Origin of the sequence: Pseudarthrobacter humi (assembly GCF_024294965.1) — a bacterium.
Lineage (GTDB): Bacteria > Actinomycetota > Actinomycetes > Actinomycetales > Micrococcaceae > Arthrobacter > Arthrobacter humi.
In genome coordinates, this window is the sequence record NZ_JANCLV010000001.1 from 454044 (window position 1) to 511714 (window position 57671).

General features: G+C 66.5%; 49 protein-coding genes, 2 tRNA genes, 1 pseudogene and 1 riboswitch (2 of these 53 cut by a window edge). Of the genes and pseudogenes, 30 read left to right on the forward strand and 22 right to left on the reverse strand.

The features are described from left to right. Both NFC73_RS02255 and NFC73_RS02260 read right to left on the reverse strand, forming a co-directional pair. A protein-coding gene (locus tag NFC73_RS02255; protein ID WP_254747285.1) for a DUF1003 domain-containing protein crosses the window boundary here: on the reverse strand, positions 1-302 show its start. Its footprint begins 466 nt before the window's first position; 302 of the gene's 768 nt are visible here — the first part of the coding sequence; its start codon is at positions 300-302; the stop codon falls past the left edge of the window. Further along, positions 295-1578 carry a magnesium transporter MgtE N-terminal domain-containing protein gene (locus NFC73_RS02260; protein ID WP_254747286.1) on the reverse strand — a complete coding sequence of 428 codons (1284 nt, stop codon included), beginning with the start codon at positions 1576-1578 and terminating at the stop codon, positions 295-297. Before NFC73_RS02260 ends, NFC73_RS02255 begins: the two co-directional genes overlap by 8 nt. A 77-nt stretch (positions 1579-1655) precedes the next feature. On the opposite strand from NFC73_RS02260, the gene NFC73_RS02265 reads away from it, so the two are divergent. Next, positions 1656-2627, forward strand: a complete 972-nt coding sequence (locus tag NFC73_RS02265; protein WP_254747287.1) for a general stress protein — start codon at positions 1656-1658, stop codon at positions 2625-2627. A gap of 120 nt (positions 2628-2747) precedes the next feature. Here NFC73_RS02265 and NFC73_RS02270 read toward each other — a convergent pair whose 3' ends face one another. From NFC73_RS02270 to NFC73_RS02285, 4 genes are all read right to left on the reverse strand, one after another. Beyond that, positions 2748-3581: a carbohydrate ABC transporter permease gene (locus tag NFC73_RS02270; protein ID WP_254747537.1), complete on the reverse strand. Its 834-nt coding sequence runs from the start codon at positions 3579-3581 to the stop codon at positions 2748-2750. Positions 3582-3661: 80 nt separating this feature from the next. Then, positions 3662-4648, reverse strand: coding sequence for a carbohydrate ABC transporter permease (locus tag NFC73_RS02275; RefSeq protein ID WP_254747288.1), 987 nt, complete (start codon positions 4646-4648; stop codon positions 3662-3664). Positions 4649-4682: 34 nt separating this feature from the next. Beyond that, positions 4683-6053, reverse strand: coding sequence for an ABC transporter substrate-binding protein (locus NFC73_RS02280; protein ID WP_372494548.1), 1371 nt, complete (start codon positions 6051-6053; stop codon positions 4683-4685). Positions 6054-6252: 199 nt separating this feature from the next. Next, a complete protein-coding gene (locus NFC73_RS02285; protein WP_254747290.1) occupies positions 6253-7851 on the reverse strand; it encodes an aminopeptidase P family protein in 1599 nt (532 codons plus the stop codon). 82 nt (positions 7852-7933) lie between these two features. Between NFC73_RS02285 and NFC73_RS02290 the strand changes: the two genes are divergently transcribed. Next, positions 7934-8788, forward strand: a complete 855-nt coding sequence (locus tag NFC73_RS02290; RefSeq protein WP_254747292.1) for a PHP domain-containing protein — start codon at positions 7934-7936, stop codon at positions 8786-8788. A gap of 122 nt (positions 8789-8910) precedes the next feature. Next, positions 8911-9288, forward strand: a complete 378-nt coding sequence (locus NFC73_RS02295) for a hypothetical protein (RefSeq protein ID WP_254747294.1) — start codon at positions 8911-8913, stop codon at positions 9286-9288. Between the two features lie 35 nt (positions 9289-9323). Here NFC73_RS02295 and NFC73_RS02300 read toward each other — a convergent pair whose 3' ends face one another. The 4 genes from NFC73_RS02300 to thiE form a co-directional block, all read right to left on the reverse strand. Continuing rightward, a complete protein-coding gene (locus tag NFC73_RS02300) occupies positions 9324-10217 on the reverse strand; it encodes a DNA-methyltransferase (protein ID WP_254747296.1) in 894 nt (297 codons plus the stop codon). An 8-nt stretch (positions 10218-10225) separates the two neighbouring features. Next, the gene (locus tag NFC73_RS02305; protein WP_254747298.1) at positions 10226-11920 is read right to left on the reverse strand and encodes a DEAD/DEAH box helicase; all 1695 of its coding nucleotides are present in this window, start codon (positions 11918-11920) and stop codon (positions 10226-10228) included. Between the two features lie 292 nt (positions 11921-12212). Next, positions 12213-13727, reverse strand: a complete 1515-nt coding sequence (locus tag NFC73_RS02310; protein ID WP_254747300.1) for an RNB domain-containing ribonuclease — start codon at positions 13725-13727, stop codon at positions 12213-12215. A gap of 64 nt (positions 13728-13791) precedes the next feature. Further along, positions 13792-14478: a thiamine phosphate synthase gene (gene thiE, locus NFC73_RS02315; RefSeq protein ID WP_254747541.1), complete on the reverse strand. Its 687-nt coding sequence runs from the start codon at positions 14476-14478 to the stop codon at positions 13792-13794. A gap of 117 nt (positions 14479-14595) precedes the next feature. Next, a riboswitch (TPP riboswitch) is annotated at positions 14596-14716 on the forward strand. On the opposite strand from thiE, the gene thiO reads away from it, so the two are divergent. From thiO to NFC73_RS02335, 4 genes are all read left to right on the forward strand, one after another. Continuing rightward, on the forward strand, positions 14707-16065 hold the full coding sequence (gene thiO, locus NFC73_RS02320) for a glycine oxidase ThiO (RefSeq protein ID WP_254747301.1): 1359 nt from the start codon (positions 14707-14709) through the stop codon (positions 16063-16065). (Overlaps the previous riboswitch by 10 nt.) Then, positions 16062-16298 carry a sulfur carrier protein ThiS gene (gene thiS / locus NFC73_RS02325; RefSeq protein WP_254747302.1) on the forward strand — a complete coding sequence of 79 codons (237 nt, stop codon included), beginning with the start codon at positions 16062-16064 and terminating at the stop codon, positions 16296-16298. Before thiO ends, thiS begins: the two co-directional genes overlap by 4 nt. Positions 16299-16302: 4 nt before the next feature. Next, on the forward strand, positions 16303-17118 hold the full coding sequence (locus NFC73_RS02330) for a thiazole synthase (RefSeq protein WP_256548513.1): 816 nt from the start codon (positions 16303-16305) through the stop codon (positions 17116-17118). Between the two features lie 72 nt (positions 17119-17190). Beyond that, positions 17191-17517 carry a 4a-hydroxytetrahydrobiopterin dehydratase gene (locus tag NFC73_RS02335; protein ID WP_254747304.1) on the forward strand — a complete coding sequence of 109 codons (327 nt, stop codon included), beginning with the start codon at positions 17191-17193 and terminating at the stop codon, positions 17515-17517. A gap of 77 nt (positions 17518-17594) precedes the next feature. On the opposite strand, the gene NFC73_RS02340 is transcribed toward NFC73_RS02335, so the two are convergent. The 3 genes from NFC73_RS02340 to NFC73_RS02350 are packed head-to-tail and all read right to left on the reverse strand — an operon-like array spanning position 17595 to position 18892. Further along, on the reverse strand, positions 17595-17897 hold the full coding sequence (locus tag NFC73_RS02340) for a hypothetical protein (RefSeq protein ID WP_104062155.1): 303 nt from the start codon (positions 17895-17897) through the stop codon (positions 17595-17597). A 54-nt stretch (positions 17898-17951) separates the two neighbouring features. Further along, complete coding sequence (locus NFC73_RS02345; protein ID WP_254747306.1) at positions 17952-18176, reverse strand: DUF3107 domain-containing protein; 225 nt, start codon at positions 18174-18176, stop codon at positions 17952-17954. Between the two features lie 50 nt (positions 18177-18226). Further along, positions 18227-18892, reverse strand: a complete 666-nt coding sequence (locus NFC73_RS02350) for a TetR/AcrR family transcriptional regulator (protein WP_056343929.1) — start codon at positions 18890-18892, stop codon at positions 18227-18229. A gap of 84 nt (positions 18893-18976) precedes the next feature. Between NFC73_RS02350 and moeB the strand changes: the two genes are divergently transcribed. Next, positions 18977-20176: a molybdopterin-synthase adenylyltransferase MoeB gene (gene moeB, locus NFC73_RS02355; protein ID WP_254747308.1), complete on the forward strand. Its 1200-nt coding sequence runs from the start codon at positions 18977-18979 to the stop codon at positions 20174-20176. A 128-nt stretch (positions 20177-20304) separates the two neighbouring features. On the opposite strand, the gene NFC73_RS02360 is transcribed toward moeB, so the two are convergent. Then, the gene (locus tag NFC73_RS02360) at positions 20305-21618 is read right to left on the reverse strand and encodes a glutamyl-tRNA reductase (RefSeq protein WP_254747309.1); all 1314 of its coding nucleotides are present in this window, start codon (positions 21616-21618) and stop codon (positions 20305-20307) included. A gap of 158 nt (positions 21619-21776) precedes the next feature. On the opposite strand from NFC73_RS02360, the gene hemE reads away from it, so the two are divergent. From hemE to hemL, 10 genes are all read left to right on the forward strand, one after another. Further along, entirely contained in the window at positions 21777-22895 is a 1119-nt protein-coding gene (gene hemE / locus NFC73_RS02365; protein WP_254747311.1) for a uroporphyrinogen decarboxylase, read from the forward strand. A 4-nt stretch (positions 22896-22899) separates the two neighbouring features. Next, complete coding sequence (hemG, locus tag NFC73_RS02370; protein ID WP_254747313.1) at positions 22900-24348, forward strand: protoporphyrinogen oxidase; 1449 nt, start codon at positions 22900-22902, stop codon at positions 24346-24348. 101 nt (positions 24349-24449) lie between these two features. Beyond that, the gene (locus NFC73_RS02375; RefSeq protein WP_254747315.1) at positions 24450-25202 is read left to right on the forward strand and encodes a hypothetical protein; all 753 of its coding nucleotides are present in this window, start codon (positions 24450-24452) and stop codon (positions 25200-25202) included. Positions 25203-25322: 120 nt separating this feature from the next. Continuing rightward, on the forward strand, positions 25323-26024 hold the full coding sequence (hemQ, locus tag NFC73_RS02380; protein ID WP_104062159.1) for a hydrogen peroxide-dependent heme synthase: 702 nt from the start codon (positions 25323-25325) through the stop codon (positions 26022-26024). Continuing rightward, complete coding sequence (locus tag NFC73_RS02385) at positions 26021-27286, forward strand: ferrochelatase (protein ID WP_254747317.1); 1266 nt, start codon at positions 26021-26023, stop codon at positions 27284-27286. The genes hemQ and NFC73_RS02385 overlap by 4 nt, the downstream gene beginning before the upstream one ends. Then, positions 27283-28266 (forward strand): hydroxymethylbilane synthase, encoded by a 984-nt coding sequence (gene hemC, locus NFC73_RS02390; RefSeq protein WP_254747319.1) that lies wholly within the window; start codon positions 27283-27285, stop codon positions 28264-28266. The genes NFC73_RS02385 and hemC overlap by 4 nt, the downstream gene beginning before the upstream one ends. After that, on the forward strand, positions 28253-29128 hold the full coding sequence (locus tag NFC73_RS02395) for a uroporphyrinogen-III synthase (protein WP_254747321.1): 876 nt from the start codon (positions 28253-28255) through the stop codon (positions 29126-29128). The genes hemC and NFC73_RS02395 overlap by 14 nt, the downstream gene beginning before the upstream one ends. Then, a complete protein-coding gene (gene hemB / locus NFC73_RS02400; protein ID WP_141141068.1) occupies positions 29125-30105 on the forward strand; it encodes a porphobilinogen synthase in 981 nt (326 codons plus the stop codon). Before NFC73_RS02395 ends, hemB begins: the two co-directional genes overlap by 4 nt. 67 nt (positions 30106-30172) lie before the next feature. Continuing rightward, positions 30173-31258, forward strand: a complete 1086-nt coding sequence (locus tag NFC73_RS02405; RefSeq protein WP_254747323.1) for an LLM class flavin-dependent oxidoreductase — start codon at positions 30173-30175, stop codon at positions 31256-31258. A gap of 94 nt (positions 31259-31352) precedes the next feature. Beyond that, complete coding sequence (gene hemL, locus NFC73_RS02410) at positions 31353-32672, forward strand: glutamate-1-semialdehyde 2,1-aminomutase (protein ID WP_254747325.1); 1320 nt, start codon at positions 31353-31355, stop codon at positions 32670-32672. Between the two features lie 125 nt (positions 32673-32797). On the opposite strand, the gene NFC73_RS02415 is transcribed toward hemL, so the two are convergent. From NFC73_RS02415 to NFC73_RS02435, 5 genes are all read right to left on the reverse strand, one after another. Then, positions 32798-33535, reverse strand: coding sequence for an amino acid ABC transporter ATP-binding protein (locus tag NFC73_RS02415; RefSeq protein ID WP_254747327.1), 738 nt, complete (start codon positions 33533-33535; stop codon positions 32798-32800). Then, positions 33532-34296, reverse strand: a complete 765-nt coding sequence (locus tag NFC73_RS02420; protein ID WP_056343886.1) for an amino acid ABC transporter permease — start codon at positions 34294-34296, stop codon at positions 33532-33534. Before NFC73_RS02420 ends, NFC73_RS02415 begins: the two co-directional genes overlap by 4 nt. A 17-nt stretch (positions 34297-34313) precedes the next feature. Then, positions 34314-35249, reverse strand: a complete 936-nt coding sequence (locus NFC73_RS02425; protein ID WP_254747330.1) for an ABC transporter substrate-binding protein — start codon at positions 35247-35249, stop codon at positions 34314-34316. A 30-nt stretch (positions 35250-35279) separates the two neighbouring features. Continuing rightward, positions 35280-35429: a hypothetical protein gene (locus NFC73_RS02430; protein ID WP_254747332.1), complete on the reverse strand. Its 150-nt coding sequence runs from the start codon at positions 35427-35429 to the stop codon at positions 35280-35282. Positions 35430-35557: 128 nt separating this feature from the next. Continuing rightward, positions 35558-36265 (reverse strand): 3'-5' exonuclease, encoded by a 708-nt coding sequence (locus NFC73_RS02435; protein WP_254747334.1) that lies wholly within the window; start codon positions 36263-36265, stop codon positions 35558-35560. Between the two features lie 63 nt (positions 36266-36328). On the opposite strand from NFC73_RS02435, the gene NFC73_RS02440 reads away from it, so the two are divergent. From NFC73_RS02440 to NFC73_RS02450, 3 genes are read left to right on the forward strand one after another with little or no spacing between them, the layout of a single operon-like run. Beyond that, positions 36329-36745, forward strand: a complete 417-nt coding sequence (locus NFC73_RS02440) for an MGMT family protein (protein WP_254747336.1) — start codon at positions 36329-36331, stop codon at positions 36743-36745. Next, complete coding sequence (locus NFC73_RS02445; RefSeq protein ID WP_372494549.1) at positions 36742-40194, forward strand: ATP-dependent helicase; 3453 nt, start codon at positions 36742-36744, stop codon at positions 40192-40194. Before NFC73_RS02440 ends, NFC73_RS02445 begins: the two co-directional genes overlap by 4 nt. Further along, complete coding sequence (locus tag NFC73_RS02450; protein ID WP_254747338.1) at positions 40191-43688, forward strand: ATP-dependent helicase; 3498 nt, start codon at positions 40191-40193, stop codon at positions 43686-43688. The genes NFC73_RS02445 and NFC73_RS02450 overlap by 4 nt, the downstream gene beginning before the upstream one ends. Here the strand turns inward: NFC73_RS02450 and NFC73_RS02455 are convergent. Continuing rightward, positions 43675-44910, reverse strand: a complete 1236-nt coding sequence (locus tag NFC73_RS02455; protein WP_254747340.1) for a macrolide 2'-phosphotransferase — start codon at positions 44908-44910, stop codon at positions 43675-43677. The two genes, NFC73_RS02450 and NFC73_RS02455, sit on opposite strands and share 14 nt — an antisense overlap. Before the next feature lie 168 nt (positions 44911-45078). Here NFC73_RS02455 and nudC point away from each other — a divergent pair, with 168 nt between their 5' ends. The 4 genes and pseudogenes from nudC to NFC73_RS02475 all read left to right on the forward strand — a co-directional run. Next, a complete protein-coding gene (gene nudC / locus NFC73_RS02460; protein ID WP_254747343.1) occupies positions 45079-46101 on the forward strand; it encodes an NAD(+) diphosphatase in 1023 nt (340 codons plus the stop codon). A gap of 68 nt (positions 46102-46169) precedes the next feature. Then, positions 46170-48305, forward strand: coding sequence for an ATP-dependent DNA helicase UvrD2 (locus tag NFC73_RS02465; protein WP_254747345.1), 2136 nt, complete (start codon positions 46170-46172; stop codon positions 48303-48305). Beyond that, positions 48302-48913 carry a M48 metallopeptidase family protein gene (locus NFC73_RS02470; RefSeq protein WP_254747347.1) on the forward strand — a complete coding sequence of 204 codons (612 nt, stop codon included), beginning with the start codon at positions 48302-48304 and terminating at the stop codon, positions 48911-48913. Before NFC73_RS02465 ends, NFC73_RS02470 begins: the two co-directional genes overlap by 4 nt. Before the next feature lie 11 nt (positions 48914-48924). Continuing rightward, positions 48925-49339 (forward strand): annotated as a pseudogene (locus NFC73_RS02475) (dihydrofolate reductase family protein); the annotation flags it as partial. A 40-nt stretch (positions 49340-49379) separates the two neighbouring features. Here the strand turns inward: NFC73_RS02475 and NFC73_RS02480 are convergent. Then, the gene (locus NFC73_RS02480; RefSeq protein WP_254747349.1) at positions 49380-50798 is read right to left on the reverse strand and encodes a zinc-dependent metalloprotease; all 1419 of its coding nucleotides are present in this window, start codon (positions 50796-50798) and stop codon (positions 49380-49382) included. Between the two features lie 132 nt (positions 50799-50930). Here NFC73_RS02480 and NFC73_RS02485 point away from each other — a divergent pair, with 132 nt between their 5' ends. The 5 genes from NFC73_RS02485 (at position 50931) to NFC73_RS02505 (ending at position 56710) form a co-directional block, all read left to right on the forward strand. Further along, positions 50931-52124 carry a YlbL family protein gene (locus tag NFC73_RS02485; RefSeq protein ID WP_372494550.1) on the forward strand — a complete coding sequence of 398 codons (1194 nt, stop codon included), beginning with the start codon at positions 50931-50933 and terminating at the stop codon, positions 52122-52124. 136 nt (positions 52125-52260) lie between these two features. Continuing rightward, positions 52261-55269 carry a UPF0182 family membrane protein gene (locus NFC73_RS02490; RefSeq protein WP_254747351.1) on the forward strand — a complete coding sequence of 1003 codons (3009 nt, stop codon included), beginning with the start codon at positions 52261-52263 and terminating at the stop codon, positions 55267-55269. 80 nt (positions 55270-55349) lie between these two features. Further along, a tRNA-Met gene (locus NFC73_RS02495) sits at positions 55350-55423 on the forward strand. Between the two features lie 147 nt (positions 55424-55570). Continuing rightward, positions 55571-55647 (forward strand) — tRNA-Met (locus tag NFC73_RS02500). A gap of 130 nt (positions 55648-55777) precedes the next feature. Beyond that, positions 55778-56710 (forward strand): cytochrome b/b6 domain-containing protein, encoded by a 933-nt coding sequence (locus tag NFC73_RS02505; protein WP_254747353.1) that lies wholly within the window; start codon positions 55778-55780, stop codon positions 56708-56710. On the opposite strand, the gene NFC73_RS02510 is transcribed toward NFC73_RS02505, so the two are convergent. Next, positions 56700-57671, reverse strand: partial view of a cryptochrome/photolyase family protein gene (locus tag NFC73_RS02510; protein ID WP_254747355.1) — the 3' portion only. 504 nt of this gene lie beyond the right edge of the window; 972 of the gene's 1476 nt are visible here — the last part of the coding sequence; its start codon lies off the right edge, out of view — the gene reads right to left on this strand; the stop codon is at positions 56700-56702. The genes NFC73_RS02505 and NFC73_RS02510 overlap by 11 nt on opposite strands.

Here is a 57671-nt window from a genome sequence, read left to right on the forward strand (position 1 = left end):
TAGGAGGCCTGCAGGGAAAGCATGAGTGTCAGGAGGGTGTAGCCCAGGAGGCGCGAATCGAACTGCCACTCCGCCGGTGCCCACGTGTTCCAGACCAGCCAGATGACGACGAAGACCGTCATGTAGACCAGGAACTGCGGCGTGCCCATAAACCGGGCGAAGCCTTCTGTCGCATGGCCGAATGCATCCGGGTCGGGTGAGAACTTCGGCAGGATGCGTTGGCGGCCGCTCAGGGGTGTGTCGAGTCCGCCCTTGGCCGCCGCCTTCTTGTTGGGAGTCTTGGGTGCGCCGGTGTCAGCCAATGCGGCCTCCCAGTTTCTTTACCGGGGCTTCGCCATCATAGGCGCGCCAGTCATCCGGCAACAGATGATCCAAAACGTCATCAACAGTCACCGCCCCCACGAGCCGGCCTGCGTCATTGACCACGGGAAGACAGTTCAGGTTGTAGGTGGCGAGCGTGCGCGCCACCTCGCTGATGTGGGCCTGGTCGGAGACCGGCTCAAGGTTCTTGTCCACGAGGTTGCCCAGGGGTTCCGGCGGCGGATAGCGGAGCAGTTGCTGGATGTGCACAACGCCCAGGAACCGTCCGGTGGGGGTTTCCAACGGGGGCCGGGCGATGAAGATGGACGAGGCGAGGGCGGGGGAGAGCTCCTCACGGCGGACGTGGGCCAGTGCCTCGGCGACAGTTGCCTCCGGGGGGAGGATCACCGGAACAGGCGTCATCAGGCCACCGGCCGTGTCCTCGTCGTATTCGAGGAGCCGCCTGACGTCCTCGGCGCCTTCGGGCTCCATGAGGCGGAGAAGCTCCTCCGCCTGTGCAGAAGGAAGCTCGGCGAGGAGGTCGGCGGCGTCGTCGGGGTCCATTTCCTCCAGGACGTCCGCCGCGCGTTCGACATCCAGGGCCGAGAGGATCTCCACCTGGTCGTCTTCGGGCATTTCCTGCAGCACGTCGGCCAGGCGTTCATCCTGGAGTTCGCGGGCCACTTCGAAGCGGCGTTTGTCGCTCATTTCCTGCAGCGCCTCGGCGAAGTCTGCGGGTTTGAGGTCCTCGTGGTTGGCCACGAACTGGGTGGCTGCCTGGGGTTCGGTGCGGGCACCTTGGAGGGCGTCTGCCCAGTCGATGATCATGGTCTCGTTCCGGCGCAACCGGCTGAGCGGGGACAGGGAGTGGCCCCGGCGGACGAACAGCTTGCTCACGAACCAGTCGCGGGACCGGTGCTGGTCCATGGCGATGTCCTCGATGGTGGCGTCGCCGCTGCCGTCACGGAGTGTGACGCGGCGGTCGAACATTTCCGCGACCACCAGCGTCTCCGCGCCGCGCTGCTCAAAGCGCCGGAGGTTGACCAGACCCGTGCAGATGATCTGTGTCTGGTCAATGGAGGTAATGCGTGTCATCGGCACAAAGACGCGCTTTTTACCGGGAACTTCGACGACGATGCCCACCACGTGCGGGGCGCCGCGGCTGCCACGCGAGAGCACCACCACATCGCGCAACCTGCCCAGGCGGTCGCCCAAGGGGTCGAAGACATCAAGACCCAGCAGGCGGGCCACAAAGACGCGCGAAAGATTTGTACTCACGTCTACAGGCTACCGAGTCTGCTCTCTTTTAGCTGAATTTACAGGCGGCATACATGCTGATGGGCAAGAATGGATGTATGTCAAACATTTTTGGTGCTCCCAAGGCCGGTGGCCCCAGTGGGCCCGACGACGCCCGTACGGTGCCCACCGGTGACACCGTAGGCTCGTACACCTCTTACTTGGATGCCCAGAAGGCGGTGGACTACCTCGCCGACCAGCAGTTCCCGGTCCAGATGGTTTCCATCGTGGGCAACGAACTCAAGATGGTTGAGCGGGTGACCGGCCGCCTCAGCTACCCCCGGGTGGCTCTCTCCGGGGCGCTCAGCGGTATGTGGTTCGGACTCTTCGTTGGCGTCATGCTTTCCTTCTTCGCACCATCGCCCGGCTACTTCTCCATCCTGGCGTCTGTGCTGATGGGGGCTGCCTTCTTTATGCTGTTCGGCATCGTCACGTATGCCATGCAGCGCGGAAAGAGGGATTTCACCTCCACCAGCCAGGTGGTGGCCACCAGCTACGACGTTGTGGTGTCGGTGGAAGCTGCCCATGATGCGCGCCGGCTGCTCCAGCAACTGCCCATGACCCGCTCGGACGCAGCAGCCGGCCCATACAACCCCCAGGGCTACCAGAACCAGCCGTACGGCCAGACGGGCCACCACGGTCAGCACCGCGGCGAGCCGGGCCAGCCGGGCAATCAGCCTGGTCCGGCTCCAACACGCCCTGCCAGTTGGAATGACCCCTACGGACAGCAGGGTGCCGGAACTTCGGGCCAAGGGACAGCCCAAGGCGTGGGCCAGGCCGCCGGCCCGGACCAGGGCACGCAGCCGGAGTCAGCGGCCCAGCCGGTGAAGGCTGCCGCCGTCCGCTACCCGGACCTCCCTGACGGCCGGCCGCAGTACGGCGTCCGTGTCTCAGACCAGGCCACCACAAGCCAGCGTGGCACGGAACAGCCTGACACAGGACAGACGGCCCCAGAGCAGCCCGCGGCAGATCGGTCCCGGGCGCACTCCCAGCCTGACTCCTCCAAGGACTCCGGCGAATCCACACCTTAGCGGCGCCGCCGGAGGCCAGATTGACCCAGGGCCCGAGGAACCAAGCCGCAATAAGCAAACAACTCCGCCCGGAACAGCAACTGCTGTACCGGGCGGAGTTGTTTGTTGTTCGAAGCTGCCTTACTTGACGCCGCCGGCGGTCAGGCCGCCCACGAGGTACTTCTGGAACATGAAGTAGAGGACCACCACAGGGACGGCACAGACCAGTGAAGCCGCCATCAACTGGGAGTACACGGGGATGGCGCCACCCTCAACGGCGGACGCGAAGACCTGCAGCGCAACTGCGGCAGTGTGCGTGTCCGGCCGGGTGAACACCGACGCGAAAAGCACGTCATTCCAGCCCAGCAGGAAGGCAAAAATCGCCGAAACGATGATCCCGGGCCAGCTGAGCGGAATGATGATCCGGAACAGGATCCCGAGGTTGGACGCGCCATCGATGCGCGCCGCTTCCTCCAATTCCCGAGGCAGGCCGCGGAGGTACGTGACCATCACCCAGGTCGAGAACGGCAGTGCGAACGTCAGGTAGGCGATAAACAGTCCCCAGAGCGTGCCGATAACGGTCACACCCAAGTAAGTGCCGGCCGAGGAGAAGAGCACAAAGACCGGCAGGAGCATCAGGGTTCCCGGGACGGACTGCAGACCCAGTAGCCCGCGCAGCACCGTCAGGCGCCCGACGAACTCAAACCGCACCAGCACGTACGCCGTGCCAATGGCCATGATCGCGGAGACAACGGCCGTGGCCCCGGAAACGATCAGGCTGTTGCCGATGGCTTTCGCCAGCCCCACGGAATCCCAGATCTTGGTGTAGCTGTCCAAAGAGAAGCTGCTCGGCCAGAACTCGCCGCTGGCGACTCCCACATCCGTGTTCAGCGAGGCCAGGAAGATGTACACGATGGGAACGAGGACCAGGGCGCAGAGCAGGACCGTGAGGATGGCCAGTAGCGGCCTCGGCATGAGGCGTGTGACCTCCAGGGCCGCGTCACGCCGGATGGGCTGCTTCTGCTGCTGCTCGATCGGGTTTGCCGCGTCGATGGTCATTTCTTTCCTCCTTCGTGCACATCAAGCCGGACTGCGCGCAGGTAGATGAAGAGCGGAATGGCGATCAGGATCAGCGAAACGACCGCCATGGCGGCGCTGAGGCCAAATCGGAAGCTCTGGAAGCTGGTGACGTACACCAGGATCGGCAGCACATTCACATCCGACGGCGCCGGCGCACCAAACAGGACATAGGGGAGGGTGAAGTTGTTGATGTGGTTCAACGTGGCAAGCAGGAAAGCGAGCGAAACCGGTCCCTTCAGGTAGGGGAAGATCACGTAGCGCAGCTTGTTCCACCACAGGGCCCCGTCCAGGGCCGATGCTTCGTGGACCTCGTGGTCCACTGCCTGCAGGCCGGACAGCGCCAACAGGTAGATGAACGGCCAGGCCGCCCAGATTTCCACCCACACCAGGGTCCAGTAAGCGTTCGGGCCGTTAAGCCACAAGCCGCCGTCCATTCCCATGTTGGTCAGTGTCACATTCACGATTCCATCCGGCTGCAACATGGTCCGCCAGACGCTGGCCACCACAAAGGACGGCAGCACGTAGGGGATCAGGAAGATGGAGCGCACCACGGCACGGCCGCGGTAGGCGTTCTGGGTGACGACGGCGGCGGCCACACCCAGCGGGATGGTCACGACCGTGGAAATCACCGCGAAGGAAACAGAAAGCCAGATGGAGCGAAGCAAGTCGCTGCTGACCGCCGCTTCAATGTAATTCTGGATGCCGATGAATTCGGCACTGACCCATTGGCGAAGGGTGTACTGATCCAGATCGATCAGCGACATCCAGATGCCCATGGCCAGGGGGACGAGGATGACGATCGTCATCAGCAGCCCGCCGGGAATCAGGAGCCACAGGGGCCGGTTCTTCTCGCTCAGCCCCTTGCGGCGCTTCCCAGGGGGTGTGGTTTCGCCGGGTCCGGCGGCCGCCCCGGCCGCGGGACTGCTGCCCGACGGCCGGGGCTCGGTAACGCTGCTAGTCATTTTTCCGTAACCTTCCGCAGTTGGTGGGTCGGTCCTACTTCTTGGCCCGGTCCAGTGCGGTCTGCGATTTGGTCTGTTCGTCCTTGAGCCGCTGGGACAGGTTGGATTCGCTGACTGCACCGGAGGAAAGATCCGGAATGGACTGGACAACCACGTTGGTCAGTGACAGCTGGACATCGCCCCAGGCACCGCTGAACGGCGTCGCAACGGATTTGGCACCCGATTCGAGGGCAGGTGCAATCACTTCGTTGGTGGCCAGCTCCTTCGCGGCTTCCTGGTTGGCGGGAAGCTGGCCGAAGACCTTGAAGTAGTTGAGTTGGACGTCCTTGCTGGTGATCATCTTGATGAACGCGAAGGCGAGGTCCTTCTGCTTCGAGTAGTCGGCGACCACGAGGTTGTCACCGGAGAGGATGCTGGTGGCAGGCTTACCGCCCGAGGGGTTGGAGGTCTCGCCCGGGGGAACAGTGGGCATCAGGGCGTACTTGTACTTGCCCTTGACGGCCGAGGCGTCCAGTGCCGGGATGGACAGCGGCGACGTCATGGGGAAATACGCTGCCTTGCCGGCTGCGAAGGCGGCCAGGGCCTGCGGATTGGCCCACCCAACAGAGGAGGGGTCAACCACCTTGTCCTTGGTCACCCAGCCGAAGTAGGTCTCGTAGGCCTTCTTGGTGACGGGGTCATCGAGACGGACCTTGCTGCCGTCGATGATGGGGTTGCCGGCCTGGATGGACATGCCCCAGATGTACTTCCAGGGGTCGAAGTTGTCCTTATAGGCCACGGCAACACCGTACTGGTCGCCCTTGGTGAGCTTTTTGGCGTGCTCGGTGAATTCATCCCAGGTGGTGGCAGGCTTTTCGATGCCGGCAGCGGCCAGCAGCTCGGTGTTGTAGGCCATCACGAACGGCCGGCTGACGAACGGGATGCCGATCTGGTTGCCCTCGTCCGGCCCGGAAATACCGAGCGCCGCGGGAACGAACTTGTCCTTGCCGCCGAGCTGGTTCCATTCGTTGTCACCGAGTTTCACAAACGCCCCGGTGGAGTAAGCCGTCGGCGTGAACGTGGTGCCGAGTCCGTAAACGTCAGGTCCCTGGCCCGAGACGACTGACGTCTGGATGCGGGTCATCTCGTCATTGGCGCTGGCAAACGTCTCCCACTGGATGTCGGCTCCGGTTTCCGCCTTGAACTTGGCGCTCATTTCCTTGAACCAGGCCTGCTGTTCCTGGGGGTACTGCGCGGTGACGCTCATCAGGACGTTAAGCGTTTTTCCTGTGCCGTCCACCTTGCCGCCCGAGGCGCCGGAGGTGGTACCGCCTGTGCCGCCGGATCCGCCGCACGCGGCAAGCATCAGGACGGAAATGGCCGCTGCGGCGACAGTGCCGAGGCGACGCGGTTTGGACATACCCATGAGACTTCTCCTTTGAAGACATACATTGCGGCAGAGACCCGAGACTGAAACTCAGTCTACGATTTTCTTTCTCTGCGGCTAGCGTATTCATCAATGCCAACTTTTGGCAAGCGATTGCCAAAAACTGTTATGAGAGTTTCACCAAGGGGGTGGGATCGTCCAGCGCATCCCTGCGGAGATGCGCTGGACGCAACAACCTTTAGCGGATGTCTCCGCTTGCCATACCAGCGTCCAGCTCCTGGTAGATGCCTGCCATCCAGGACTCGACGTCGTCGGCCTTGCGGGGCAGTGCGGCGCTGAGGTTCACCGGACCATCGGCCGTCATGAGGATGTCGTCCTCGATCCGCACTCCTATGCCGCGGTACTCCGCCGGGATGGCCAGGTCCTCGTTCTTGAAGTACAGGCCGGGTTCGATGGTGAAGACCATGCCCTCCGCCAGGATGCCGTCGAGGTACAGTTCGCGCTTTGCCTGGGCGCAGTCGTGGACATCCAGGCCAAGGTGGTGGCTGGTGCCGTGCGGCATCCAGCGGCGGTGCTGCTGGCCTTCCGCGCTGACGGCTTCCTCGACGCTCACCGGGAGCAGCCCCCACTCGGCGAGACGTTCCGCCAACACACTGGTGGCCGCGGTGTGGATATCCCGGAATTTGGCACCTGGCTGTGCAGCGGCGAATCCGGCGTCGGCAGCATCCAGGACTGCCTCGTAGACCTTGCGCTGGACTGCGGTGAACGTGCCGTTGACAGGCAGGGTCCGGGTGATGTCGGCGGTGTAGAGCGAGTCCGCTTCAACGCCGGCGTCCAGCAGCAGCAGTTCGCCGGCGTTGATCCTGCCGGTGTTCCGCGTCCAGTGCAGGACTGTGGCGTTGTTGCCGGCGGCGGCGATGGTGTCGTAGCCCAGTTCGTTGCCTACCTCGCGGGCGCGGGCAAAGAACGCGCCTTCCACCACGCGCTCGCCGCGGGCATGGGTCAGGGCGCGGGGCAGGGCCTTGACTACCTCCACGAAGCCCTCGACGGTCGCAGCTACCGCGGTCATCATCTGTTCGATTTCCCACTCATCCTTCAGGAGGCGGAGTTCAGACAGCGCTTCGGAAAGCTTTTCATCCAGTGCATCCAGGACAGCCAGATCCAGGTTGTCCGGGTCCTTGGCAGTGTTGTACCGGGCAGTATCCACCAGGGCGTCGATGTTCTCGTCCACCTTGCGCACCAGCCGGATGGAGATGCCGCCGATCTCCGGGGCACCCACGTTCTTGGTGATCGCCGATTCAAGTCCATCGATGTGGGCGGTGGCCAGGCCCAGGCGCGCTTCGAACTCGGCCAGGGTGGGCCGTGCACCGATCCAGAACTCGCCGGATCGGGAGTCGGCGTAGAACTGTTCGGTATCCCGGCCTGCCAGCGGACGGAAGTACAGCGTGGCACGGTGGTGACTGCCGCCGTCGCCCTTTCCTTCACCGGCCGGTTCCAGGATGAGCACGGCGTCAGGCTCGTGATCCAGGCCCAGTCCGGTGAGATGCGCGAAGCCGGAATGCGGACGGAACCGGTAGTCGCAGTCGTTGGAGCGGACCTTCAGCGGACCGGCTGGGATGACCAGGCGTTCGCCTTTGAACTTCTCTGAGATGGCCTTGCGCCGGGCCGCGGCATAGTTGGCTACGGCGTCGGGCGCCGGCACATGCTGCCCTGACGGCGCCCAGTTACTCGCCATAAAGGCTTTGAAAGCAGCGGAACTCGGCCGCTGAGAGCGGTTGTTGACGCGCTCGTCGAGGGGCTGGGAGACAGAGGTCGGGGTGTTTTCGGCATCGTTCACGGCACCATCGTCTCACCAGCGCCAGGGCATGCGCGACAAAGGAGCCGATGCCCGGGCGGACGCGGTCAACTAGGCTGGGCAAGTGAGGATTGACCTGCATGCCCACTCGAACGTTTCGGACGGCACCGAAACCCCCGCCGACGTGATGGCTTCGGCTGCCCGGGCGGGCCTGGACGTGGTGTCGCTGACGGATCACGACTCCACGGACGGCTGGGCCGAAGCATCCCTCGCGGCGCTGGAAAACGGGGTGGCCATGGTCCCCGGCATGGAGGTCTCTTGCCGGACCGCGCAAGGGATCAGTGTGCATCTGCTGAGTTACTTGCACGATCCTGCCCACCCTGGGCTGCTTGAAGAGATCACCAAGGCCAAGGACGCGCGCCTCACGCGGGCCGAACGCATGGTGACCCTGCTCGCCGAAGACTACCCGCTGACATGGGACGACGTCATCCACCATGTGGCTCCCGGGGCTACCCTGGGCCGGCCGCACATCGCTGATGCCTTGGTGGCGGCCGGTGTGGTGGCAGACCGCTCGGAGGCGTTCACGTCCATTTTGACGTCCCATTCGCGCTACTTTGTCCAGCACTACGCACCCGACCCCGCCACCGCCGTCGAGCTGGTCCGTGCCGCCGGTGGTGTTCCCGTGTTCGCGCATCCCGTGGCGTCCGGCCGGGGCCGGATCGTGGGGGAGCGCACCTACCGCGACATGATCGACGCCGGCCTGGCCGGCCTGGAGATCGACCACCGCGACAACCCCGAGGAGGGGCGGGAATTCCTCAGGGGCCTGGCAGCCAAGCATGGGCTGCTGATTACCGGCTCGTCGGATTACCACGGAGCGGGCAAACCGAACCTGCTGGGGGAAAACCTGACCACGGCGGAGGTGCTGGCGCGGATTGAGGAACTCGGCACGGGAACCGCTGTGGTGCGTGCGGCGCTGTAGCTTACTACAGCGTATTGACTGACCGTCGACGCTGAGTACTCTGGCGCTTACTGGGGAGCGGTGAACGCCGCGCCATTGAGGTCTCGTCCAACGCAGTGCCCAACGAGTGACGGAGAGAATTCATGTTCAAGAAATCCCTGGCCGCGGCTGGCCTTGCTGCCGCCTTTGTGTTTGTTCCCACCGCAGCCAACGCGCTGGACTGTACCAACGTCAGCCGGCCGCCCGCCGCTTGCGGCGCCGACTGTACTGCGGGACCTGTTATCAAGGGAAACTGGGCTTGGCTCCCGAGTGTCTTCCCCGGAGCTGCTGAAGTCTGGGCATTTGTCCCGCCAGGATCGCTCAAAGTGCTTGACCCAACGGCGCCCATCGGCCAGAAGGGCAACTTCCAGAACGGCGAGGGCTTCGCCCTGCTGGTCAACGCCATCTGCGAGTCCAATGGTTCTGTCTTAGTGCATCGGCAAACTGAGCATGGCATCCAGTTGGGCGAGGGTTGCCCCTGACACTTACAGGTCGCAGCAGGCGTCGTTGTGGACGCTCAAACGACGCCAGCCGCTGCTGAGTTGGGCGGGAACGACGTAAAGGTTGCCTGTGCACCCAGCCGCTTGGCCATCACATCGATGGCCGGCTGGTTCTCGTCCACACACACGAACTTCCGGTCCAGTTTGGCCGCCACGGCGCCCAAGGTTCCGGAACCGGCGAAGAAGTCCAGGCACCAGTCACCGGGCCGGCTTGACGCCGACACCACACGGCGGATGAGGCCCTCGGGCTTCTGCGTGGGATAGCCGGTTTTTTCCTTGCCTGTGGGGGAGACGATGGTGTGCCACCAGACGTCGGTGGGCAGCTTCCCGAGCTCCCGCTTCGCCGGTGTCACCAGGCCAGGCGCCATATACGGCTCGCGGTCCACCTCGGCGTTGTCGAAGTGGTATTTCGCCGGGTTCTTGACGTACACGAGGATGTTGTCGTGCTTGGTCGGCCAGCGGTACTTGGCGCGGGCACCGTAGTCGTAGGCCCAGATGATCTCGTTGAGGAAGCATTCCCGGCCGAAGATCGCGTCAAGCATCACCTTGGCGTAATGGACTTCCCGGTAATCCAGGTGGAGGTACAGCGTGCCGTCGTCAGCCAGCAGCCGCCAGGCCTCCACGAGCCGGGGTTCCAGGAATGACCAGTAGTCGCTGAAAGCGTCATCGTACCGGTGCAGGGCGCCCTTGATGGTGTCGTAGGAACGCCCCTTGAAGCCCACGCGGTCGCCGTCACCGTCGGTGTTCAGCACCATCCGGGTTTCCTGGCGCTTCTGGACCCTGCCGGTGTTGAACGGCGGGTCAACGTATATCAAGGTGAAGGCGCCGTCCGGCAGCGAGGGGAGGAACTCCGCGTTGTCCGCGTGAACCACCAGGTTGCTGCCATCCGGCGCCCAGACGGTGTCAGTCATCGAAGCTGTTATGCCTCGGTGCTGCGCTGCTGCGGGCGGTTGTCGGCACCGGCCACCACTTCGCCGTTGCGGCGGCGGGTGCGGGTCCGGCTGCGGCGGGCACGGGGGTCCACTTCGCCTTCGGCCGGAGCCGCAGCAACCGGTTCGGGGGCGGGGCTGGTGCCGGCGGTCGCCGCATCAGAGGTACGACGACGGCGGTCACCGGAGCGTCCGCCGGGCTCGTTGGTACGGCGGCTGCTGCTCTCGCGAGCACCGGACCGGCCGGCGTCGCGGTTGCTGTCGCGCCCGCTGTCGCGGCCACCGCTGGGACGGGTGTTCTTTTTGCCGGTCTCGCCCAGATCCTCGAGGACCTCGGCGTCGACGCCGGCCAGCACGCGCTTGTCGCGGGGCAGCCGGCCCTTGGTGCCTTCAGGGATATCCAGCTCTTCGAACAGGTGCGGCGAGGAGGAGTACGTTTCCACGGGCTCCGGGACGCTGAGCCCCAGGGCCTTATTGATCAGGCCCCAGCGCGGCATGTCGTCCCAGTCGACGAAGGTCACGGCTGTGCCCTTGTTGCCCGCGCGGCCGGTGCGGCCCACCCGGTGCAGGTAGATCTTTTCGTCTTCAACGCACTGGTAGTTGATGACGTGCGTGACGTCGTCGACGTCGATGCCGCGGGCGGCGACGTCGGTGGCCACCAGGACGTCCACCTTGTTGTTGCGGAAGGCGCGGAGCGCCTGCTCTCTCGCGCCCTGGCCCAGGTCACCGTGGATGGCGGCGGCGGCGAAGCCGCGGTCCACGAGCTCCTCGGCAACCTTGGCGGCGGTGCGCTTGGTTTTGGTGAAGATGATGGTGCGGCCGCGGCCGCGGGCCTGCAGGATGCGGGCGACGACCTCGATCTTGTCCATGCTGTGGGCACGGTAGATCAGCTGGCGGATGTCGCGCTTGGTCAGGCCCTCGTCATCGGGGTCGGCGGCACGGATGTGCGTCGGCTTGGTCATGTAGCGGCGCGCCATGGCGACGACCGGGCCGGGCATGGTGGCAGAGAACAGCAGGGTCTGGCGGACTGCAGGGGTACCGGCGATGAGGGTTTCCACGTCCGGCAGGAAGCCGAGGTCCAGCATTTCGTCGGCCTCGTCGAGGATGACCATCTTGACGTTCTTCAGGACCAGGTGCTTCTGCTTGTAGAGGTCGATGAGGCGGCCGGGAGTACCGACGACTACCTCGACGCCGTTCTGCAGGGCTTCCACCTGGGGCTCGTAGGCACGGCCGCCGTAGATGGTGGTGATACGGGCGTTCCGCTTGCGGGAAGCGTTCTGGAGATCATTGGCCACCTGGACGGCCAGCTCGCGCGTGGGCACGATGACCAGGGCCTGCGGTGCACCCGGAACGGCGAGATTGTCGTAGCCGGCGTCATCCGGACCCACCACGCGCTGCAGGGCGGGGATGCCGAAGCCGAGGGTCTTGCCGGTGCCGGTCTTGGCCTGCCCGATGATGTCGTGGCCCGAGAGCGCCACCGGCAGGGTCATGGCCTGGATGGGGAAGGGGTGGGTGATCCCGGCGTCGGCGAGGGACTCCACGATGTCGGCGCGGACGTTGTAGTCAGCGAAGGATTTCTCCTCGATCTCGTGCGGCTTCTCGTCCGAGATGATGGTTTCTTCGGGTTCGATCGTCTCGATGCCGGAGTCGTCAGTCAGGATCTGGTGGGTATGCAATTCACTCACAGGGGAGTTTCCTTATTCATTTGGGCATTGGCGCTGCCTGCTCAACGGGCCGGCCAACGTGGCCGTTCCGGAGCACGCTCGAAGCGCGCAAGCAAATCCAGTGGAAGCCGATCGCGGGCTATCAAAATGCTGGCACTGGTGACCAACGGGTGCATCTCAAGATCGCGTAGGGGCGGGCTTGTTGAATTCAAATCAAGGAAATCAACGACCGGGCATCCATATCTACTTCTTCAGTCTAGCCGCACGGACCCTGAATCCCGGCTTTGGGCCGATCAGGCAGCGCGGAAATCGTTCAGGCCAGCAGCTCGAAGTGGACCTCGCGGGCAGCGATGTCGGACGAGATCAGGCGGACCCGCACCTTGGTGCCGGATTCCAGGTCGCCGCCGCACCGGGCCGTCACGGCGGGTTCGGCGATCTGGATGATCCCCGAGGGGCCGTTCCCGTTTTTCGCGGCGCCGTTTTTCGGAGCGCCGTTCCTGGTGCCGTTGCCGTTCTTCCCGTTGCCGTTGTCCTTCTGCGGCTTGGAGCCGGAAATCACGATCGCATCGAACTCCTGGCCCACATGGTTGACCAGGAGCGCGGCCTCCACGGTGTCCAGCGCCATGCGTTCCATCCGCGATGCCAGCTGGTCGGATCCGGCCATGATCTCCGGCAGTGACGGCAGGGCTGCCCGCGCCCAGTCCGGTACCGGCTTGCCGTTGCTCAGGGCCTCGCAGATCACCAGGACAAAACGGTCGATCAGCCGCCGGAGCGGTGCCGTGGTGTGGGCATATGCAGCGCCGATGGCGGACTGGACGGCATCGTCCGGGACTGTGCCGTCGAACGCCGTGTAGCTGGCACCGCGGAACAGCATGCCGGCGGAGTGCAGGATGGCCAGTTGCCGCGGTTCCGTCGGGTCAAGGCTGCGGAGATATTCGCCGTAGCTGATCTTGCCGTCCCACGGCTTGCCCAATGCCTCGGTCTGGAGGCGGAAGTGACGCAGGGAGCGCTCGTCCGGGGCGGGCATGGTGCGCAGGATGCCCACTTCTCCCGCCAGCATCAGGTCTGCCGCCGCCATCCCCGTCATCAGGGAGATCTGGGCGTTCCAGTCCTCCACCGGAAGCTGCGGCGCAGCGGCAATCCGGTAGCCGCCGTCGGGCAGCTGCACAATTTCCTGCTCGGGCATGTTCAGGCTGGCGCCGCCGCGCTGCCGCTCCAGTTCAACGCGCTTGAGGCCCACTTCCTTCAGGAGCTGCAGGACCGGGCCGGCCGTCCCGGCGTCGAGTTCGGCCTGGACTCCCTTATAGCTCAGCTTGGCCCGGCTCCGGATGGTGGCCCTCTGGACGCTCACAGTGGAGACCTGCGCGGCGTCGTCCAGCCCGAACTCCCAGACATAGGCGGAACACAGCTGGCCGGCCAGAAGGCTGCCGGCCCCTTCGCTGATGACCTCCGGGTGCAGCGGGATACGGCCGTCAGGGGCGTAGAACGTCTGGCCGCGGCGCCGGGTCTCTGCGTCCAGCCCGCCGCCGGGGCGGACAAAGGACGGCACGTCAGCGATGGCGTAAAGCACCCGGTAGCCGGTGCCCGCACGCTCGATGAACAGCGCCTGGTCCAGGTCGGTGGACGACGCCGGATCGATGGTGAGGAAGGCCACATCCGTCAGGTCAGCACCCGGCAACTCGTGCGCGGCCACTGCCGCTTCCGCGTCCCGGACCGCCTCTGCCGGGTAGGGCCCCGGCAGTTCCAGTTCGGTCCGCAGGGCGCTCAGCGCCGCCGCGAGGTCGTTCGTCTGCTCGTGGACATTGGGGGCCAACCTATGATGTGACACGAAAATCAGGTTAGCTCGATTTCCACGGATCGTGCACGCCCGCCGCCCGCGACGCGGAGGATTGTCAGGATGCGCCGGCGTCCAGGGCCGCCAGGAGTGCCACGGCCGCCGCTGCGGGGTCCGAGGCTTCGGTGATGGCACGCACCACAACAATCCTGCCGGCGCCGGCCTCCACCACCTGCTCCACATTGCCGAGGTCGATGCCTCCGATGGCAAACCAGGGCAGCGTGGCCTGGGTGCCGCCGGCAGCGCGGACGGCTTCGGCCGCGTACCGCACCAGGTCAAGGCCGACGGCGGCCCGGCCCGGTTTCGTCGGCGTGGCCCAGACCGGTCCTACACAGAAGTAGTCCAGGCTGCCTTGGTCAGTCAGCCCACCGGACAGCCGGATGGCCCCTTCGACCTGCTCGGCGGTGTGCGTGGAAAGGCCGATCGCGGCTGGTGCCCCGAGCAGCGTGCGGGCGGAGGCGACTGGCAGGTCTTTCTGCCCGATGTGGAAGACGGGGGCGCCGGACAGCAGCGCGATATCGGCACGGTCATTGACTGCCCACAGCTTTCCGTGGCGTTCGGCGGCGGCCTGAAGCACGGCCAGCAGCTCCAGCTCCTCGGCCGCCTCGATGGCCTTGTCCCGGAGCTGGATGATGTCCACGCCGCCGGCAAACGCCGCGTCCACAAACTCGCCAAAGTCCCCGCGGTCCCGGCGCGCGTCGGTGCACAGGTACAGCCTGGCGCTGTGCGGGAGGCCGGTGTTCATGCCGCCAGCGGGGTCTGTTCCGGTCAAGGATTCGGGAGCGGCGGAGGGGACAAAGGACGTGCCTGCAGCGGCGAAGGATTGCGCGTTCATGGAAACCAGCCTAAGTCCCCTAAACTGGGCGGGTACTGCGGGAGCCCGTTGCAGCCGTCACAAAGCGGCCGGGCTGAGAGGGCGTCAGAGCCGACCGCTTGACCTGATCCGGCTAGTACCGGCGTAGGGAAGGAACATATGCCCCCCGCAATCAGCAGCCCGCCTGAGCCCGCACCAGCCAGCGTCCCGGCCAGCACCGCCACCGCCCTGCACGCCGACGTGGCCGTCATCGGCGGCGGAATCATCGGCCACGCCATAGCCTGGGAAGTCCGGCGATCCGGCCGTTCCGTCGTCCTGATCGATGATGCCCCCGGCAACGGCGCCAGCTGGGCAGCCGCCGGCATGCTGGCCCCTGTGAGCGAACTGCACTACCAGGAGGAAGACCTCCTTGAGCTGATGCTGGCATCCTCCGGCCTGTGGCCTGCCTTTGCGGCGGACCTCGCCCTGGCCGGGGCCGGCGATACCGGATATCTGACGACGCCGACCCTCGCCATCGGCGCGGACGCTGCGGACCGCCGGGCGCTGATGGACCTCCGGGCGGTGCAGCAGGCCAGCGGCCTGGTGGTGGAACCCCTGACTGTCCGTGAAGCCAGGACCAGGGAATCCCTGCTCAGCCCGGCCATATCCTGCGCCCTGGACATCCCCGCCGACCACCAGGTGGATCCGCGGAAACTCGTGGCGTGCCTCCAGGAAGTCCTGGCCCTCCACGAACCGGGAGCAGGAACCGCCGTGGCTGGTGCCCGCGCGGGATTCGCCGTTGACCAACGTGCCGCTGCTCTGCTCTGGGAGGACGGCCGCGTCAGCGGCGTGAAGCTCGCCCACGGCGGAACTGTCCAGGCCCGGGAGACCGTCGTGGCCAACGGATTGCAGGCAGGGTCGCTGGAGGGCCTGCCGGTTGGACTGCACCTGCCCCTGCGGCCCGTCTACGGTGACATCCTGCGGCTGGCTGTTCCGCGGCACCTGCGTCCGCTCCTCACCTCCACTGTCCGCGGAATGGTCCATGGTGTGCCGGTCTACATCGTTCCCCGGCAGGACGGCACCGTAGTGATCGGGGCAACGCAACGGGAAGACGCGCTCGCCGGGACGGGCGACGCCGCCGTCTCGGCGGTCGGCGTCTACCAGTTGTTGCGGGACGCCCAGGTCCTCGTGCCGGCCGTCTCGGAGCTTGAACTCCTGGAATGCACGGCACGGGCAAGGCCTGCGACCCCGGACAACGCCCCTCTCCTCGGCCGCGTACCGTCTTCCGCGCCACGGCCGGGGACCACGGCGGACATCGCCGGGCTGATGGTTGCCACCGGATTCTTCCGCCACGGAGTGCTCCTGGCTCCGGCGGCGGCGGCCATCTGCCGGGACCTGCTGGACGGCCGGACGGACCCGCGATGGGGGGCCCTCAGCCCGGCCCGCTTTTCAGGAAAGCACCACGTAGCCGGCACACAGTCCCCAGACAAGGACATCAGCAGCACGAAGGACCTCGACCCACAGAAGGAATCAGCATGAACATCACCCTCAACGGCTCGCGCCATTCCGTGGCGGACGACGCCTCCATCACCACCCTCATCAGCCAGGTCACCGGCCGTCCCCTCGCGGCCAACGGCCAGGCAACAGACGGGCAGAAACTCGGCGTCGCCGTCGCCCATAACTCCGCAGTAGTACCCCGCAGCCAGTGGTTCGTCACGGCGCTTGCCGAAGGTGACGACGTCGAACTGGTCACAGCAGTCCAGGGAGGCTGACACCATGACAGTAACCAGCAACATCAGCACACATAGCCGTCCCGAGGCCGCAGACAGGCTGGTCATCGACGGCGTCGAGCTCGGCTCCCGCCTCATCATGGGCACCGGTGGCGCCCCGAGCCTCGACGGGCTCGGCGCCGCCCTGCTGGCCTCCGGAACCGAGTTGACCACAGTGGCCATGCGCCGCTATTCGCCGGCGGAATCGGGGTCCCTTTTCCAGCTCCTGGTGGACCACGGGATCCGGATCCTGCCCAACACCGCCGGCTGCTTCACCGCCCGGGACGCGGTCATGACGGCGGAGCTCGCCCGCGAAGCGCTGGAGACCGACTGGCTCAAGCTGGAAGTCATCGCCGACGAACAGACCCTGCTGCCGGACGCCGTGGAATTGGTGGATGCCACGGAACAGCTTGTGAACCGGGGCTTCAAAGTGTTCGCCTACACCAACGATGACCCGGTCCTGGCCCTGCGGCTGGAAAACCTGGGTGCCACCGCGGTCATGCCGCTCGGGGCTCCCATCGGCACCGGCCTGGGCATCCTGAATCCACACAACATCGAGCTGATCGTCTCGCGCGCCTCGGTGCCCGTGGTGCTGGACGCCGGCATCGGCACGGCATCCGATGCCGCCCTGGCCATGGAGCTTGGCTGTGATGCCGTGCTGCTGGCCACCGCGGTCACGCGTGCGCAGAACCCGGCACTCATGGGGGAGGCCTTCAAACACGCCGTCATCGCCGGTAGGCTGGCGAAAGCGGCCGGCAGGATTCCGCGCCGCGAGCACGCCCTGGCGTCATCGGCCATGGAAGGCCGGGCAGAGTTTCTCTAGGCCGCTTTCTCCAGGCCCGGCGCCCTCGGCCAAACGCCGGGGCGGCTCACCGGACGAGCCGAGGAGGCCGCTGTGGCCGGCAAGGAAGACATACTCACGCGGGACCGGATCGACGCCGTCCTGGCCGCGCTGCCCGACTGGCAGTACCGGCTGGGCGGGCTCGTCGCTGTCTATAAGGCGCCGACGGCGGCCGCCGCACTGGAGCTGATTGCCGCCGTCGGACGCCTGGCGGAAGAACAGAACCACCACCCGGACCTTGACTGGCGCTACAACAGGGTGCATCTGCGCTACACGTCCCATGACGCCGGCGGCGAGGTCACTGAGCGGGATGCCGCTGCTGCCGCTGCTGTGAGTGCCGCTGCCGTTCGGCTCGGCGCCACAGCCCAGCCCGTGGGTTAAGCCGCCGGGTTAAAGGACCGTGACCACGCACCCTGCTGGGGTGGTGGTCACGGGTTCTTAGGGAAAAAGGGAGCGGCCTAAAGCTTGAGCGCCTGCGTCAGCCGCCGCGTATCGTGGCTTTCACGCGTCCGGCCCAGGTAGATGACCGTCCCGATGGCAGCGACGGTGCCGAGTGCCATGGGCAGGACCCAGGGAATCCACGTCAGGCCCGGCTGGTAGCCAAAACCTGCCGCGATGAAAATGATCCAGCTGACCGCGCCCACCACCACGGCAACCCCTGCGGGCAACCCCGTGCCGTACCGCGTATGGCGCTTGTCATTGGCCCAGACAACAAAGCCTGCGGCCGCTGTGACCAGGACAACGATGGTCAGCGAAAGCATGGAATCTCCTCGGAAAGCAGCGGCCAGCCGCCGAAGGGGCTGGCCGCGGACGTGCTAGAACTGGCCGAAACCGACCTTGCGGGCCTCCTCGGCGCCGATTTCCACGTAGCCCAGGGCATTCCCCGGAACGATGATGATGCGTCCCTTGTCGTCCTTGAGGCGGAGTTCGGTGCCCTTGGTGATGGCTTCTTCAACGACCGTGGCCAGGGCGTCAGCATCCTGGGCCGATTCCAATACGATTTCGCGGCCAATGTTCTGAATGCCGATCTTAATTTCCAAAAGGGGGCCTCCCAGCCAATCAACGTTTCTTGGGTTCTCTTATTTGTAGTCTAGGACTCTTTGGGGAAGCGAGAGATTCCGCGCCAAGCTAAACGGTAAATAAGGTCGCTGGCCACATCGAGGTCCAGGTTCCCGTCGGTCTCCAGCCAGTAACGCGCGCTGACCTGGGCCATTCCGGCCAGGCCACGGCCCAGAAGCTGGGCCTCCAGGTGGGGCAGTTTGGTGTCCTCGGCAATCACGCGGGCAACAGCGTCCGCGAACGTCTTGTTGAATGTCTCGAGGCGTGAACTGACATCGGGATCGTTGATGAGGTCCGATTCGAAGACCAGGCGGTGGGCTTGGTCGTCGCTGGCGATGAAGCGGTAGTAGGCGCGCATCACCGCCTGGACACGTTCGTCATTGTCGGTCGTGGAGCTCAACGCACCAAGCATCAGGTCCGTCAGCGACGCGAGATGGCTGTCCAGCAGGGCAAGATACAGCTCCCGTTTGGACGGGAAGTGCTGGTACAGCACCGGTTTGCTGACATGGGCCGTTTCGGCGATTTCATCCATGGCGGCGCCATGGTAGCCGTTGGCGACAAAAACCTCCTGCGCCGCAGCGAGGAGCTGCGCCCGGCGCTCATCCCGGGGAAGCCGGGCGGACCTCTGGCCCGCGGTCCGTTGAGGTGCGGCGGGTTCGCCGCCGGACGCCCGGTCAGCCCGTGCTTCATGGACCACAGTTGCCCTACTTTCCCTTGCCGTTACCTACACAATACTGCGCGGTAATATGACCCGGCGGTATCTCGGGGCATACATTGAAGTATGGCTTCGACTTTGACCGCAAATGATTCCCCTGTCTCGCTTAACCCGCTCGTGGAGCCCGCCGGTGAACTGACGCCAGCCGAGGTGGAACGCTACTCGCGGCACCTCATCATTCCCGAAATCGGAGCGGTGGGGCAGCGGCGGCTGAAGAACGCCAGGGTGCTTGTTATCGGTGCCGGGGGACTGGGTTCGCCCGCCCTGCTCTACTTGGCGGCAGCGGGCGTAGGGACCCTGGGCATCATCGATGACGACGCCGTTGACCTCAGCAACCTGCAGCGCCAGGTGATCCACGGCGTCGCCGACGTCGGACGGCCCAAGATCGACTCCGCGCGGGACGCCATCGCGGCCCTGAACCCGCTGGTGGACGTCCGGCTGCACAACGTCCGGCTGGATGCGTCCAACGCACTGGAGCTGTTCGCGGACTACGATCTGGTCCTGGACGGGGCGGACAACTTCGCCACCCGCTACCTGGTCAACGACGCCGCCGCCATCCTCGGCAAGCCTTATGTGTGGGGATCGATCTTCCGCTTCGACGGCCAGGTCAGCGTGTTCTGGGAAAAGCACGGACCCACCTACCGGGACCTTTATCCCGAGGCCCCGCCCGCCGGATCCGTGCCCTCCTGCGGCGAGGGCGGCGTCTTCGGCATGCTCTGTGCTGCGGTGGGTTCACTCATGGTGACCGAGGCGGTGAAGCTGATCACCGGCGTCGGACGTTCACTCCTGGGCAGGGTGGCACTGTTTGATGCGCTGGGCGGCAGCTGGCGCGAGATCCGGGTGTCCAAGGACCCGGCGGCCGGGCCCATTACCGAGCTTACGGACTACGAAGCCTTCTGTGGCATCACCCCCGCCGCCTCCGCCGACACGGAGCACACTGTGACGGCGACGCAGCTGGCCACGATGCTGGCGTCCCGGAAGGCAGGCCTGAAGGACTTCGAGCTGGTGGACGTCAGGGAAACCGGCGAACACGACATCGTGAGCATCGACGGCTCGGTGCTGATCCCGCAGGGCAGGATCCTGGCGGGGGAGGCCTGGGCGGAACTTCCGCAGGACAAGGACATTGTGTTCCACTGCAAGGCGGGCACGCGGTCAGCCAACGTGCTGGAGGCCGCGCGGAAGGCAGGCTACCAGCGGGTCAGCCATCTCGACGGCGGAATCCTGGCCTGGGTGCGTGACGTCGAGCCGCAGAAGCCGGTCTACTGACCGGTTGCCCTTCAACGACGCTCTCTCACTTTTGGCCCCTATTTCAACGATGCTCTCTCACTCCCTTGAAAGTGGTGAGGGAGGGTTGTGAAGAAAGCCCCTAAAGGTGAGAGAGGGTCGCGGACGGGTCAGGCGGTTTCAAGGCCCCGGTGGTCCACGGGGCACTCCGCCTGCGCTGCGGTGGCCGGCTGCTCCACGGTGATGCCGTAGAGGGTTTCGAGCGCGGACACGTAGTCGTCCTGCTGGCCGATGGCGGCGAGCTCACGAGCACGGACAGTGGGCACATGCAGCAGCTGCTTGACCATCCGGCGGAGGGCGAACTCCACTTCCTCGGCGGCGGCGGTGCAGCCGTGGCGGGCACGGACGCGCTCCATTTCCGCATCCAGGACGTTCATGGTGTGCCTGCGGAGCGCCACGATGGCGGAATCCACCGAGCGGGCTTCCCGTTCCTGTTCGAACGCCTGGGCTGCGCCGGACACAATGCCGCTGGCCTGGGTGAGGGACTCGGCCTGTTCCTGGGGTGCCGCCAAACGCACGGATTCCAGCGTGAGCAGCTCAACGCCGTCGAGCTGTCCGACTTCGGGGTCAAAGTCGTGGGTGAGGGCGAGGTCGATCGCGATCAGCGGCCGGGGAGAGTCCGCGCGGATCTCGGCAAGTTCGCCGGCCTCGACCCGGGTGTCGGAGCCGCTGCAGCCGATCATAACGTCGGCCGCCGCTACGGCCACCGGCAGGGATTCGCTGTCCAGCGCTGTTCCGCCGCGCGTGGCGACGAACGCTTCGGCGCGTCCCGACGAGGAGAACACGGAGATGTCGGTGCAGCCCCGTTCGCGGAGCAGCGCCATGGTGGCGCCGGCGTAGGCGCCGGTGCCGAACACCACCACCTTCTTCGCGGACCAGTCGGGGCTTTCGGAAAGATCGGTTGCCAGATCCAGTGCCACTGAAACGATGGACAGGCCCCGGGAACCGAGGGCGGTCTGTGCTCCGACATCCTTGGCCGTCTTGGAGGCGGCCTGGAAGAGGCGGACCAGGCCGGAGCTGGCCGTGCCTTCGTGCTGGGCAGTGATGAGTGCGCGGCGGACCTGGCCGGCGATTTCACGTTCGCCCACCACGGCGGAGTCCAGCCCGGCGCTGACGGCGAACAGGTGCTGGCTGACTTCGGCGCCGGTGCGTGTGCTGAAGGAGCGGGACACGAGCTGTTCGTTGAGTCCGCTGAGTCCGCTGATCTCCGAGACAAGGGCCGCACGGGCGGCCTCAACATCGTCAGCGTGGGGCGCTTCGCCGTAGATTTCGTAGCGGTTGCAGGTGGCAAGCACAATCGCACCCGTCACTGCCGGCGATCCGGAGAGTGCGGATGTTGCGATACCGGAGGCACCGCTGCTCAGTTGAGCAACGGTCTCAAGGTCGATGTCGGCGTGTGTAGCCACCAATGAAAAAAGAACCACAGCAGACCAATCATAGCTTTTTCGCAGCCCGGTAGAACAACCCGGCAAACAGCCAGGGGCGGTGGAGGGCCGTGTTTCCTGCCACGGCGCGGTCGGGGCGGCTCTCCGTGACAGGTTGTCGTTATCTTTTGGGGCCGATTTTGGGCACAATCAAAGGCATGACTTCCAGCTCCGCCGTGTCCAGTGCCGTGCCTAGTGTCCCGTCTAACGACAGTGTCCTTGCTGCCGGCCATCCGCTGATGGACGGCCGCACCGCAGATTCGCCGCTCATCACCGCGTACCGTGGCGGCAAGCCGTCGCGGCGGCCGGTGTGGTTCATGCGGCAGGCCGGGCGCTCCCTGCCGGAATACTTGAAGGTCCGCGAAGGCGTGGCCATGCTGGATTCCTGCCTGCGGCCCGAGCTCGCGGCCGAAATCACGCTGCAGCCCGTCCGGCGCCATGACGTGGATGCTGCCATTTTCTTCTCCGACATAGTCATTCCGCTCAAGCTCGCCGGCGTCGGCGTCGACATTGTGCCGGGCGTGGGCCCCGTGCTGGACAAACCGGTGCGCACGGCTGCAGACGTTGCCGCCCTGCCCCCGCTGACCTGGGAAGCGCTGGAACCGATCCGCGAAGCCGTGCGGCTGACCGTCGCAGAGCTGGGCAAAACCCCGCTGATCGGCTTTGCCGGTGCCCCGTTCACCCTCGCCGCCTACATGGTGGAGGGCAAACCCTCCCGTGACCACCTGGGCCCGCGCACCATGATGCACGCAGACCCGGAAACCTGGACGGCGCTGGCCAACTGGGCCGCCGACGCCTCGGGAATGTTCCTCCGTGCCCAGCTGGAAGCCGGCGCCTCCGCCGGGCAGCTGTTTGATTCCTGGGCAGGGTCACTGGGCCTGGCCGACTACACCAAGTTCGTGGCACCGGCCTCGGCCCGGGCGCTGGACCATGTCCGCCACCTCGGCGCGCCGCTCATCCACTTTGGTACCGGAACCTCCGAACTGCTTGTGGCCATGCGCGACGTCGGCGTGGACGTGGTGGGCGTGGATTACCGCCTTCCCCTGGATGAGGCCAACCGGCGCCTGGGCGGAACGGTGCCACTGCAAGGCAACATCGACCCCGCACTGCTGTCCGCGCCGTGGGACGTGCTGGAAGCCCATGTCCGTGAGGTCATTGCGGCCGGCGCTTCTGCGCCCGGCCATGTGCTCAACCTCGGACATGGGGTGCCGCCGGAAACCGACCCCGCGGTCCTGACCCGCGTTGTAGAACTCATCCACTCCATCTCCCCGGAGTAGGACCGTGGGCAGTTCCGTGACACCGGCCCCGGCCCCGGCCGCCGTCGTCCTGGGCGGCGGCATCTCCGGCCTGCTGGCCGCACGAGAGCTGGCAGCCGCCGGACGCACCGTCACTGTCCTGGAAGCCGCAGCATCCTGGGGCGGCTGCGTGGGCAGCCACGTGGTGGCCGGCCTCACCCTGGACAGCGGGGCAGAGTCCTTCGCCACCCGCTCCCCGGCCGTGGCTGACCTTGCGGATGAACTTGGACTTGGCAGCAAGGTTGTGGCGCCCCGCCCGGGCGGTGCCTGGGTGCAGCTTCCGGACGGCCCGCGCGAACTGCCCAAGACCGGAGTCCTGGGCATTCCCGCCAACCCCTGGGACCCGGAGGTCAGGCGGTCGTTGGGGTTTGTCGGCTCCCTGCGGGCGTCCCTGGATAAGTACCTGCCAGCCTCACTCGGCGCGTCGGCGGACGTCACCAGCGTCGCGGCGCTGGTGCGGGCCCGGATGGGCCGCCGCGTGTTGGAGCGCCTCGTGGCCCCGGTGGTGGGCGGCGTGCACTCCGCGGACCCCGGACTCCTGGACGTGGACATGGTGGCCCCCGGCCTCCGGGCCGGAATCCGAGAGCACGGTTCCCTCGCGGCCGCGGTGGCCGCCCAGCGGCGCGGCTCCGCCCAGCCCTCCGTCGCGAAGGCGGGTTCCGCCGTCGCCGGCCTGGACGGCGGGATGCACACCCTGGTTTCGGCCCTGCTCAGCGATCTCCGCGGCCGCGGTGTCACCCTGGTGAGTGGAACAGCCGCGGACGCCGTCGAACGGACGCCGGACGGTTGGCGTGTCACCGCCGGTGACGCAGCGTACGACGGCGGCCTGCTGGTGGTGGCGCTGCCCGGCCCGGCTGCCGTGGGGCTGCTTCAGGCGGCCGTGCCCGCCCTGACAGGCAGAAGCCCCGAAAGCGGTCCGGATGTCCGGCTCGTCACCGTGGTGGTGGACCTTCCCGAACTGGACCGCAGGCCGCGGGGCACCGGGGTCCTGGTGGCCCCCCAGACGCCGGGAATCCAGGCAAAAGCCCTCACGCATGCCACCGCGAAGTGGGAGTGGCTGGCCGCTGCGGCAGGTCCAGGGACCCACGTGCTGCGGCTCTCCTACGGCCGCCTGGAAGCCCCGGAATCCGCGACCCCGGAAACCGGCGGCTCCGCCCCCGCCGTCGACTCGGAATTACTGGCTGCTGCCTTGCGCGACGCTTCGGCGCTGCTGGACGTCCCGGTGCAGGGGACGGACGTCGTCGGCTGGGATGTAGTCAGGTGGCAAGGGGCCCTGCCGTTCGCGGCCGTGGGACACGAAGCCCGGGTGGCCGAGGTAAGGAAGCTCTGCGCGGCAGAGGCCGGCCTCTGCATTGTGGGCGGATGGGTGGCCGGCAACGGACTCGCCGCCGTGGTGGCCGATACCCGAAAAGAAATTCGAAGCCTGCTCAGCTGACCATCGCTCCTGTTCAGTGGAATGTGGGCGTTGATAGGACGACTCCGGGGTGCAGTTTCCGGTTTTCAATCCACCCCCTCATGTGGCTAGGGTCGATAACTATGGTTATTTACAGGTCCGAATCTTCTCTTTCCCGGACCAGTATCCATGGGGGACTCCGGCGTGGCGCTGCAGCGGCTGCCGTCGGAGCGGTACTGGTCCTGTCCGCCGGCGTTCCGGCATCCCAGGCGGCGGACGGCAGCGCCGAGCCCACAGAGTCCGCCTCAGTTGCGGCCGACGGGGACCTCGCCGGGGTCAGCGGCCTGCTGAATGGCCTCCTGGGCGGTTCCGGCGGACAGGCCAATGCCTCACCCGAACCGACTCCCGCCCCCTCAGGATCTTCCACTCCGACGGTCACACCGTCGCCGGCCCCCACGTCACCTGCGCCGACGTCGTCCGCCCCGTCGACATCTGCCAGCCCAGCGCCGCAGGGAACCACTCCGCAGGGCACGGCTCCCCAAGGCGCCGTCCCGCCGTCGGGCGCTCCGGCGCCGCTCAGCACGTCCCCGGATGCCGCAGGTTCAGCGGCAGGCACGCAGCCGAACGGCCAGCCCGGTGCCCCCGCCGACGTGACGCGGGTTGCCGGACAGGAAGCCGATCCTGCTGCGGACCAGCCCACGGACGCCCACAGCACCAACGCCACGCCTGTTTCGGGACCGGGGCGCCACGGAAACGCGCCTGCCAGCCGGGACAACATGGCGTCCGCCACGGCAGCAGCCGCGGCCGCCGAACCCGCGAAGGTCTGGCTTGGCGTGGGACTGCTGGGGTCCGCCGGAGCCGCTGGCCTCCTTTTTGCCCGGATCCGCCAGATCTGATCTCGGTGCCGGATCGGGCTCACAACCCATGCTGCGCCAACGTGTGACCTTGCGCACTTCTACGTCTTGTAGAAGTCGCTGGTTTCGACTTGGCGGTAGGGAAGGGGCAAACTGGTAACCATGAGCCACACTTCTGCCGAATCTGTCACTAAAACCGAAGAATCAGCCGAGCAGTTCTTCACTCTCTGGACTGTTTTCAAGCGGTCCGAGGAACTGGTGCGCAGCGCTGACGCTGCCGCCGATTTCGATGCCCTGCTGGTCCGCCTGGCCGAGGCGGGCGTGACGCACCGCGGCAGCTACGACGTCTCCGCGATGCGCGCCGACGCCGACGTCATGGTCTGGCTCCACGGCCCGAAGCCCGAAGCGCTGCAGCAGGCCATCCGCGACATCCGCCGCAGCACGCTTTTCGCCGGAACCGAGATTGTGTGGTCCGCCATGGGCGTGCACCGGGAAGCCGAGTTCGCCAAGAACCACACCCCCGCTTACTCACGCGGTGTGGCCCCGGCCGAATGGCTCTGTGTCTACCCGTTCGTGCGCTCCTATGAGTGGTACATCCTGCCCGAGGAAGAACGCGGCAAGATGCTGCGCGACCACGGCATGCTGGGCCGGGAGTTCCCGCAGGTCATCTCCAACACGGTATCCTCCTTCGCCCTGGGTGACTGGGAGTGGATCCTGGGACTGGAAGCCCCCGAACTGGTGGACCTCGTGGACCTGATGCGCCACCTCCGCGCCACCGAAGCACGCAACCACGTACGGGAGGAAATCCCGTTCTACACCGGCCGCCGCATCACCGCAGCCGAGGTCGCTGAGGTCCTCGCATGACCCGGCCCGATCCTGCGGGGGGCGCCGTGCTCCCCGGAACCAACCCGGTCACCGAAGCCGGCCGGATGGCGCCCAAAAACTATGACGGCGTCCTGCTGGCCTCCTTTGGCGGGCCCGAGGGCCAGGATGACGTCATCCCGTTCCTGCGCAATGTCACCCGCGGCCGCGGCATCCCCGACGAGCGGCTCGAAGAGGTTTCCCAGCACTACCGGGCCAACGGCGGCATCAGCCCCATCAACCAGCAGAACCGCGAGCTCAAGGCAGCCCTGGAAGCGGAGCTCAGGGCCCGCGGCATTGAGCTTCCCGTGCTGTGGGGCAACCGCAACTGGGACCCCTACATTCCGCAGACCCTGCAGGACGCGTACGACGCCGGTCACCGCAAACTGCTGATGGTCACCACGAGTGCCTACTCCTGTTACTCCAGCTGCCGCCAGTACCGCGAGGATATCGGCATCGCCCTGACGGAGACAGGACTGGACGGCCGGCTTGAGGTGGACAAGGTCCGCCAGTACTTCGACCACCCCGGCTTTGTGGAGCCCTTCATTGAAGGCACCGCAGCCGGGCTGGCGGACGTGCGGGCGCAGCTTGCGGCCGCGGGAACTCCGGACGCCCCCGTGCACATCCTTTTTGCCACGCACTCCATCCCCACCCGGGATGCCGAGGCCGCCGGACGGTCGGCGGACGAACCGCGCGAGTTCGACGAAGGCTCCGCCTACGTGGCCCAGCACCTGGCCACCGGCGCCGCAGTCATCAGCCGCGTGCAGGCCGAGTCAGGCCTGACCGCACCCTGGTCGCTCGTCTACCAATCCCGCTCGGGTGCGCCGCACGTGCCCTGGCTGGAACCGGACATCAACGACGCCATCGCCGACCTGGCGGGCCAGGGCATCAAAGGCATCGTCATCGTCCCGCTGGGCTTCGTCAGCGACCACATGGAAGTTGTCTGGGACCTGGACACCGAAGCCCTGGAAACCTGCCGCAACCTCGGCCTGGCCGCCACGCGTGTCCCTACCCCGGGCACCCACCGGAAGTTTGTGAACGGCCTGGTGGACCTCATCTCCGAACGGACGCTCGCCAACAACATCAGCGACCGGCCCGCCGTGACCGGCCTGGGCCCTTGGTACGATGTCTGCCGGCCGGGATGCTGCGCGAACTTCCGCGGCGAAAAGCCCACCATCGCCGGAGCCGACACCACCGTCGGCACCGGACACGACGCATACCCGGCCGCACCTGCGGACGCTGCCGGGAGAGAAGGAACCCCGTGACCGTACGGATCGGAACCAGGGCCAGCAAGCTCGCCCTGACCCAGACCCAGCAGACGGCGGACCAGCTGGCCGCCGTCGGAGGCTTCCCCGTGGAGCTGGTGCACATCACTACCGAGGGCGACGTCAAGACAGGGTCCCTGTCCCAGATGGGCGGCACCGGGGTGTTTGTCGCCGCCCTGCGCGATGCCCTCCTGCAGGACACCTGCGATGTCGCCGTGCACTCGCTCAAGGACCTCCCCACGGGAGCCGCGCCGGGCCTCACCATCGCCGCAACGCCCAAGCGTGCCGACGTGCGGGACGTCCTGTGCGCCCGCGACGGCCTAAAGCTGGCTGATCTGCCGCAGGGCGCCAAGGTGGGCACCGGCTCTCCGCGCCGAGCTGCCCAGTTGCGTGCCGCCCGCCCTGACCTGGACGTGCAGGACATCCGCGGCAATGTGGATACCCGCCTCGGCCGCGTGCCCGGCCTGCCCGGAAACGCCGCCGGCGCGCCGGGTGACCTGGACGCCGTCGTACTGGCCGCCGCAGGCCTGGAACGCATCGGCCGCCTGGACGCCGTCAGCGAATTTTTCGAGACGGACGTGATGCTGCCGGCGCCCGGACAGGGTTCGCTGGCCATCGAATGCCGGACGGCTGACGCCCCGCGCAAGGCAGGTTCCACCGAGGGTTCGCAAGGAGTTCTGGCGCAGGCCCTGGCCGCGCTTAACGATGAGGACACCCGCCTCGCCGTAACCGCCGAGCGTGCCGTGCTGGCCCGACTCGAGGCCGGCTGCGCCGCCCCCGTGGGTGCCTTCGCCTACCGCAAGGGCAGCATGCTGTACCTCGAGGCGGCGGTGTGCGCCGTGGACGGCACCAAGACTGTGCGCGAAAAGAAGGCAACCGACGGTCTCACCGAGGTTGGTGCCACGCTGCTCGGCATCGAGGTGGCCGAGCTCCTGCTGGCTGCCGGCGCCGCGGAGATCGCGGACCTTGCCGCCTCCTGATGACCTCGCGGGCGCTCTGGGCGGCCGGCGCGTCCTGATCACCCGGAGCGCCGACCGTGCCGGGCCGCTGGCCGCGCTGCTCGGCGGTCTGGGGGCCGAACCGCTGCTCCTGCCGCTCATCGACTTTGAACGCGCCGCGGACCAGCCGGCCCTCGATGCCGCGCTGGATGATCTGGTGGCCGGGGGCTTCGACTGGCTGGTGGTCAGCAGCATCACCACGGTACGTGTGCTCGTGGAAAAGGCCATTGAGCGCGGCACCACGCCGGCCGCACTGGTGCCGGCGGGAACGCGGGTGGCCACCATCGGACCGTCCTCCCGGCGGATCCTCGAGGCAGCAGGCATTCCTGTGGCCCTGGCCCCGGTGGATATCCAGTCCGCCGAAGGGCTCGCGGAACTGTGGACCGCCGCGCCGGCGCGCGTGCTGCTGCCACAGGCAGACATCGCGGCCCCTGCACTGCGCGATGGCCTGGCAGCCAAGGGTGCCGACGTCACCGCCGTTGTGGCCTACCACACCGTGGACTACCCGGCCCGGCAAGAACTCCGCCTGGAGGCGGAACTGCCGTCCGCCGTCGGAATCCCCCACGCTGTCGCTCCCCGTGAGCTCAGCCAGTCGCAGACCCGCAGGGAGCTCGACGCCGGGACGCTCGACGCCGTCGTGGCCGCCTCGCCAAGCGCCGCGCGGCGCATTGCCGCGACCCTCCTGCCGCTGGGCCGCTGCCGTTTCATCGCCATCGGACGCCCGACGGCGGCAGAAGCTGCCGCCCTCGGCATCCCGGTGGCCGCCACGGCCCAAGTCCCCACCCCGGACGGCATAGTGGCCGCGCTGGGCACCGTATTTGCCAACGAAGGGAACACCCGATGAGCTTTCCGAACCACCGCCCGCGCCGCCTCCGCACCACGCCCGCCATGCGCCGGCTCACCGCCGAATACCGCCTGGCTCCGGCGGACCTGATCCTGCCGGCGTTCATCCGCGAAGGCCTCAGCGAACCATCGCCCATCACCTCCATGCCCGGCGTTGTGCAGCACACCACCGATTCGCTCAAGCGCGCCGCAGCGGAAGCCGTGGAACTGGGCGTCGGCGGCATCATGCTCTTTGGCGTGCCCGCCGTGCGCGATGCCCGCGGCACCGCCTCCCTGGACCCGGACGGCGTGCTCAACAAGGCCATCCGCGACGTCCGCGCCGAGGTGGGCGACGACCTGGTCATCATGGGCGATGTCTGCCTGGACGAATTCACCGACCACGGCCACTGCGGCGTCCTGGATGCCGACGGCTACGTGGACAACGACGCAACCCTCGAGATCTACGGCCAGATGGCCGTGGCCCAGGCCGATGCAGGCGCCCACGTGCTGGGGCCTTCCGGCATGATGGACGGCCAGATCGGGGTTATCCGCCAGGCCCTTGAGGAATCCGGCCACAAAAACACCGTCATCCTGGCCTACGCGGCCAAGTACGCCTCCGCCTTCTACGGTCCCTTCCGGGAGGCCGTGGATTCGCAGCTCAAGGGCGACCGCCGCACCTACCAGATGGACGCCGCCAACCGCCGCGAAGCCCTCCTTGAGGTGGAGCTGGATCTTGAGGAAGGCGCAGACATGGTGATGGTGAAGCCGGCCATGAGCTACCTGGATATCCTGGCCGACGTCGCCGCCATGAGTCCCGTGCCCGTCTCGGCCTACCAGATCTCGGGTGAATACGCGATGATCGAGGCCGCCGCCGCCAATGGCTGGATCGACCGGCGGGGTGCCATCACGGAATCCATCCTCGGCATCAAGCGGGCCGGCGCCAACACCGTGCTGACGTACTGGGCCTCCGAAGTAGCAGGCTGGCTCAAGGAATCCTGACGCGGCAGGGAATGTTTCCGGATGCTCCGTGGTTTGTATGCGTATGCATGAAAACAGCGAGCCTTCCATGACCACTCCGTCCAACCCCACTGCCCCCGTCCCCGCGGACACCATCCTGCTGGGCGTCAGTACCTTCGGCGACGTCGACCTGGCTGCCGACGGCGCACCCAAGCACCACGCCGAGGTGCTGCGCCAGGTGGTGGAACAGGCCAAGGTGGCCGACGCCGTCGGACTGCACTCCTTCGGCGTGGGGGAGCACCACCGCAGGGACTTCGCCGTCAGTGCGCCGGACGTGGTGCTCGCGGCCATCGCCACGGCCACGGAAAACATCCGGCTCGGCAGTGCCGTCACGGTCCTGAGCTCGGACGATCCCATCCGCGTCTTCCAGCGCTTCGCCACCCTCGACGCCGTCTCCAACGGCCGCGCCGAAGTGATCCTGGGCAGGGGTTCGTTCACCGAGTCCTTCCCGCTCTTTGGCTACGACCTCAGCGACTACGACGCGCTGTTCGAGGAGAAGCTGGAGATCTACGACCGTGTACGGTCCCAGAACCCGGTGAACTGGGACGGCCGGACCCGCGCGTCGCTTCGGGGCCAGATGGTCTATCCGCACGTGGAAGGCCGCCTGCTTCCCACCTGGATCGGAGTGGGCGGCTCACCCCAGTCCGTCGTCCGCACGGCCACCTACGGGTACCCCATGGTCCTGGCGATCATCGGCGGCGAGCCCGAGCGCTTCCGCCCCTATGCCGATCTGTACCGGCGCACGCTGGCCGAAGCCGGTAAGGAACCGCAGGCACTCTCCGTGCACTCTCCCGGCTACGTGGCCGAGACCGATGAGCAGGCCCTGGAGGAGTACTACCCGCACTGGCTCGCCGTCCGCAACAAGATCGGCGCGGAGCGCGGCTGGGGACCGGCCGGGCGCGGCGAGTTCGAAGCCGCGGCGGACGAGGACGGCGCCCTGTTCGTTGGTTCCCCGGAGACCGTGGCGAAGAAGATCGCCCGGCTCAAGGGCACCCTGGGTGCGGACCGCTTCGAGATGAAGTACAGCAGCGGCACGCTGCCCCACGAGCAGATGATGCGTTCCATCGAACTGTTCGGTTCCAAGGTGGCGCCCCTCGTTGCAGACATGCTTGCCGAGGTGCGCTCGGACCGCTGAGCCAGGCGGCCACTTGATCCGGCAGCTACTGTATCCGGCGCCCGCACCATGGCGTGGCGCCGGATGCCACCGCACGTGATGGAAGAATAGGGGCATGACTCGTTCCGAAGACCTCTTCGCCCGTGCCCAGACCCTGATGCCCGGCGGCGTCAACTCACCCGTCCGTGCCTTCGGCTCGGTGGGCGGAACCCCGCGGTTCATGGTGTCGGCCCAAGGCCCGTACCTGACCGATGCCGACGGCAAAGAGTACGTCGACCTGGTCTGCTCCTGGGGCCCGGCCCTTCTGGGGCACGCCCACCCCGCCGTCCTGGAGGCGGTCCACGCGGCTGTGGACCGCGGACTCTCCTTCGGCGCGTCCACCCCGGACGAGGCCAACCTGGCAGCCATCGTCCAGGAGCGCGTGCCGGCCGCCGAACGCGTCCGTATGGTCTCCACCGGCACCGAGGCCACCATGACGGCCGTCCGGCTGGCCCGCGGCTTCACCGGCCGGAACCTCATCATCAAGTTCGCCGGCTGCTACCACGGACACCTGGACGGGCTGCTGGCCGCCGCGGGATCGGGTGTTGCCACCCTTGCGCTGCCGGGCTCGGCCGGCGTCACCGCAGCCACTGCCGCCGAAACGCTGGTCCTGCCCTACAACGACCTCGCCGCCGTCGAAGCCGCTTTTGCCGCACACGGGCCGAATATCGCGGCCGTCATCACCGAAGCCGCCCCCGCCAACATGGGCGTGGTAACGCCGGGGGAGGGCTTCAACCTGGGGCTGTCCCGCATCACCCGCGAGCACGGCGCCCTGCTGATCCTGGACGAAGTGCTCACAGGCTTCCGCACCGGCTACTCCGGCTACTGGGGGCTCACTGGCGGTGCTGCTGACGCGACGGAGCCGTGGACCCCCGACCTGCTCACGTTCGGAAAGGTCATCGGCGGCGGAATGCCGACGGCGGCCCTCGGCGGGCGTGCGGACGTTATGGACTACCTCGCGCCACTCGGCCCGGTGTACCAGGCCGGGACACTCTCCGGGAACCCCGTGGCCATGGCAGCCGGCGTAGCCACGCTGACGCACGCCACCCGCGACGTGTACTCCTTTATTGACGCCCGCTCGCTGGAGCTCTCCTCGGCGCTGTCCGCTGCCCTGGACAGTGCCGGCGTGGACCACTCCGTCCAGTTCGCCGGAAACCTCTTCTCCGTGGCATTCGGCACGTCCGCCAACGGCGTCCACAACTACGCTGACGCCCAGGCCCAGGAAACCTTCCGGTACGCGCCGTTCTTCCACTCCATGCTGGAATCCGGTGTTTACCTGCCGCCGTCGGTCTTCGAGGCCTGGTTCCTCTCGGCCGCCCACGACGACGCCGCGATGAACCGGATCTTTGACGCACTCCCGGCCGCCGCGAAGGCTGCCGCAGCCGCACAAGCCTAGCGCCGCCGTCGGGCGTTGACGCGCGCCGTCCACGGCTGAAGCAAGAAAATCCCCGCCTCCCGGACAAATCCCCGCACAATGCGTGGGGGAAATGCCCGGGAGACGGGGATTTTCTGTTGGTGCGTCTACAGCACGTCCGAAAGGAAGCCCTTCAGGCGGTCAGTTGCGGGCGCCGTGAAGATCTGCTCGGGCGGACCCGATTCGACCACCACGCCGGCGTCCATAAACGTGACGGTGTCTGAGACGTTGCGGGAGAAGCCCATCTCGTGGGTCACCACCACCATGGTCATGCCGCCCTTGGCGAGGTCGGCCATCAGCGCCAGGACGCCCTTCACGAGCTCCGGGTCCAGGGCGGAGGTGGCCTCGTCAAAGAACATCACCTCGGGCTTCATCGCCAACGCACGGGCGATGGCGACGCGCTGCTGCTGGCCGCCCGAGAGGTTGGCCGGGCGGGCATCAGCTTTGTGCTTGAGGCCTACCAGGTCCAGCTGCTCCAGGGCCTCGGCGGTCGCCTGGTCCTTGGAGAGCTTCCGGAGCTTGCGCAGCGCAAGCGAGACATTGTCCAGCACGGTCTTGTGCGGGAACAGGTTGAACTGCTGGAAGACCATGCCGATCCGCTGGCGCAGCTCGTCCGGGTTGTCCTTCAGGACCGACCGGCCATCCAGCAGGATGTCGCCCTGGTCCGGTTCGATCAGCCGGTTCATGACCCGCAGGAGCGTGGACTTTCCCGAACCGGACGGACCGATGACCGAAGCCGTGGTGCCCTTTTCCACGTGGAGGTCGATGCCGCGGAGCACATGGTTGTGCCCGAACGAAAGGTGCAGGTTCTTGCCGGTCAGGGTGCCGGAAGTAGATTCCGTCATGCCTGTGCCCCCTTGCCGATGGGTGCCGCCAGCTCGTCCGGTTCCTTCTTCTCCGGACGGCCGGTACGGAGCCGGTTGTCGATGAAGTTCACGAAGTGGGTCAGCGGAACAGTAAGGATCAGATACAGAACGCCGGCGGCCACCAGTGGCGAAAGGTTCCCCGTGTTGGCCATCGCATCGTTACCGATCCGGAAAATCTCGCGGTCGGAGGCAGCCAAGCCCAGCACAAACACCAGGGAGGAATCCTTCAGGAGGGAGATGAACTGGTTCACCAGGGCAGGCAGCACGCGGCGGATGCCTTGCGGCACCACCACCAGGCGCATGGATTTGCCGTAGCTGAAGCCCAGTGCACGGGAAGCCTCCAGCTGGCCTTTCTCCACGCTCTGGATACCGGAGCGGAAGATCTCACCGATGTAGGCGCCGGCGATCAGGGTCAGCGCCAGGATCCCGAGCGGATAGGGGTTCCGGTTGCCCGTGAGTTCCCGGGCAATGGGGCTCAGCCCAATGCCGATCACCAGAATGACCAGAATGGCGGGCAGGCCGCGGAACAGGTCGGTGTAGATCCGGGCTGCCCAGCGGGCCACCGGATTCCGGGAAATACCCATGAGCGCGAGCAGCAAACCCAGCAAGGAGCCGAGGATGCCCGAGGCCAAGGCCAGGATCAGGGTGTTGGGCAAGCCCACCGTGAGAAGGGAGGGAACGACTTTCGCCATTTCCTCCCAGTTGAGGAACGTTTCACCCAGCTGGTCCAGGAGATCCATATGCGGTTAGGCCCAGATCAGCTCTGGGGAGCCGGAGCAGCTTTGCTTCCCGGCTTCCAGTCGGCGGGGGTCTTGCGGTCCGGGTACCATTCTTTGGTCAGCTTGGACCAGGTGCCGTCAGCAATTACGGCGTCAAGGCCGGAGTTCAAAGCGTCGATCAGGGCCTTGTTGTCCTTGTTCACGGCGTAGGCGGTGAAGTTCTGGGTGTTGACCACGGACTCGGCGATGACAGTTCCGTCACCTTCCTTCACCTGGCCGGTGGCCTGCTGCGAGGGGGCTACCCAGGCATCAATCTGCCCGTTGCGCACGTTGGCGTACACGGTGGCGTAGTCCGGGAAGCGGACCGGCTCGAGCTTCAGGGTGTTGGTGACGTAGTCGTCCTGGACCGTGCCCTGGACGACGCCGATGCGGACGTTTGCATCCAGGTTTGCGAAACCCTTGACGTCGCTGTCGGTCTTGGCAACGACAGCCATAAAGCCGAAGTCGTAGCCGTTGGTGAAGCCCACGTTGGCGCGGCGGGCATCAGTAGTGGAAATCGAGGACGATCCCACATCGAACTGCTTGGTCTGTACCTGCGAGAGCAGCGCCGAGAAGTCGGTTGCTACGAACTCAACCTCGAGGCCAAGCTTGCCGGCAATGGCGCGCAGCAGTTCGTTGTCGTAGCCGGTGAACTTGCCGGCCGGGTCGATGAAGATGTTCGGCGGCGCGTCGGAGAGCGTGCCAACCTCAAGCTTGCCTTCGGTGTTGAGGCCCAGCTTGGTCTTGTCGATCTTGTCCAACGGAGTGACGTCGGCGGTGGTGTACTTGTCCAGCGTCTGCTGGTCACTGCCGGCGAGGGCATCGGTGGGCGTGCCGCTCGGCTGGGCGGTCCCGCTACCGCAGGCGGCCAGCGAAACAGCCAGCGCAACCGCGACCGGAACGCTGGTCAGCCACTTCATGGCTTTGGTCTTCATGAGAAAGTCACTTTCATCAGAGTCATAAGTTCAACCGGGCCGAAGGCTGCGCGTGGCGCCTGGCGCCTTGCTCCCAAATGCCGGCCGGCCGGGGGGGGCGGCATTGCCGCTGAACTTAATCATCTCATTTTGGGCTTTCAGCACCTTCGGACGAATATTGCCTTGCTTCAATGCGCTCATTGTCGAATTTATGGATGAAGTTGACTCATCCTGAACGTCTGATGAATGAAGGGTGCCCCTGCGGCCGAATCTGCGGGTTCCGGCAGCCGCAGTGAGCGGTTCCCGGCTAAATGTGAGTTAGCTCTCAACTAGAAGTCGCCGCTGGCGTCTTCCGGAGGTAGGACGGGCCATTCGCCTTCGATCACGGCGGCGGGCTTGGTCTTGCGCAGGTAGTTCTGGAAGTCCGCCGCTTGGCTGACAGCCCAGTCCTTTTGCAGTTCGTGAAGCTGGCTGGCCGGCATCTTGAGCTTGGGGAACTTGATGGCCATGGCATCCAGCATCCGGAGCGTGGCCAACGCATCCGCGGCCGACGTATGGGCGTTGTCCAGCGTGATGCCGTATTCCTCACACAGGGCCGTCAGTGTGCGCTTACCCTTGCGGTAGCGGTCCACCTGTTTGTTCATGATGAACGGGTCCAGGACGGGGAAACGGCTCAACTGCCTGACGCCGTAACGGGCGGACTCAGCGGCCAGGACGGTGAAGTCGTAGCTGGCGTTGAAGGCAATGACCGGAATCCCGGCGTCGAACAGGTCCTGCAGGACTGTGGCGATCTCCCCTGTGACTTCATGGGCCGGCCGTCCCTCACGCCGGGCCTGCTCCGTGGTGATGCCGTGGATATCGCTGGCCTCGGTAGGGATTTCGACGCCGGGATCGGCCAGCCATTCGTGTTCGGTGATCACGTCCCCCTGGTGGTCCACCACGGTGACCGACGCCGTGACGATGCGCGCGGCACGCGAATTCCGTCCGGTGGTTTCGAGATCAAAGGCTGCGCGGGGAAGGGTGTTCCAGGTGGTCATGCCTCAACGCTACCGGCCAGCACCGACAGGATCGCGCAGCGCCACTGCCGGTAACCTTGAGGTATGCGGACTGAGTACATTGAGGCGGTGCTCGCGCTGGTCGAGCTGGTTCCACCCGGCACCGCACTGGCCTACGGTGATGTGGCTGAGCTGCTGGGGTCCGGCGGTCCGCGGCAGGTGGGCCACGCCATGAGCCACTATGGCAGCCAGGTCGCGTGGTGGCGCATCCTGAAGGCGAACGGCCAGGGTCCGGAAGGCCACGAGGCCGAAGCCCTCCGCCACTACCTGCGGGAGGGGACGCCCCTGCTCGGTAACCACGATGCTTTCCTGCGCACCGGCGAAGGCAAATGGCGGGTGGATCTGATGGCAGCACGCTGGGCGCCGGGCGAGGATGACTTCGACCGGATTGACGCTATTGCGGAGCAGCTGGAGGGGCGGCTGCATAGATTGTCGGTGGCTGATGATGAAATGTCTGTGTGACCGTAACAATCCCCCATGTTGATCCCGCCGAGTCCGCACGCACGTCAGCGAGGCCCGCGTCCGCGGCCGGACGATCCGGAACGGGTCTCCGGCTTCTCCCGCCGCGGCAGCTGCACGCGGACGTGCCGGCGTTGTCTGCGGACCAGCGCGACGCCGTCGACGTGCCCCACGGCTCCGGGCCTGTCCTGGTTCCCGGCGCACCGGGAACGGGGAAATCAACGGTCCTGATCGAAGCCTCCGTCCGGCGGGCCGTGAAGGACGGCGTGGACCCGGAACGGATCCTCATCCTGGCCCCCGGACGCCTCGCCGCCGACTCACTCCGCGACCGCTTCACCGCACGGCTTGACAGGAGCCTGAGCACCACACCGGCCCGGACGTGGGCAGCCTATGCGTTTGACCTGATCCGCCGGGCCAAGGCTGAGGGAATCCTTCCGCTTCCGCGCGCGCCGCGCCTCCTGTCAGGCCCGGAACAGGACCTCATCATCCGCGAACTCCTGGAGGGCCACCGGATGCCGGGTCTGGAACTTCCATGGCCTGCAGACCTGGAAGCGGCACTTGAGACGCGGGGCTTCCGCCACGAGGTACGCCAACTCTTCGACCGGATCATCGAATCCGGCCGGACCGCCGGTGACCTGGAGGCGCTGGGCCACCAGTGCGGCCGGCCCGACTGGATCGCCGCCGCGGCGCTGTACGCCGAGTACCGGGATGTCCTGGACATGCGCATGCCGGAGGCCTTCGACCCCGCCGGCATCATCACCACGGCACGGCAGATCTTCCAGGACGAGCCTGACTTCCTGGCCGCGGAACGGGACCGCCTCCAGCTGGTGCTGGTGGACGATGTGCAGGAAGCAAACCCCGCCGTTTTCGAACTGCTCGCCGACATCGCCGCCGGCAAGGACTGCTATGTCGCCTACTCCCCGGACACCGTTGTGCAGGGCTTCCGCGGGGCCAGGCCCGACCTCGTTGCGGAGCTGCCGCGCCTGCTTTCGACGGATGCCAGCGTCATCGAGCGGCCATTGTGGCACACCCATCGGCACGCCCCCGCCATCGCAGAAGCCTGGCTCGGTGTCGCGGGCCGGATCTCCCAGCGTGCTGGCGGCCAGCGGGCACGGCGGCTCGAGCAGCCCGAATCCCTGGCCGGAACCGCGGACGGGCCCACCGCCGTCGTCGAAGCCCAACCGCAGTCCGCCGGGTCGGTGGAAGCACACCTGGTACCGTCCCCGGTCCACGAACTGCGGTACGTTGCCCAGCGCATCCTGGACCAGCACGTCAACCATGGCCGCGACCTGGCAGAGATCGCCGTGATTGTACGAAACGGCGGACAGCTCAGTGAGCTGCAGCGTTACCTCACGGGCCAGGGGATCCCGGTGCGCGTTCCGGTAGCCGAGTCCGCGGTCCGGGATGAAGTGGCCGTACGCCCGCTGTTGGACGCCTACGCCATTGCGCTGGATCCTGAATTGCTGACTCCGGAAGCCGCCGTCGCCCTGCTGACGTCGCGCATCGGGGGCGCTACGTCCATTGAACTGCGCCGGCTACGCCAGTCGCTTAGGCGGGAAGAGCTGCTGGGCGACGGCGGACGGACCAGCGACGCCCTGCTGGTTGAAGCATTATCGGAACCCGGCGCCCTGGGGACGCTGGGCCTGGAAGGCCGTTCCGCGCGTCGGACCGCCCGCATGATCCAAGCAGGGCGGAGCGCCGCCGCCGAGCCCGGCGCCAATGCCGAGACCGTGCTCTGGGCCCTGTGGCATTCCACCGGACTGGCCAACGCGTGGGCCGAATCTGCCCTCATCGGCGGTTCCCACGGAGCCCGCGCCGACCGGGACCTTGATGCCATGATGGCGCTCTTCCATACAGCCGAGCGCTACGTGGACCAGATGCCGGGCGCCGGGCCGGAGCAGTTCCTTGAGTACCTCCTGAACCAGGAGCTGCCGATGGATACCCTGGCCGCGCGGGCCCAGGTGGACGACGCCGTCGAGCTGATGACCCCGGCCAGTGCTGCCGGGCGGCAGTGGCCGGTGGTCATTGTGGCGGGGCTGCAGGAAGGCGTCTGGCCCAATACCCGGCTCCGCGGTGAGCTGCTGGGCAGCAGCCTGTACGCTGACGCCGTCGAGCATGGGGTCAGCTATGCACTGCAGCTGGACCCGCTGAGCCGGCTGCGGGAGATCCGCTACGACGAACTCCGGAGCTTCTCCACGGCCGTTTCCAGGGCCTGCGAGATGCTGATCTGCACCTCTGTTTCGTCCGAGGACGACCAGCCGTCGTCCTTCCTCGACTATGTGGCGCCGCTTGAGCCTGGCGCCGAGGGCAGGGGGTTCACACCGGTGGAACGGCCCATGACGCTGCGTGCCCTGGTGGCCGAGCTGCGGCAATACGCGCAGCTGGATGGAAAGTATGAGCCCGAAGCTGCCGAGGCCGCCAGGGTCCTGGCCGGACTTGCCGCCGCGGAACCGGCGGTCCCGGGAGCACATCCGGACAGCTGGTGGGGCCTGCCCCCTTTGTCGACATCGGAACCGGTTGTCCCGCCCGGAGGGACCGTTTACGTCTCGCCCTCGAAAGTGGAATCCGTGCAGAAATCACCGCTCGACTGGTTTGTGCAGGCGGCCGGCGGAGAGGCCGCCACCGACTTCGCCCGGAGCCTGGGCACCCTGGTGCACGCCATCGCGCAGGACCTGCCGGAAGCCTCCGGGGGCGAGTACGTCGCTGAACTCATCCGGCGCTGGCCAACCCTGGGGATGAAGGACAACTGGGAAGGCAAACTCGACTTCCAGCGTGCCGAAACAATGGTGCGCAAGCTCGCCCAGTACGTCCTGGTGATGCGGAGCGAGGGCCGGAGCCTGCTGGGCGTCGAGCAGGACTTTGAGGTCCGGCTGCCCGACGTTCCGCCGGCGGACACCGGGCAGGACGATGCCGAGTCCGTCGGAGAATTGGCCGGCGGGACCGAACTTCCCCGCGCCGCCGTGCTCCGCGGCCAGGTTGACCGGCTGGAGATCGACCCCGAAGGAAGGCTCGTCATTGTGGACCTCAAGACGGGCAAAAGGCAGCCTGGCAAGACCGAGCTGTCCCGCCATCCCCAGCTGGGGGCCTACCAAGCGGCGGTCCTGGCCGGTGGTTTCACGGGGGTATACGGACTGCCCGGCGCAGCAGAATTCAGCGCAGCAGAACCCGGTGCACCAGTGCCGGACTCACCAGCGCCGGGCTCACTCGTGCCGGGCGGCGCAGTACTGGCGCAGCTCGGGACAACTACCAAGAGTCCCGGCGTCCAGCAACAGGAACCCTTGGAGGCCCAGGAGAACTGGGCGCTGGACATGGTCACCGATGCGGCCGCGGTAATGTCCGGCAACAGCTTCGAAGCCCGGCATGACCCGGCAAAGAGCGGCCATGGGGGGCACGGCTGCAGGCTCCCTGAAATCTGTCCACTCTGTGTCCGCGGAAAGCAGGTCACCGAATGAGCCAGCCCCGGGTTCCAGAGCCCCTGTTCAGCCCCGAGCAGCTGTCCATGCTGCTGGGTGAAAAGAACACGCCGACCCCCGAACAGTCGGCCATCATTTCCTCACCGCTGGCTCCCCGGCTGGTGATCGCGGGGGCGGGCTCCGGCAAGACCGCCACCATGGCCGACCGCGTCCTCTGGCTCGTTGCCAACGGCTGGGTCAGGCCTGAGGAAGTCCTGGGCGTAACTTTCACCAGGAAGGCAGCGGGCGAGCTGGCCACGCGGATCCGGGCCAAGCTGGCGGCACTGCAGCGGGTCGCAGCCCAGGACCCACAGTACGAGGTGTTCCCCGAGGGCCTGCTCAGCAGCGACGCCCTGGAGCCCAAGGTGTCCACCTACCACTCATTTGCCAGCGGCATCGTTTCTGATTACGGGCTGAGGCTGGGCGTGGAACGCGACGTCGTGCTGCTCGGCGGAGCCCAAGCCTGGCAGCTCGCCAGCGAAGTAGTGGAAGCATTCGACGGCGAGTACAGCCACTTCAAGGCAGCCAAGTCCACACTGGTCAAGGCAGTCATCCAGCTCGCGGGGGAGTGCGCAGAGCACCTGCAGGAACCGGCCGACGTCGAGGCCTGGCTTATGTCGCGCCTTGCCGAGTTCGAAGATCGTCCCTACGTGGCCGGGGCGAACAAGAACGCCCCCCAGGCAGCCGGTGAACTGGCCGCGATGCTGCGCACCAGGGCAAGCGTGGCTGACATGGTGGGCCGCTACGCCGCCGCCAAGAAGTCACGCGGGGCATTGGACTTCGGTGACCTGGTGGCACTCGCGGCCCGTGTGGCCACGGAAATCCCCCTTGCTGCGGACATGGAACGCCAGCGCTACAAAGTGGTGCTCCTGGACGAGTTCCAGGACACGTCGCATGCCCAGCTGGTCCTGTTTTCGCGGCTTTTCGGTGACGGCCACGCTGTCACCGCCGTGGGGGACCCCAACCAGTCGATATACGGCTTCCGGGGTGCTTCGGCAGGCCAGCTCTTCCACTTTGTCCGTGAATTCCCTGTCCGCGTGGACGGGGGCGACGGGCCGGGACGCTTCACGCTGGCCCCTACGTCGTACCTCACGACGGCGTGGCGCAACGGCCGGGCCATCCTTTCCGCCGCCAACATCATGTCAGAGGCCTTAGGGCGCGCCGAGGCGCAGAAGGCCACTGCCGGCGGCGAACCTGTTGGCACCGCGGCGGCGAATGTGCCGCCCCTGCAGCCCAGTCCCTTCGCGGTGGAGGGACGGGTGGTGCTGGGCCGCTTCGGCACAGACCTCGACGAAGCCGCCGCACTTGCCGGGGACGTCATAAAATACCGGGTCACGGACTTTGAACGTGAGGCAGACGGCACACCCGTGCCGCCCGCACTGGCTGTCCTGTGCCGGCGGCGCGCCCAGATGGAAACCATCCGGCGGGAGTTCGAGGCGCAGGGGATTGCCTACGAAATCGTGGGTCTCGGCGGACTGCTCGACACTCCCGAGATCGTTGATCTGGTGGCCACGCTCCGGGTGCTTGCCGATCCCGGACGCTCGGACTCCCTGATGCGCCTCCTGGCCGGCGCACGTTGGCGGATCGGGCCGGCAGACCTGATGGCCTTCCGCGACTGGTCCAGCCACCTCGCACGGCGACGCGGCCGCCCCGCCGGCGCGGCCACGCTGGAGAACGGGCCCGCAGACGCGGCCGACGAGGCCGTCATCGAAAGCGACCTGACGGACGGCGCCAGCCTGGTTGAAGCGCTGGACTGGCTGCCACGCGAAGACTGGACTTCTTCCAACGGTCGGTCGCTGACCGAAGTGGCCCGCGACCGCCTCGGCAGGCTTTCGACGGAACTCAGGCAGCTGCGCGGCTACCTCGGGGACGACCTCACCACCCTGCTCGGCGAAGTGGAACGCGCCATGTTGCTCGACATCGAAGTGGCAGCACGCCCGGGGACCAGCATCCACCAGGCCCGCCGAAACCTGGACGCCTTCCAGGACGCGGCGGCCGGCTTCCTGCGGACCTCGCACCGGGTGGACATCCTCGCCTTCCTTGCCTGGCTGGAAGCTGCCGCGGCCGAGGAAAACGGCCTCGAAGCTCCGCCGTCGGATATCAACCGCGAGGCTGTGCAACTGCTGACCGTCCATGCGTCAAAGGGCCTGGAATGGGACGTCGTCTTTGTTCCGGGCCTCAACGCCGGCGCCTTTCCCAGCAACAAGGATTCGCGTTGGAGCACTGGCGCGGCGGCCCTGCCGTGGCCGCTGCGGGGGGACCGTTCGGACCTGCCCCAGTGGGATACCGACCAGCCGGACCAGAAGGGCTGGCTGGACGCCGAGAAGGACTTCAAATCAGCCGTCCAGGTCCATGGTGAGGGCGAGGAACGACGCCTGGCATATGTGGCCTACACCAGGGCAAAGCACGTCCTCTGGGTTTCCAGCGCGGCATGGGTGGGCTCCAGGGCAGGCCGTGCCGAGATGTCACCTTTCCTCGCTGAACTGGAACAGCTTGTCGGCTCCGGCCCGAGCACGCCCCCGGCGGACGCCGCGGACATCTCTCCCGCCCTGGTCCACCCGGCGTCAGTAGACGAAGCCTCCCTGCCTGAAAAGAGCCCGTTGACTACCGAAACGGAGGTGGCCGGATGGCCCTATGACCCCCTCGAAGGTCCCGTGGATGCGCGGACCGGGGAGCGCCTGCGGGTTGTTCCCGGCAGACGGCTGGCCATGGAGGGCGCCGCGGCACGCGTCCGGGCCGCGTTGGGTCCCGAGGACCCTGCGCCGGTCCTTGAGCCTGTATCAGCCAATGAGCCCGGGCCAAGGCTCCGGGGCACCGCGGCGGGCTGGGCCAGGGAAGCTGCGTTGCTGCTGGAACGGCGTTCCAGGCGCGCCTCCGGGCAGGACGTTCATCTGCCCGGCCACATCTCGGCGTCCACACTGGTTGACCTCGGCGAGGACCCGGCGGGAGTTGTGGGCCGGCTGCGAAGGCCTGTACCGCGTGAGCCCGGCATGTCGGCGCGAAAGGGAACGGCATTCCACGCCTGGGTTGAAGAGTACTTCGGCGCAGCCGGCATGCTCGACCTTGGCGAGGCCCCCGGCTCCGACGACCACATTGATGCCGCCTACGACCTCGACACCATGGTGGCCACCTTCAAGGCCTCGGAATGGGCCGACAGGTCACCGGCTTTTGTCGAAGTGCCGGTGGAAACGCGGGTGGGAGACGTCGTGGTCCGCGGGCGCATCGACGCCGTCTTCCAGGACGCGGACGGGAGGTGGGACCTCGTGGACTGGAAAACCGGCCGCCGGCCCTCTGCCGCGCAGCTGCGGGCCAAATCGGTGCAGCTGGCCGCGTACCGGCTGGCTTGGGCCCGACTCAAGGGTGTGGCAGTGGAGGACGTCCGGGCCGCCTTCTTCTACGTTGCGGACAACCAAGTGGTGCGGCCGCACGATCTGGGCTCCGCTGGGGAGCTCGAACAGATTGTGGCCGCCGCCCTCGATGTCAGTGCTTCCTGACGTCGACGATGCTGATGGCCGCGGTGGACGTGTCCTCGGCGGACGGGCGTCCTGACGGCTTTCCCGCCGGTGACTCGTGTGCAGAGTCTTCTTCCGCCGGTGCTTCGTCGGCCGCGAGGGGGTCAGCCGGGATAGGGCTGACTTCTACCGCGGGCACCGCCGGAACAGGCTCCACCGACGGGACCGGCAAGGGGACGACGGTGACCGCCGGAGCAGCGGCCACACCCACCGCTTGGGACTGGGCTGCCGGGGACTGGGCAACCGCGGCAGCCGGGGCTGGCAGCGGCTCGACACTGATGGCCTGGCCGCCGTGCTCTTCGACGTCGGCCGCGAGGGTTTCCAGCATGCCCTCGGCTTCGGCGACCATACCCGCGTCGCCGGCAGCGATGCCCTTGACCAGGTACTGCGCCAACGCGAACTCGGCAGACAGGGCGGCTCGCCGGAGCAGGTGCTGGTCCGGGGAATCGCGGCGGCTGCCGGTGTAGCTGGCAAGAACTGCGTCCACGAAATCCTGTTCGTTCGAGGCAACCAGCCAGGCGAAGTCGTCGGCGGGATCTCCGATCCGCAGGTCCGTCCAGCCCGTAACGGCCGTGACGCGGCTGCTTTCCACGAGCAGGTTGTCCTCATGGAGGTCCCCGTGGACAACGCACGGGTTGAACCGCCACAGCGAGACGTCTTCAAGGGCATGTTCCCAGCGGAGCAGCAGCGACGCCGGGATTTTTCCGGTTGTGGCCGCCTGGTCGAGCTCGTTGAGCCGGCGCTGGCGGAATTCGTTGGGCGTGTAGCTGGGCAGGTCGGCATTGCTGACAAGGGAGTGCGGAAGATCATGGATGGCCGCCAGCGCTGTCCCGATTTCCCGGGCGAGCGCGGCCGGACCCGCAGTGAGTTCTTCCACACTTTGCGTGCTCCCGGCCAGATGGGAATACACAAAGGTGCTGAGGTTACCAAGCCGGACGCTGCCGGCCACCGTGGGCATCAGGAAGGGCAGCTCGGCCCGGATGGCCGGTACGAATGCCCGGAGGACGAGGAACTCCGTCTCGAGCCTGGCGCTTGCTTCCGCATGCCGCGGGGACCTGACCCGCCACTGTTTGTCTTCGGAATCCAGCAGCAGCGCGGAGTCAAAATCCGCGGGATCGTCCGCAGCAGAGCTAACGGCGGTCGGGGTCAGCCCGGGGACTGCCGCGGTTGCAACGGCTGCCAGTTCGATCGGTTTTCTTCTCACCGTTCCACGGTAGATTGAGTGGCGTCCAAGACAACGATGTGCGGCGGCGAGTCTCCAGATATGCTGCAAAAGTCGGCTTCCGCACCCGGTCCGGACGTCCACCCCGCCTGTCCCGCCGAATGTCCCCGCCGAATGTAAATTGTCAGTCCGAGTCAGTACGGTGGACACATGAGTCATGCGGAGTCCGCTATACCGGCCTACCAGCCGCAGGCAGCCCAGCTGCCGGCCAACCACCTGTTCGATACCGTACTGCCGGTTCTCCCGGCCGCCGTGGACCGCGGCTCCGCAGACCGTGTCCGGCCAGGCATGGTTGAGGAATTGCTGAACAGCGAGCACACCCGGGCGGTGGTCCTTGCCGGGCGGCAGGCCCTGGTGCGGGGCAGCGAGCTTCTGCTGCCCGCAGCCGCCCAGTTGCTGGTTAACCTGCGGGACCGTGGCTCAGCCCCGGAACAGGTCATCTATCTTGGCGCCGCGCTGGACGGCTCGGATCTTGCCGCCGGCACCGAAGTAGTCCTTGTTGTCCTTCCCGAGCCTGCCAATCCCGGCACTGCCGGAATCCCGGCCGACGCTCAGTGGGCCGGCTTCCGCGACATCGCTGCCGTCCTGAACCCCACTGACACGGCGTTGTTCGTCGAGGCCAGCGCCATCGCCAACTGGCATGCCGGCCATACGCATTGTCCCCGTTGCGGGGCCCGAACTGCCGTGGAGGCCGGCGGCTGGGTCCGCCGCTGCCCCCAGGACAGCACGGAACACTACCCCCGGACGGATCCGGCCATTATCGTCACGGTGGTGGGGCCGGACGGAAGGCTGCTGCTCGGTGGCGGCGGACCTGTTGACGCGAAGAATTACTCCACGCTGGCCGGATTCGTTGAACCAGGCGAATCCCTGGAACAGGCCGTCGTCAGGGAAATCCACGAGGAAGTGGGCGTCCGGGTCACGGGCTGCCAGTACCTGGGCTCGCAGTCATGGCCGTTCCCGGCCTCCCTTATGCTTGGATTTACGGCCATCACCGAAGACGCCGTGGCAAAGCCCGACGGCGTGGAGGTAACCCGTGCGCGCTGGTTCAGCCGGGAGGAACTCCAGGACGCCGTGCTCACCGGCGAAATCACCATCTCCAGCCGGCTGTCCATTGCACGCTCGCTGATCGAGCACTGGTATGGCGGCCGGATCATGGACCGCACGGACAACTGACACCCGGATCAGGCATCACCATTGGCCAGACGCCAGCACGTGGCAGTCGCGACAACAGAGCAGCAGAAGTGACCACAGAGAATTTTGACAGCGCAGAGTCCCTTGAGGAACGAATCCTTGGGGGACTTGACGCTGAACAGCGCGAGGTCGCCAGTACGCTGAACGGGCCGCTGTGCGTCCTTGCCGGTGCCGGCACCGGCAAGACCAGGGCCATTACGCACCGGATTGCGTATGGCGTGCACTCAGGGGTGTACAGCCCCCAGCGGCTCCTCGCCGTGACGTTCACGGCCCGGGCCGCCGCGGAAATGCGCAGCAGGCTGCGGGACCTCGGCGTGGGCAATGTCCAGGCGCGCACTTTCCACGCCGCCGCCTTGCGGCAGCTGCAATTTTTCTGGCCGCAGGCGGTCGGCGGTGTTCTGCCCAACCTGCTGGACCACAAGGCCCAGATGATCGCCGAAGCGTCCCGCCGCCTGCGGCTCAGCACTGACCGCGCGTCCATCCGGGACCTCGCCTCCGAAATTGAGTGGGCCAAGGTCTCCATGCTGACCCCGGCCAACTATCTGGAGAACGCGCAGGGCAGGGGAACGCCCGGCGGGTTCGACCTCACCGCCGTCGCCCGGGTCTTCCAGTCCTATGAGGATGTCAAGACGGACCGCAACGTCATTGATTTTGAGGACGTACTCCTGATCACGGTGGGGATCCTGCAGGAGGACCAGAAAGTCGCGGCCACCGTCCGCGAGCAGTACCGGCATTTTGTGGTGGACGAGTACCAGGACGTCTCGCCGCTGCAGCAGCGCCTCCTGGAGCTGTGGCTGGGCGGTCGGGACGAGCTGTGCGTTGTGGGCGATGCGAGCCAGACGATCTACTCGTTTACCGGCGCTTCGCCCAAACACCTGCTGGGATTCAAGGCCCAGTACCCTGAGGCCAATGTGGTGAAACTGATCCGGGATTACCGTTCCACGCCGCAGGTGGTCAAGCTGGCCAACGATCTCCTGGCCGCTCGGCGTGGCGGCGGGCCGGTGGCCGATGCTGCCTGGGCGGCTCCGCTGCAGCTGGTGGCGCAGCGGCCGGCGGGGCCTGTCCCACAGTTCACCGAGTGCTCCGACGATGAAGCCGAAGCCGCCACGGTCGCCATCAAGATCCAGGAACTGCTCGACGCCGGCACTCCCGCCAGCCAGGTGGCTGTCCTTTTCCGCACCAACGGGCAGTCCCAGGCCTACGAACAGGCGCTCGCGGCGGCCGGCATCAGTTACCAGCTCCGGGGCGGTGAGCGGTTTTTTGCCCGCAAGGAAGTGCGCGACGCCATCCTTCAGCTGCGCGCGGCAACCAGGGCCGTCGCTGAGACGGCGACGCCAGAACCGCTCGGCCAGCTGGTCCGCGATATCGTGGCCTCGCTGGGCTACACGGACGCCCCGCCCCACAACGGCGGCGCGCTGCGCGAACGCTGGGAGTCCCTGGCAGCGCTGGTGGCGCTCGCGGACGAACTGGTCCACGTCCGCGGCGAGCAGTTCAGTCTCAGTGACTTTGTGAATGAACTCCAGGAACGGTCGCTGACGCAGCACGCTCCCACTGTCCAGGGCGTGACGCTTGCATCGCTGCACGCCGCGAAGGGCCTCGAATGGGACGCCGTGTTCCTGGTGGGCCTCTGCGAAGGCCTGATGCCCATTTCCTTCGCGGACACACCCGAATCCGTGGATGAGGAGCGCCGGCTGCTCTACGTGGGCATCACCCGCGCACGCGAGCACCTGTCCCTGTCCTGGTCCACGGCACGGACGCCGGGCGGCCGGGCCAACCGGAAACCCTCACGCTTCCTCGACGGGCTCCGGCCCAACTCGGTGGCCAGCTCCAGCGCCCGCGGAAAAGGGCCGGCGCCGCGCCGGAAATCGGCGACCCCTGCCACCTGCAGGGTCTGCGGGAGCATGCTGGCCAGCGGCGCCGAACGCAAGGTGGGCCGCTGCAACGGCTGTCCTCCCAGCTACGAAGAACAGACATTCGATGCTCTTCGGCAATGGCGGAAGGAAATTGCGCTCGCGGCCGAAGTGCCGGCGTTTGTGGTCTTCACGGATGCCACGCTGACGGCCATCGCAGAGGCCAAGCCGTCCACGCTGGAGGAACTTGCAGCGCTGGCCGGCGTCGGTCCGTCCAAACTGGAACGCTACGGCGAAGACGTGCTGCGGGTGCTCGTCGAAAGCACCACCCTGTGACCCGCCGGGCGGCAGGACAGGACACCCTCCCCGTCACCACGGCGGACGGATCACCGGTTGAGGTGCGGCGGTCGGCCCGCCGGACCAGGACCGTGGCTGCCTTCTGGGAGAACGGGACGGCAGTGGTGGCCATTCCGGCCCGCTTCACCGCCGCGCAGGAGTCTGAATGGGTGCACCGCATGCTGGAGAAGCTGCACCGCCAGGGGGAGCGGCGCTCTCGCAAAGGAAGTAAGCAGCCAGCCACTGATACTGCCCTGGCCGCCCACGCCGCAGCCCTTTCGGCCCGGTACTTCGGCGGCAGGGCAGTCCCGACGTCGGTCCGCTGGGTCAGCAACCAGAACTCGCGCTGGGGCTCCGCGACACCGTCGGAGGGATCCATCCGGCTCTCCGACAAGCTCCGGCCCATGCCGCAGTGGGTCATCGACTACGTCCTGCTGCATGAGCTCGCGCACCTGCTGGTGGCCGGGCACAACGCCTCGTTCTGGAAGCTGTTGGAGGCCTACCCCGACACGATGCGGGCCAAGGCATTCCTGGAGGGTGTTTCGTTCGCCACCTCCCGGGGCCTGGCTGCGGGCAGCAATGATTCAGAGCCGGGCGACGCCGACTAGAGAGTCCCTCCTTCACCACGCTCGACGGCGTCGCGCAGGCGCCCGGCGGGCCGGACCATGATGCTGACGGCGGTTTCGCGTTTGGCGGCTGGCAGGCGGCCCCTCCTGGACGAAGTCGTCGGCGAGCAGGTCGACTCCGGGATGGTGGGGATGGACGCGCTGCTGCTTGGGCGGCGGACCTACGACATCTTCGCCGCGTACTGGCCGGGCAAACGGGGGCGGCTCTTTGACCGGCTCACGCTCTGGGTGTATCCGATCCTCCTCGGGGGTGGAAAGAAGGTTTTCGCCGGCGGGGTGGTTCCGACGAACCTCAGACTCATCGAGCCGGTCGTCGCCTCACCGAAGGGTGCAGTGCTGCAGCGCTACGCGCTCGCCGATGGCACCCCTGGGGTCGGCGATATGTCGGCCAGCGACCAGGAAGGTTAGGGCTCAAGCTGCCTTCCACGACATTGCGCCGCAACACACCCTAGCCCTTGGGCTGCTCACCGTCGCCGGTGGGCTGGTCGCCGTCGCCGGCGTCGGACTCATCCTGCGGCGCGTTGTCGAAGCCGCCGCTCAGCAGCTTCTGCAGGGCGTCGTCCACTTCGCTGTCGCTGGCCTCGGCCAGCTGGCGTCGGCTGCTGAACCCCTGCGGGTCGTCGAGGTCCTCGGCGGTGGGGAGGAGGTCCGGGTGCTGCCAGATGGCATCGCGTCCGGCAATGCCCCGTTCGTCCTTCAGCGTGGCCCACAGCGTGGCAGCCTCGCGGAGGCGGCGGGGGCGCAGTTCGAGTCCCACCAAGGAGGAGAACGCGTGTTCCGCCGGACCGCCGGTGGCACGGCGTCGCCGGACGGTTTCCCGGAGCGCACCGGCGGAGGGCAGCAGTTTCTCTGTGGCCGAAGCAGTGAGCTCGTCCACCCAGCCTTCAACGAGGGCCAGGGCCGTCTCAAGTTTTTCAAGCGCCTGCTCCTGGGCAGGGGTCCGCTGCGGCATAAAGACACCCTGGGACAGCGCTTCCTGGATGCCTTCGGGGTTGCTGGGGTCCAAGTCGCGGGCCAGCTCTTCAATCCTGGAAGTGTCGATGTGGATGCCGCGGGCGTAGGCCTCGATGGCGCCGAGCAGGTGGCCGCGCAGCCAGGGCACCTGGACAAAGAGCCGCGCATGGGCGGCCTCGCGGACGGCGAGGAACAGCCGGATGTCGTTCTCCGGCAGGCTTAGGCCCTCGCCGAACTTGGCCACGTTGGCCGGCAGGAGCGCCATTTCCAAGTCAGCCAGGGGAACCCCAATGTCCGTGGAGCTGACAACCTCGGCGGACAGGGCACCGATCGCCTGCCCCAGCTGCATCCCGAAGATCGCGCCGCCCATGTTCTGCAGCATGGAAGAAGCGCCGCCCATCATGGACTTCATTTCTTCGGGCATCTGTTCGGTCATGGCGCTGGAGAGCGCGTTGGCGATGCTGTTGGCTACGGGCTCGGTCAGACGCTTCCATGTTCCAAGGGTGGCTTCCACCCACTCGGCACGCGACCACGCACGGCCGATCAGGCCGGTGGCAGGAAGGTCGGTCACGGGGTCGAGCCACAGTTCGGCCAGCCGCAGAGCCTCGTCGACTTCGCGGGTCTGCAGGGACGTGACGGACGGGTCGGCGCTGCTGGCGGCAACCCGGCGGGCGTTCTCGTGCGCGAGCTGCCAGTTGACGGGCCCTTCGGACGGGGCGCTCATCATGGCCTGGACCTGGGAGAACATCTGGGCCAGGAGATTGGGGTCGTTCGGCAGGCCGGCTGCCTTTGCGAGTTCGGCGGGGTCGAAGTTTTCCATGCCCTTGCCGCCCATCAGGTTCTGCAGCATCTCGGTCAACGGATCCTTCGGCGTATCGTCGCCGTTGGACGGATTGAGTGGGTTGGAGGTCATGATCCCGCCGATCGTCGGTGTGACTGTTCACTTCACGGTACCCCGGGCAGGAGCGGCTGTCTGCCGGACGGGCGTCACGTTCGCTGTAGGCAAAGCGCTGGCCGGGGGCGGGCACCGCGTAGTGTTGATTCAGTGACTACAACCCGCGGCGATCATCCGCATGAGGACCACGCGCCAGAGCTCGACGCCGGCACCACAGCGAGTGCCGCAGCGCCCCGAAAGGGTGTAGCCGGCCCCCCGCCCAAAGGGCAGAATGCCCCCCGCAGCTCCCCGCCCGGGGACCGGCGGGTGTCCGTGATGATGCTTTCCGGCGTCCTGGCGCTGGGACTGGGGATCGCGGCCGTCACTGTACCGGTGCCTTATGTTGTGGAATCGCCCGGACCAACCTTCAACACCCTCGGCCAGAGCCAGGGCAGCCCTGTCATCAGCGTGACGGGCCACGAAACGTATCCCGCCCAGGGAAATCTAGACCTGACCACCGTTTATGTCGACGGCGGTCCCAACGGCCCGGTGAGCGTCCTGGGTGCCTTCACCGCCTGGCTGGACAGGTCCAAGTCCGTTCACCCGGTGGAGATGCTTTACCCCAGCGGCACCACAAAGGAGGAGGCTGACGAGCAGAGCTCCGTGGCCATGACCTCGTCGCAGGAGAATGCGGTGGCGTCAGCACTCAAGGAGCTCGATATTCCCTTCGGCCAGCAGCTCCAGGCCGCGGGGCTGCCCGATGGTTCGCCGTCCGCCGGCAAGGTTGAAAACGGCGACATCTTCGAATCGATCAACGGCAAACCCATCACATCGCTCGCCGTGGTGCAGGAGGAACTGGCCGCCGGCCAGGGAGCGCCGGCCACCCTGGTGGTGCAGCGGGCCGGGGAATCCGTCACACAGACCATCACCCCCATGAACAACGGTGCGGGCCGCTACATTCTCGGAGTCATGCTCAAGTACCTGTTCACGTTTCCGTTCGACGTGAAGATTTCACTGGACAAGGTTGGCGGACCCAGTGCCGGGCTGATGTTTTCGCTGGGCATCATCGACACGGTGACACCGGGGGACTTGACCGGCGGCAAACATGTCGCCGGAACGGGGACCATCACCCCCGACGGCGCCGTTGGCCCCATCGGGGGCATCCGGCAGAAGATGCTGGGCGCGCGTGCCGGGGGAGCCACCGTATTCCTCGCCCCGGCAGAAAACTGCGACGAAGTGGTGGGCCATGTTCCGGACGGACTGCAGGTGCTCAAAGTGGAGAACATCGCAGAGGCGCGCCACGCCGTCGAACTCGCCGGATCCGGGCAGGACACGGGCGCTTTGCCGGTCTGCGCCAGCAACTAGACTGAGGCCAGGAACTAAGCTTTACCGCCACTCGTGGCAGATATGACGGACGTTGCCACACGCTTGACCGGTGCCGGACGTCAACCGCACGCACGCTTCTCATGTAAACCTGACGACCAGCTATGAGGTACCGAGTTTGTCCCGTCCTACCAGCCCCATCCCGCCCGGAAGACCCCCCTCGCGACGCGGGGCCCTAACGCCCACGCTGATTGTTGTTGCCATCGCAGTGGTGGGCTTCATCTTCTTCGCCAACGTGTGGACTGACGTCCTGTGGTACCGGCAGCTCGGCTACTTCGAAGTGTTTGTGACAGAAAACCTCTCGCGGATCGGGATCTTCCTCGCCGGCTTCGCGCTGATGTTCCTGGCCGTCTTTTTTGCCATCCGGGTTGCCTACCACGCGCGGCCCGTGTACGCGCCGGACTCGGAGATGCGCGACAACCTGAACCGCTACCAGGCCCAGCTTGAACCGGTGCGCCGCGTCGTAATGGTGGGCCTGCCCATCCTGTTCGGGCTGTTCGCGGGCAGCGCCGCGGCCAGCCAATGGCAGAAAGTGCTGTTGTTCTTCAACCAGGAACCGTTCGGCCAGAGCGATCCTGAGTTCGGCCTGGACATCAGCTTCTACCTCATGACTCTTCCGTTCCTGGGATTCGTCACCGGCTTCCTGATCAGTGTGGTTGTGGTGGCCGGCATCGCCGGAATCCTCACCCACTACCTCTACGGCAGCATCCGGCTGATGGAGCGCGGCGTGTTCACCAGCCGCGCGGCACAGATCCACCTCGCGGTAACCGGCGCAGCCTTCCTGATCCTGCTCGGTGCAAATTTCTGGCTGGACCGCTACGCCGCCCTGCAGGGCAACGGCGGGCGCTGGGCCGGTGCGCTGTACACGGACGTGAACGCCGTGATCCCCACCAAGGCGATCCTTGCCGTGGCGGCAGGCCTGGTGGCCATCCTCTTCATCATTGCGGCGGTCATCGGCCGTTGGCGCCTGCCGGTTATCGGCACGGCCATGCTGATCATCACCTCGATCCTCGCCGGCGGCGTGTACCCGTGGGTCATCCAGCAGTTCCAAGTGCGTCCTTCCGAACAGACGTTGGAAAAGGAGTTCATCCAGCGCAACATCGAAATGACCCGGGCCGCGTATGGCCTGGACCAGATCCAGGTGGACCGCTACGACGCCACCAACACGGCCAACACCGGTGCGCTGGCACCTGACGCCCAGACCACAGCCAATATCCGGCTCCTGGACCCCAACCTGATCTCCGATGCGTTCTCCCAGCTGGAGCAGTACCGCCCGTACTACCAGTTCCCGGACGCCCTGAACGTTGACCGGTACGAGGTTGACGGCAAGATCCAGGACACGGTCATCGCCGTGCGCGAGCTGAACCCGACGAACGTTGCCACCAACCAGCAAGGTTGGCTCAACCAGCACGTCGTCTACACCCACGGCTACGGCGTGGTGGCGGCCAAGGGAAACAAATTCACCGTCGACGGCAAGCCGGAGTTCCTCCAGTCGGGCATCCCGTCCACCGGCGTTCTTGGCGATGACTCCACCTACGAGCCGCGGATCTACTTCGGCGAAGACTCCCCGGAGTACTCCATTGTCGGGGCGCCTGCCGGATCACCGCACCGCGAACAGGACAGGCCTTCCGGCAAGGAAGGGGACGGGGAAACCCAGTACACCTTCACCGGCAACGGCGGGCCCAACGTGGGCAGCTTCTTCAACAAGGTCCTGTACTCCATCAAGTTCCAGTCCTCGGACCTCCTGCTCTCCGACGGAGTCAACGCAGAATCCCAGATCCTGTACGACCGCAGTCCGCGTGACCGCGTGGAAAAGGTTGCCCCGTATCTGACCGTGGATGGCAACTCCTATCCGGCCGTTGTTGACGGCCGCGTCAAGTGGATCGTGGACGGGTACACCACCAGCCAGTACTACCCGTACTCGCAGCAGGAGCAGCTCTCGGCTGCCACCGCGGACTCCCAGACCACCTCAGGCCGGACGGTTGCCCTGCCGAACAGCTCGGTGAACTACATCAGGAACTCGGTCAAGGCCACGGTCGACGCCTATGACGGCTCGGTGACCCTCTATGCATGGGACGATCAGGATCCCGTCCTGAAGGCCTGGCAGAAGGTTTTCCCCACGTCGGTAAAACCGTACTCGGAGATGTCCGGCGATGTTATGAGCCACGTCCGTTACCCGGAAGACCTGTTCAAGGTGCAGCGCGAGCTCCTGGGCCGCTACCACGTCACGGAACCGGTGAGCTTCTACAAGAGTGACGAAGTATGGAGCGTGCCGAACGATCCCACCGTAGATACGGAAGTCAAGCAGCCGCCGTTCTATATGTCACTGCAGATGCCTGACCAGGAGAAGCCGGCCTTCCAGCTCACCTCGTCCTTCATCCCCCAGATCGTCAACGGTACTGCCCGGAACGTCCTCTACGGATTCCTGGCCGCCGACTCTGACGCCGGAAACGAGAAGGGCGTCAAAGCGGACAGCTACGGCAAGCTGAGGCTCCTGCAGATTCCGCCGGAAACTCAGGTTCCCGGGCCAGGCCAGGCCCAGAACAAGTTCAACTCCGATCCCACGGTGTCCCAGGCTTTGAACCTTTTGAGGCAGGGTGCTTCAGAGGTGCTCAACGGCAACCTGCTGACTCTGCCTGTGGGCGGCGGCATCCTGTATGTCCAGCCGGTGTACCTCAAGTCGACCGGTGAGACGTCCTACCCCACCCTGCAGCGTGTGCTGGTGGCCTTCGGCGACAAGGTCGGCTTTGCGCCGACCCTCGACGGTGCCCTGAAGCAACTCTTCGGCGGCGACTCCGGCGCTGCCGCGGGCGACTCCGGGAACACCGGCCAGACCCCGCCTGCTCCTGGCACAACACCGCCGGTGAGTGCAGGTGCCCAGGCAGACCTGAAGGCTGCGCTGGAGGAGGCCAACGCCGCCATCAAGGCGGGCCAGGCAGCCCTGGCGGCTGGCGACTTCGCAGCCTATGGGGAAGAGCAGAAGAAACTCGCGGCGGCTCTGCAGAAGGCGACTGATGCCGAGAGCAAGATCCCGGCGCCAGCCCCTGAAGCCACACCATCGCCCGGGGCGACACCGTCGCCGGAAGCTACACCGACGGCGACGCCCTCGCCGGCACCCAGCAGCTAAGGGGCATGACCCGGCGAGACGCACATCACGCCACCAGGATTTGGCCTCCCGTTCACCGGACGGTAGAGTTGATCTTGCGACGCGGGGTGGAGCAGTTCGGTAGCTCGCTGGGCTCATAACCCAGAGGTCACAGGTTCAAATCCTGTCCCCGCAACTGGCGAAAAGTCCGGATTCTGGAAACAGGATCCGGACTTTTTGGTTTAAGTGGACCCGTCCCAGGCAGGCAACCTCGGGGTCGTGGGGACCCTCACCAACGATTGGTTTTTACCTACTCCAAAGTACGGTAGTGTTGATCTTGCGACGCGGGGTGGAGCAGTTCGGTAGCTCGCTGGGCTCATAACCCAGAGGTCACAGGTTCAAATCCTGTCCCCGCAACCATGCAGAAGACCCCGACCGGCATCACGCCGGCCGGGGTCTTCTTTTGCCCGATTACACCTGGTTCCTAGTATTCTCGTTCGCAAAGCCATTTGAGCACCTGGTCAGTCATTCTCGAGAGGAATGTTGTTCGATGTCCACACCCACGAAGAAGCCCGGCTCCTCGACGAGCAAGCGGTCAAGACTCTACTGGGGTGTTCCTGCCGCGCTCGTAGTGCTGGTGCTCGTGGTGCTGCTGGCCAAGTGGATGACCGGCCTTCCTGCGGTGGGCTCGTTCCTGGCTGACTATCCGGGCCATTCGGAACTGCCTGAGGGCGCACCCGTCGGATTCCCGGCCTGGCTGGCCTGGCAGCACTTCCTGAACGGCTTCTTCCTGCTGCTCATCATCAGGACCGGCTGGCAGGTGCGGACCACCACCCGCCCCAGCGGCCACTGGACGCGCAACAACAAGGGCCTGATCAAGACCAGGATTGCGCCCACCAAGATCACGTTGGAGCTTTGGTTCCACCTGACGCTGGACGCACTGTGGATCCTCAACGGACTGGTGTTTGCCGTCCTTCTGTTCGCGACAGGACAGTGGACCAGGATCGTCCCCACCAGCTGGGATGTCTTTCCCAACGCGCTGTCCGCAGCCCTGCAGTACGCATCCCTGAACTGGCCCACCGAAAACGGCTGGGTCAACTACAACGCCCTGCAGCTGCTGACCTACTTCCTCACCGTCTTCATTGCTGCGCCGCTTGCCTTCATCTCGGGCATCCGGACGTCCTCCGCCTGGCCCAAGAAGGCGTCCGCGCTCAACAAGGCGTACCCGATCGAACTGGCGCGGGCCATCCATTTCCCCGTCATGATCTACTTCGTGGCTTTCATCGTGGTGCATGTCTTCCTGGTGTTCGCCACCGGGGCCCTGCGGAACCTGAACCACATGTACGCAGTGTCCGACGGCGACGGCTGGCTCGGCTTCTGGATCTTCCTTGTTTCTGTGGCCGTGATGGTGGCGGCATGGTTCCTCGCCCGGCCCATCTTCCTGCGCCCCATTGCTTCCCTGATGGGCAAAGTCAGCCGCTGATTTCCGGGCCGCCCGGCGCCTCCCGGCCTGGCTCGTCCGCCCGAAGCTTCTGATAGGTGGCCAGCGCACGCTCCCGGGACTCGCGAAGTCCCACCACGGGCGCAGGGTAGCCCTGGACATCGGGCTCCTTCCACGGTTCGTGGATGGCCCTGCGGTCCATGTGGGCGATTTCCGGAATGAACTCGCGAAGGTACCGGCCCTCGGCGTCGAACTTCTTGCTCTGCGTCACCGGGTTGAAGATCCTGAAATACGGGGACGCATCGGCGCCTGAGCCCGCCACCCATTGCCAGTTGGCGGGGTTGCTGGCAGCATCGGCATCCACGAGGGTGTCCCAGAACCAAGCCTCGCCCAGGCGCCAGTCGGCCAGGAGGTTCTTGACGAGGAAGGACGCCGCAGCCATCCGCACCCGGTTATGCATCCAGCCCGTCTGCCACAGCTGCCGCATCCCCGCGTCCACCAGCGGGTAGCCGGTCCGGCCTTGCTGCCAGGCGCCCAGTTCCGCCGCGGTGGGTTGCTGCCATTCGAACCTGTCGAAGTCCGGCCGGTAGTTTCGGGTAGCCAGACGGGGGTTGGCATAAAGCAGCTGCCAGCAGAACTCCCGCCAGCCCAGCTCGGACCGGAAGATCCCGACGTCGGGCGTCGCCTCGCGGGGGAAGTGGCGGCGGAGCTCATGCCAGACCCGGAACGGGCTGATTTCACCAAAACGGAGGTGGGGGGACAGCCTGGAGGTGCCTTCCACTCCGGGTATGTCGCGCCCGGTGCCGTACTCCTGTGCGGGCCCGTCCAGGAAGTCCTCAAGCCTGTTGTGTGCTCCGGCCTCCCCGGGTTCCCAGGTCGCAGCCAGTCCGCCGCTCCAGTCCGGCAACACGGGCAGCAGTGACCACTCCGCCAGTGTGTCGCTCCCAGCCGGGTTCTTCGACCCGGCAGCGGCAGGGGAGGGCAGAGTAGCCGGGGCATCCAC

Bases quoted from the DNA above. Each gene is read 5' to 3' on its own strand.
- NFC73_RS02265 (WP_254747287.1), top strand. From the start codon at position 1,656: ATGTCAAACATTTTTGGTGCTCCCAAGGCCGGTGGCCCCAGTGGGCCC.
- NFC73_RS02270 (WP_254747537.1), bottom strand. From the start codon at position 3,581: ATGCCGAGGCCGCTACTGGCCATCCTCACGGTCCTGCTCTGCGCCCTG.
- NFC73_RS02275 (WP_254747288.1), bottom strand. From the start codon at position 4,648: ATGACTAGCAGCGTTACCGAGCCCCGGCCGTCGGGCAGCAGTCCCGCG.
- NFC73_RS02280 (WP_372494548.1), bottom strand. From the start codon at position 6,053: ATGGGTATGTCCAAACCGCGTCGCCTCGGCACTGTCGCCGCAGCGGCC.
- NFC73_RS02295 (WP_254747294.1), top strand. From the start codon at position 8,911: ATGTTCAAGAAATCCCTGGCCGCGGCTGGCCTTGCTGCCGCCTTTGTG.
- NFC73_RS02300 (WP_254747296.1), bottom strand. From the start codon at position 10,217: ATGACTGACACCGTCTGGGCGCCGGATGGCAGCAACCTGGTGGTTCAC.
- thiE (WP_254747541.1), bottom strand. From the start codon at position 14,478: ATGAACACCGGCCTCCCGCACAGCGCCAGGCTGTACCTGTGCACCGAC.
- thiO (WP_254747301.1), top strand. From the start codon at position 14,707: ATGCCCCCCGCAATCAGCAGCCCGCCTGAGCCCGCACCAGCCAGCGTC.
- thiS (WP_254747302.1), top strand. From the start codon at position 16,062: ATGAACATCACCCTCAACGGCTCGCGCCATTCCGTGGCGGACGACGCC.
- NFC73_RS02330 (WP_256548513.1), top strand. From the start codon at position 16,303: ATGACAGTAACCAGCAACATCAGCACACATAGCCGTCCCGAGGCCGCA.
- NFC73_RS02340 (WP_104062155.1), bottom strand. From the start codon at position 17,897: ATGCTTTCGCTGACCATCGTTGTCCTGGTCACAGCGGCCGCAGGCTTT.
- moeB (WP_254747308.1), top strand. From the start codon at position 18,977: ATGGCTTCGACTTTGACCGCAAATGATTCCCCTGTCTCGCTTAACCCG.
- hemE (WP_254747311.1), top strand. From the start codon at position 21,777: ATGACTTCCAGCTCCGCCGTGTCCAGTGCCGTGCCTAGTGTCCCGTCT.
- NFC73_RS02375 (WP_254747315.1), top strand. From the start codon at position 24,450: ATGGTTATTTACAGGTCCGAATCTTCTCTTTCCCGGACCAGTATCCAT.
- hemQ (WP_104062159.1), top strand. From the start codon at position 25,323: ATGAGCCACACTTCTGCCGAATCTGTCACTAAAACCGAAGAATCAGCC.
- NFC73_RS02385 (WP_254747317.1), top strand. From the start codon at position 26,021: ATGACCCGGCCCGATCCTGCGGGGGGCGCCGTGCTCCCCGGAACCAAC.
- hemB (WP_141141068.1), top strand. From the start codon at position 29,125: ATGAGCTTTCCGAACCACCGCCCGCGCCGCCTCCGCACCACGCCCGCC.
- NFC73_RS02405 (WP_254747323.1), top strand. From the start codon at position 30,173: ATGACCACTCCGTCCAACCCCACTGCCCCCGTCCCCGCGGACACCATC.
- hemL (WP_254747325.1), top strand. From the start codon at position 31,353: ATGACTCGTTCCGAAGACCTCTTCGCCCGTGCCCAGACCCTGATGCCC.
- NFC73_RS02415 (WP_254747327.1), bottom strand. From the start codon at position 33,535: ATGACGGAATCTACTTCCGGCACCCTGACCGGCAAGAACCTGCACCTT.
- NFC73_RS02420 (WP_056343886.1), bottom strand. From the start codon at position 34,296: ATGGATCTCCTGGACCAGCTGGGTGAAACGTTCCTCAACTGGGAGGAA.
- NFC73_RS02425 (WP_254747330.1), bottom strand. From the start codon at position 35,249: ATGAAGACCAAAGCCATGAAGTGGCTGACCAGCGTTCCGGTCGCGGTT.
- NFC73_RS02430 (WP_254747332.1), bottom strand. From the start codon at position 35,429: ATGAGCGCATTGAAGCAAGGCAATATTCGTCCGAAGGTGCTGAAAGCC.
- NFC73_RS02435 (WP_254747334.1), bottom strand. From the start codon at position 36,265: ATGACCACCTGGAACACCCTTCCCCGCGCAGCCTTTGATCTCGAAACC.
- NFC73_RS02440 (WP_254747336.1), top strand. From the start codon at position 36,329: ATGCGGACTGAGTACATTGAGGCGGTGCTCGCGCTGGTCGAGCTGGTT.
- NFC73_RS02450 (WP_254747338.1), top strand. From the start codon at position 40,191: ATGAGCCAGCCCCGGGTTCCAGAGCCCCTGTTCAGCCCCGAGCAGCTG.
- nudC (WP_254747343.1), top strand. From the start codon at position 45,079: ATGAGTCATGCGGAGTCCGCTATACCGGCCTACCAGCCGCAGGCAGCC.
- NFC73_RS02480 (WP_254747349.1), bottom strand. From the start codon at position 50,798: ATGACCTCCAACCCACTCAATCCGTCCAACGGCGACGATACGCCGAAG.
- NFC73_RS02505 (WP_254747353.1), top strand. From the start codon at position 55,778: ATGTCCACACCCACGAAGAAGCCCGGCTCCTCGACGAGCAAGCGGTCA.